We start from the raw sequence: 55733 nt of genomic DNA, 5'->3' as shown, positions 1-55733 counted from the left end.
CTGACCCACAACCTGTACTTCGGCAACATGCAGCAGTGGTCGGATTACTACGAGCGCCTGTTCAACTTCCGCGAGATCCGCTACTTCGACATCAAGGGCCTGAAGACCGGCCTGGTGTCCAAGGCGATGACCGCGCCCGATGGCATCGTGCGCATTCCGCTGAACGAATCTTCGGACCCGAAGAGCCAGATCAACGAGTACCTGGACGCGTACAAGGGCGAGGGCATCCAGCACATCGCCTGCTTCACCGAGAACATCTACGAGACCGTCGAAGCAATGCGCGCGCAGGGCGTGGACTTCCTGGATACGCCGGAGACCTACTTCGAGGTGATCGACCAGCGCGTGCCGAACCACGGTGAAGACGTGCCGCGCCTGGCCAAGAACAAGATCCTGATCGATGCCGATCCGGAAACCCACCAGCGCAAGCTGCTGCAGATCTTCACCCAGAACTGCATCGGCCCGATCTTCTTCGAGATCATCCAGCGCAAGGGCAACGAAGGCTTCGGCGAAGGCAACTTCACCGCGCTGTTCGAGAGCATCGAGCGCGACCAGATCCGCCGCGGCGTGCTGTAAGGTCTGCAGGCAATGTCGGCTTCCGGTCGACATTGCCTGTCCGAATGGTAGTGCCGGCCGCTGGCCGGCAATCTCTGGAGTTCCCATGTCCCCCGCCATCACCGCCCGCGGCTACCAGTCCGGCTTCGGCAACGAATTCGCCACCGAGGCCGTCGCCGGCGCGCTGCCGGTCGGACAGAACTCACCGCAGAAGGTGGCCCACGGCCTGTACGCCGAACAGTTGACCGGCACCGCCTTCACCGCGCCGCGCGGCAGCAACCGCCGCAGCTGGCTGTACCGGATCCGCCCGGCGGTGGCCCATGGCGAGTTCACCCCCTTCGCGCAGTCGCAGTTGCAGTGTGATTTCGGCGCTCAGCCGGCCTCGCCAAACCAGCTGCGCTGGAGCCCGCTGCCGCTGCCGGAGCTGCCGACGGACTTCGTCGAAGGCCTGTACACGATGGGTGGCAACGGCTCGCCCGATGCGCATGCCGGCGTGGGCATCCACCTGTACGCTGCCAACCGCGACATGGTCGGCCGCTACTTCTACGACGCCGACGGCGAGCTGCTGATCGTGCCGCAGCTGGGCGCGCTGCGCCTGCTGACCGAGCTGGGCGTGATCGAGATCGAGCCGCAGCAGATCGCGGTGATCCCGCGCGGCGTGCGCTTCCGCGTTGAACTGCCCGATGGCCCGAGCCGTGGCTACATCTGCGAGAACTACGGTGCGCTGCTGAAGCTGCCCGACCTCGGCCCGATCGGTTCCAACGGCCTGGCCAATCCGCGCGACTTCGAGACCCCGCATGCGGCGTTCGAGGATGTGGATGGCGACTTCGAACTGATCGCCAAGTTCGAAGGCCGCCTGTGGCGTGCACCGATCGACCATTCACCGCTGGACGTGGTGGCCTGGCACGGCAATTACGCGCCGTACCGCTACGACCTGCGTCGCTTCAACACCATCGGTTCGGTCAGCTACGACCACCCGGATCCGTCGATCTTCCTGGTGCTGCATTCGCCCAGCGACACCCCGGGCACCAGCAACATGGACTTCGCGATCTTCCCGCCGCGCTGGCTGGTGGCGCAGAACACCTTCCGTCCGCCGTGGTTCCACCGCAACATCGCCAGCGAGTTCATGGGCCTGGTGCATGGCGCCTACGACGCCAAGGCCGAAGGCTTCGTGCCGGGTGGCGCATCGCTGCACAACTGCATGAGCGGCCACGGCCCGGATGCGCCGACCTTCGACAAGGCCTCCAATGCGGATCTGTCGAAGGCCGATGTGATCAAGGACACGATGGCCTTCATGTTCGAGACCCGCGCGGTGATCCGCCCGACCGCACAGGCACTGGCCGCAGGCCACCGCCAGGGCGACTACCAGCAGTGCTGGAACGGCCTGCGCAACAATTTCCGGTCGTCCCGCTAGCGTGGTGGGTGCCGACCGTTGGTCGGCACGATGCGCCGGAACCTGCGCTTACGCCACCTCGGCGAAGGCGTCGCAATGCTCCCGCGGCAACGCCTCCAGCAGGCGCTGGCGCACGCGCTGGCAATAGCCATCCGAAGTCAGCGCGGGCAGCAGCTGCATCGCCGACTGCAGCCGCTGCAGCACCTCATCCTCCGCACGCGCCTGCTGCAGATCGCGGAACAGTGCCGCTGCCTGCGGATGCCGCTGCATTTCCAGGATACCCAGCAGGTAGATGCGCGCTGCCACCAGCGAACGGCGACGTTCGACCGGCGTGGCGCTGGCGTTCGTTGGCACCTTCACCAGCGCCGCATTGGCCGGTTCGGCAGCGGCGTGAGGGGGTGCCGCCGCCGTTGCCGTGCCGGTCGCCAGATAGCCCGCCTGCACCAGCTGGATGACCATCGCCGGCGCATCCTGTCCAAGCAGACCGGTCAGGTCGGCGACGGTACGCTGGCCGTCGCACAGGATCAGCAGCCGGCGCTGGCGCATGTCCAGCGGCGCGCGGTGGGCCTGCAGCGCGGTTCGGGCGAGATCGGTCTTGCGCGGTTGCATGGAAGGGACGGCCAGATCGGTGCTCGCCGAGCCTGAGCGAGGGCGATGAAACCGCGATGACAATGCAGCGCCTGCACACCGGATGGGTTAGCGTGCAGCCATCTTCGTGCCAGGGAACCGCACCGATGAAGCACCTCCCGATTGCTGGTCTGTTGCTCCTTTCGCTCGCCGCCTGCAGTGCGGGCCCCGACAAGCAGGGGGCGGCCGGTAGCGGCAGCGACACCCCGGCGGAAACCGCCTCGGCGACCGGGCCTGCGCAGTCGACGGATCCCGACCTGGCCGCCCGTCCAGCCAATGACCGTCGCGAGGACAGTCCCGCGCGCCTGGATGGTTTCGGCGGCGCCGCGCTGGGCGCCGGCATCGCCGAGGTCCGCAGTGGCTTCGGCACGCCGCTGCAGGGTCTGGGCACCGATGCGGCCGGCAAGCCGCTGCCGGCTGACGACAGCAACGACGGCTGCTACTTCCTGCGCCCGCAGGATGCCGAAGATCCGCGCCTAATGATCGAAGGCCGCAAGCTGGTGCGCTACGACGTGCGCAGCGCCGTCATCACCGCACCGGGCGGTGGCAAGGTCGGCATGACCCTGGGTGAGCTGCAGGTGCTGTATCCCGAGCGCGCGGACGTCGGCCCCGACAAGTATGACGAGAAGGCCCAGCACCTGCGCGTGCGCCCGGCGCAGGAGGGGGGGGCGGTGATCGACTTCGCACTCGGTGCCGATGGCCGGGTGGGTGCCTGGCGCGTCGGACAGACCCCGCAGGTCGATTACGCCGAAGGCTGTGGCTGATCCTTGATCCACGGCCCAGCCCCGCGTACTGGCCAAGCGTAGAATCGCGCCACCACCGCTGGGGGAGTGCTCGATGATCGCCATTGCCATTGCCTGGTTCCTGCTCGGCCTGCTGCTGCTGGCGCTGGGCGGGGACTCCATCGTCAAGGCCGTGTCCGGCCTGGCCCAGCGTTTCGGGGCCAGCCCATTCACTGCCGGGCTGCTGCTGCTCGGGGTGGCCACCTCGTTGCCGGAGCTGGCAGTCAACGCGCGCGCGCTGGCGGTGGGCCAGCCAGAACTGGCGCTGGGCAATGCGGTCGGCAGCAGCATCACCAACCTGGGCCTGACCCTGGCCGTGGCGGCCATGGCTGCGCCCCTGCTGCTGCGCGCGCGCCTGCAGACGGTGCTGTGGTGGTCGCTGCTGGCGGCAGGTGTGCTGCTGATCCTGTTCGGGCTTGATGGCGGCCTGGCACGTTGGGAGGGCGGCATACTGCTGGCCGGCTTCATCGTGGTGCAGGTGCTGCTGCTGCGCCGTGGTCGCAGCGAGAGCGCGGAGGTGCAGGTGGCCATCGCCGAGTCCGCACTGAGCCGCACCAGCCTGCCGTTGAACGTGCTGCGCGTGCTGATTGCCGCGTTGACGCTGTACTGGGGCGCGCGCCTGGTGGTGGGCGCCGCCGCCGACTTTGGCGTCGCCCTGGGTTGGACGCCGCTGCTGGTCGGCCTGCTGCCGGTGGCGATCGGTACCGCACTGCCGGAAGTGGCCACCGCCATCGCCGCCGCGCGTCGCGGGCATGGCGACATGGTGCTGGGCCACGTGCTGGGTTCCAGCGTGGTCAACCTGCTCCTGGTGATCGGTGCGATGGCCGTGCTGCAGCCGCTGGCGCTGCCGGCCTCGTTCGTGCGCCTGGAACTGCCGGCGCTGCTGGCGTTCGCGCTGGTGCTGTACCCGATGCTGCATGGCGACCTGAAGATCAGCCGCGGCGAAGGTGTGATCCTGCTGGTCGCGTTTGTCGGCTGGTTCGTGCTGGAACTGCTGCTGGTCGGCGCACCGGCGCTGTAGAGCCGAGCCCATGCTTGGCTGCTGTTCGTGCCGACCAGCGGTCGGCACCTACGGGGCGTCACATTGCCGGCCAGCGGCCGGTTCTACCGGTTCTGCGTGGTTTCTTCTTCCCGCACCGGCTCCGGCGGTGGCAGCTGCTCCTCGGCGGCACGTTCGTTGCCCGGCAGGGTGGGGCGGGTCTCCATCAGCAGCGACAGCGCGGCCTTGGCCATCATGTGCGCGCTGATCGGTGCGGTGATGAACAGGAACACGGTGATCAGCAGCTCTCGCGGCTGCGGGTCCTGGCCGAGGAAGATGTGGTAGCAGACCGAGCACACCAACACGCAGCCCACGCCCAGCGTGCTGGCCTTGGTCGGCGCGTGCAGGCGCTTGAAGAAGGTCGACAGCTTCACCAGGCCCAGTGCGCCCACCAGGATGAAGAAGCAGCCGAACAGCAGCAGGATCGACAGGCCGATCTGGATGGCAGTGATCATTCGACGATGTCCCGGCGCAGCACGAACTTGCTCAGCACCACGGTGCTGCCGAAGCCGAGCATGGCGATGATCAACGCCGCCTCGAAGTAGATCGGTGAATTGAGGTACATGCCGAACAGCATCAGCTCGGCGATCGCGGTCACCGACAGGGTGTCCAGTGCGAGGATGCGGTCGGGCACGGTCGGCCCGCGCAGCAGGCGCCAGGTGGCCAGCAGCATGGCCAGGCCGACCACGTGCATGCACACCACCAGGGTGGTCTGGATGACTTCAAAACCGGTCATGGGAAGATCTCCATCAACGGCGCCTCGTAACGGCGCTTGATCGTATCGATCAGGTCCTGTGGATCCTCCAGGTGCAGCACATGCACCAGCAGGAACTTGCGGTCGTCGCTGAGCGCGGCCGAGACCGTGCCCGGGGTCAGGGTGATCATGCTGGTCAGCGCGGCGATGCCGTGGATGTTGGCGATGTCCAGCGGCAGCCAGATGAAGCCCGGGTGGATGTTCTTTTCCGGGCCCAGCACCTGCAGGGCGACGCGGATGTTGGACATCAGGATGTCCCACAGGGTCACGCACACCAGTCTGGGCAGCGGCCGCAGGGTGCCGATGCGCGCGAACTCGCGGTCCAGGCGCGCGGCGAACAGCGGCACCACCACGCCCAGCACAAGCCCCAGCACGATCTGGCCGAGGGTGAAGCTGTCGGACATCAGCAGCCAGAACGCCACCACCATGATGCTGAGCATCGGCGAGGGAATCAGGCGACGGAACAGGGAGTGCTGGGCAGTCATGGCTGGCGGATCTCCGGCGTGGTCGCGCGCAGCTGCTGCACGTACTCGCTGGGATGCAGCAGCTGTGCGGCGGTGGCGTCGGTGTAGCGCATCAACGGTGCAGCGGCCAGGGTCATGCCGATGCCGTAGGCCAGCAGCAGGCAGGCGGCGTAGAGCTCTACCCGGCGCAGGGGAGCCTTGCGCGGCTTCGGTGCTTCTGGATCGACCGGCGGCACGCGCCAGAACAGGCGGATGCCGCCGCGGGTCAGGCCCATGATCACCAGCAGGCTGCTGACCAGCACGGCGGTCCAGACCGGCCCGGTGTACTGCGCCGGCATGCCGGCCAGCAGCGCGGCCTTGGCCAGGAAGCCGGACAGTGGCGGCAGGCCGGCCACCGACACTGCCCCGATCAGGAACAGCACCGCTGGGGTTTCCTTGCCCGGCATCGGTGCCACCACTTCCTTGCGGTCGCTGGCACCGCCGCGACGACGGCGGATCAGGTCGGCGATCAGGAACAGCGCGGCGGCGACGAAGCTGCTGTGCGGCAGGTAGTACAGGCCCGCTGAGAGTACCTGCGGCGTGCCCACCGAGAAGGCGATGAACAGCGTGGCCGCCGACACGATCACCAGGTAGGAGATCAGGACGCGCAGGCGGGTCGCGGCCAGTGCACCCAGGCCACCGAGCACCAGCGTCGCCACGCCGGCCCACAGCAGCCAGTCGCGGCCATAGCCGGCCATCGCGCCTGCGTCATCGCCGAACCACAGCATCTGGATGCGCAGCACCGAGTACAGGCCGACCTTGGTCATGATCGCGAACAGCGCAGCCACCGCTGCTGGCGCACGCGAATAGGCTTCCGGCAGCCACAGGTACAGCGGCATCAGCGCGGCCTTGGCGCAGAACACCAGCAGCAACAGGCCCATCGTCGCCTTCACCAGGGTCAGCTGTGCCGGCGGCACCTGCGCGATGCGCTGCGACAGCTCGGCCATGTTCAGCGAACCCAGCGTGGCGTACAGCAGGCCCAGCGCGATCAGGAACAGGGTCGAGGCGGTGACGTTGAACACCACGTAGTGCAGGCCGATGCGCATGCGCAGGCCGCGGCCACCGCTGAGCAGCAGGCCGTAGGAGGCGATCAGCATCACCTCGAAGAACACGAACAAGTTGAAGATGTCGCCGGTCAGGAACGCACCGTTGAGGCCGACCAGCTGGAACTGGAACAGCGCATGGAAGTGCGGTGCGCGGCGGTCCCAGCCCGAGCAGGCGTGCAGCAGGCAGGGAATGGCCAGCAGCAGGGTGGTCAGCAGCATCCACGCCGACAGCCGGTCGGCCACCAGCGCGATGCCCAGCCGCGACGGCCAGTCGCCCAGCAGGTAGACATTGATGTCACCGCCCGCGGTCGACGCGAACAGCAGGCCCACCGCCAGCGCCAGCGCCGACAGCGCGGTCCACGCGACGGCGCGCTGCACCCTGGGGCCGTAGCGACGGTGTTCGACGAACAGCGACAGTGCAGCACCCAGCAGGGGAATCAGGATCGGCAGGATCACCAGGTGGTTCATGCGCGGTCCTCGCCCTGGCGCGGCGGCACGCGCTCATCCTGCAGGTCATCGTCGGGCTCGTGGGCGTCCACATGGTCGCTGTGGTTGTCGCTGCGGCTGCGCATGGCCAGCACGATGCTCACTGCGGTCATCGCGAAGGCGATCACGATCGCGGTCAGCACCAGCGCCTGTGGCAGCGGATCGGTGTAGTTGCCGAGGTGGCTGTCCACGCCCTCCTGCAGCACCGGCGCCTTGCCCAGCACCACGCGGCCACCGGCGAAGATCAGCAGGTTGGTGGCGTAGGACAGGAAGGTCATGCCGAGAATCACATCGAAGCTGCGCGCGCGCAGCAGCAGGTAGATGCCGATGGCGGTCAGCACGCCGATCGCGGTCGCAAGGGCCAGTTCCATCAGTGCATCTCCCCGGTGCGGGCCGAACGGCGTTGCAGGTCGATCTCGCCCTTGCGGGCGGTGCGGGTACGCGAGGGCTTGATCGTGCCCATCATCGACAGCATCAGCATGGCGCCGCCGAACACCACCAGGTAGACGCCGATGTCGAAACCGATCGCACTGGCCAGCGGCACGTCGCCGATCAGCGGCAGGTGCAGATCGAGGTGGCCGCTGGTGAGGAACGGCACGCCGAACAGCATCGAGGCACTGCCGCTGAGCAGGGCGATCAGCAGGCCCATGCCGATGCAGCGGATGTAGTCGAAGCCGAAGCGCGACTCCACCGATGCGGTGCCCTGGATCACGTACTGAATCAGCAGCGGCACCGCCAGCACCAGGCCGGCGATGAAGCCACCGCCCGGCGCGTTGTGGCCGCGCAGGAACAGGAAGATCGATACGGTCAGGGTCAGCGGGAACATGATCTGGGCCAGGTCGGCTGGTACCGGCAGCTTGATCGGAGGGCCGGGCATGATCTGCTCCGGTGCCATCCGCGTGCGCCGCAGCAGGGCATGCACCACCAGCGCGGCGATGCCGAACACGGTGATCTCGCCGAAGGTATCGAAGCCGCGGAAGTCGACCAGGATCACGTTGACCACGTTCTGGCCATAGGCCTCGGGCAGGGCACGGGCGAGCAGTTCGCCGGCCATGGTGTTCGGCGGCAGGGTCATCGCCGAATAGGCCAGCGCACCCAGGCCGGCGCCGGCGATGATCGCGATCACCGCATCGCGGCGCTTGCGCCAGCGCGGACGTTCCGGCCCGGACTGCGCCGGCAGGTAGTTCATGCCCAGCAGCATCAGCACCAGGGTGACCATCTCCACCAGCAGCTGGGTCAGGGCCAGGTCGGGTGCGGACAGGAACACGAAGGTCAGCGCCACCATCAGGCCGACGCCGCCGACCAGCAGCACCGCCAGCAGGCGCTGCTTGTAGATGCGCAGGGTGGCAACGGCGCAGGCCATCATCACCAGCCACAGCGCCCAGCCCAGCAGCGGGATCGGCTGCGGTTTGGTCCAGTTCGGCGAGGCCGGGTTGACGATGTAGGGCGCGGCGGCCACGGTGATGGCCACCAGCACCAGGCCCAGCAGCATGCGCTGCAGGCTGCCATTGGCGATGCCGTTGGTCAGGCGCATGGCCAGCGCGGAGATCGCGTCCAGCTGCGCATGGAACACATTGCGGCCAGTGCTGATGTTGGTCACGGCGTGCAGGTTGATCAGCTTGCGCAGGCCGAAGTACAGCGCCACGCCGCCGATCACGCCGATCGCGCTCATCGCCAGCGGCAGGTTGAAGCCGTGCCATACCGCCAGGCTGTACTCGGGCATGGCACTGCCGAGGATCGACGCCGCAGCGGCATGCAGCACCGGCGCCACGGTCAGTGCCGGGGCGATGCCTACTGCCACGCAGATCACCACCAGCAGTTCCACCGGTACCTTCATCCAGCGCGGCGGCTCATGCGGCACGCGATCCAGGTCGTGCGGGCCGGGGCCAAAGAAGGTGTCGTGCACGAAGCGCAGGCTGTAGGCCACGCCGAACACGCCAGCCAGCAATGCGGCGATCGACACCGCCGTGCGCATGATCCCCGGGCCTCCGGCCGTGATCGCCTCGGCAAACAGCATTTCCTTGGACAGGAAGCCGTTGAGCAGCGGGATGCCGGCCATCGCCAGCGAGGCAATGATCGCCAGCGCGCTGGTGAACGGCATCAGCCTGCGCAGGCCGCCCAGCTTGCGCATGTCGCGGGTGCCGGTCTCATGGTCGATGATGCCGGCGGCCATGAACAGCGAGGCCTTGAAGGTGGCGTGGTTGAGGATGTGGAACACACCGGCCACCACCGCCATCGGCGTGGACAGGCCGAACAGCAGGGTGATCAGGCCCAGATGGGAAATGGTCGAGTAAGCCAGCAGGCCTTTCAGATCGTGCTGGAAGATCGCGTTCCAGGCGCCGATCAACAGGGTGATCGCACCGATGCCGCTGACCGTGTAGAAGAACAGGTCGCTGCCGGCCAGCGCTGGATGCAGGCGCGCCAGCAGGAACACACCGGCCTTCACCATGGTGGCCGAGTGCAGGTAGGCAGAGACCGGAGTGGGCGCGGCCATCGCGTGCGGCAGCCAGAAATGGAACGGGAACTGCGCGCTCTTGGTGAAGATGCCCGCCAGCACCAGGAACAGCGCGTACGGGTACAGCGCGCTGGCGCGGATCTGCTCGCCAGCGGCCAGCACCACGTCCAGGTCGAAGCTGCCGACGATGCGGCCGATCAGCAGCACGCCACCGAGCAGGGCCAGGCCGCCGCCGCCGGTGATCACCAGCGCCATGCGCGCGCCCTCGCGGGCGTCCTGGCGATGTGACCAGAAACCGATCAGCAGGAACGAGCTGATGCTGGTCATTTCCCAGAAGATCATCAGCAACAGCAGGTTGCCCGACAGCACCATGCCCAGCATGGCGCCCATGAACAGCAGCAGGTAGCAGTAGAAGCGGTGCGCGTTGTCCTGCTGGCTCAGGTAGTAGCGTGCATACAGCACCACCAGCGCACCGATGCCCAGCACCAGCCCGGCGAACATCCAGGCCAGCCCGTCCAGGCGCAGGGTGAAGTCCAGCCCGATCTGCGGCAGCCAGGGCACCAGGGTGCGGACCACCTGGCCATCGAGCACGGACGGCGTGAGCCAGCCGAGTATGGCCAGCCCGCCCAACGGCGCCAGCGCCGCCAGCCAGGCAGCAGTCGAGCGCGAACTACGGGGGAAGGCCGCAACAGCCGCTGCCATCAGGAACGGCAGGGCCAGCAGCAGGGGCAGGCTGGGGAGCATGCAGGGAATCCATGATTCACGAGCAGGTCAGGGAGAATAACAGGCTGCGAAATGTCGCTGAAACCCATCGAACAGCGATCAATTGCATGTAACGTCCGCTGATTCATATTTTCTGCGACGCAACATCGCGTTCCTGCGTGTTCTCCTCGCTTGCCCTCGGGGGACGCCCTACGCCCCCGCAGGGAGACCGCAGGCCCTGTCGCACAGGGGCTGCCGTCGACGGGCGGGCAATGGGGAGCGGATCACCGTCGCAGGCTGGCAGGGCTCCCGTGGACTACGGGTGACGGAATCTGCCCGTTCAGGAAACGACGGCCGCTGTCGGCGCCGCCAGGTCAGTAGCGCCAGTCCAGCTTGCGGTAGAACTTGGCCATCACCCAGGCCGGGCCGATCAGCAGGTAGGTCAGGTCGGTCAGGAAGCTGGGCTTGCGGCCCTCGAATTTGTGGCCGATGAACTGCGCGATCCAGGCCACCACGAACACGCCCACCGCCAGCCAGCGCAGGGCCTGCAGGCCGATTTCGGCTTCCAGCAGGCGGCACAGGCAGCCGAACACGAAGAACTGGATGAGCATGCCGATGCCCAGCGGGCGCGACAGCTTGTTGTAGAAGCACCAGGCGCTGAACATCGCGAACGCCGACCAGATGCCGTACTGGAACCAGGTGATCAGCGGCGGCAGGCACCACAGCAGGGCCACCACCGACCACAGGATCGCCGGAACCGCCACCACGTGGATGCGCTGGTTGATCACATTGCGGTGGTCGTCGGAGTAGCTGGCGAAATAGCGGTCGATCGGCCGCGCAAGCTCGGTGGATGTCTGCATGCTGCGTTGCTTCCTCGGACAACGGTAGTGCCGGCCGCTGGCCGGCACTCCAGAGCATAGCCGAGTTCATGAGGTTGCCGGCCGGCGGCCGGCACTACCAGAGCCAGGCCATGCCTGGCTGCGGATTCGCCGAGGTTGCCGGCCAGCGGCCGGCACTACCCCTTCAGAGTGCCCCCGCCTGTCCGGCCGGGGGCGCAGGCGGATCAGTCGACGCTGATCCCGGCCAGGCGCTGCAGCGCCTCGGCGTACTTGGCGCGGGTGCGCTCGATGATCTCGGCCGGGATGGTCGGGCCCGGGGCGGTCTTGCCCCAGTCCAGCGTCTCCAGGTAATCGCGCACGAACTGCTTGTCGTAGCTCGGCGGGCTGGTACCCACTTCGTACTCGTCGGCCGGCCAGTAACGCGAGGAATCCGGCGTCAGCATCTCGTCCATGATGTACAGGCGGCCATCGGCGTCGGTACCGAACTCGAACTTGGTATCGGCCAGGAGGATGCCGCGTTCGCGGGCGTAATCGGCGGCGAACTTGTAGATGCGCAGGGTGGCGTCGCGCACGCGCTCGGCCAGGTCCGCACCGACCTGCTTCACCATCGCGTCGAAATCGATGTTCTCGTCGTGGTCGCCGACGGCGGCCTTGGTCGAGGGGGTGAAGATCGGCTCGGGCAGCTGCTCGGCCTGGCGCAGGCCGTGGGGCAGATCGATGCCGCTGACCTTGCCGGTGCGCTGGTAATCCTTCCAGCCGCTGCCGATCAGGTAGCCGCGGGCGATCGCTTCCACCGGCACCGGCTTCAGCTTGCGGGTGACCACCGCGCGCTTGGCATACAGGGCCGGGTCCACGCCTTCGGGCAGCACGCTGGCCACGTCGATGCCGGTCAGGTGGTTGGGCATCAGGTGCGCGGTCTTGGCGAACCAGAAGTTGGAGACCTGGCAGAGCATCTCGCCCTTGCCCGGGATCGGGTCGGGCAGGACCACGTCGAACGCCGACAGGCGATCGGTGGCCACCATCAGCAGGTAGTCGCCCGGCGGGGTCCCTGCAGGCAGCCGCTCGCGCGGGATATCGAACACATCACGCACCTTGCCGCGATGGCGCAAGGGCAGGCCGGGGAGATCGGATTGCAACAGCGTGGTTGGCACGGGCACTCCTGGGGCGTTGTCGATACGGCTGCCCAGCGGACCCGGCGGGCCCGCTGACCAGCGGGCGGCCTAGTGTAAAGCGGTCCGGGCCCGCTGTGACGTAAAATGAGCATCCATTTCGCCGGTCGACCCTGGGGCGCCATGCGCTGGTACGGAAAACTGCTCGGTTTCATCGCCGGGGCCCTGCTGTTCCGGCCCAATCCGCTGTTCGGCGCGGTAGTCGGCCTGTTGATCGGCCATGCCTTTGATTCGGACTGGTTCCGCCTGAACAAGGAGAACCCGTACCGGGAGCTGGGGCTGACCTCCGAGGCCACCGATGCCGAGATCGAGCGCGCCTACCGAAAGCTGATCTCGCAGTACCACCCCGACAAGCTTGGCGGCGCCGCCCCCGAGCTGCAGCAGCAGGCCGAGCAGAAGTCGCGGCGCATCAACGCCGCCTACGACCGCATCAAGACCCTGCGCAAGCGCTGATCCGACAGTCCCGCCTGCGGGCGGGAGAATCCTTTCCCCGTTCCGAAGGCCCCGGCCATGTCCAACTGCCTCATCGCCCCGTCCATTCTCTCTGCCAACTTCGCCCGTCTCGGCGAGGAAGTCGACAACGTCCTCGCCGCTGGCGCGGACTGGGTCCACTTCGACGTGATGGACAACCACTACGTGCCGAACCTGACCATCGGCCCGATGGTCTGCCAGGCGCTGCGCAAGCACGGCGTGACCGCGCCGATCGACGTGCACCTGATGGTCGAGCCGGTGGACCGCATCATCCCGGACTTCGCCGAGGCCGGTGCCACCTACATCAGCTTCCATCCGGAGGCGAGCCGCCACGTGCACCGCACCATCCAGCTGATCCGCTCGCTGGGCTGCAAGCCGGGCATCGTGCTCAATCCGGCCACCCCGGTGGACACCCTCGACTGGGTGCTGGATGACCTGGACCTGGTGCTGCTGATGTCGGTCAACCCGGGCTTCGGCGGCCAGGCCTTCATCCCCTCGGCGCTGGACAAGCTGCGCGTGGTGCGCAAGATGATCGATGCCAGCGGCAAGGACATCCGCCTGGAGATCGACGGTGGCGTGAAAGCCGACAACATCGGTGAGATCGCCGCCGCCGGCGCTGACACCTTCGTTGCCGGTTCGGCCATCTTCAACGCCAGGACCAGCTACCAGGACGTGATCGCGCAGATGCGCGCGAACGTTGCTGCGGCAAGGGGCTGAGCCATGGGTACGGTGGCCGTGTTGAACATCCGCCCGGCCACCGTGGCCGACGCTGGCCTGATCCTGCGCTTCATCCGCGAACTGGCCATCTACGAGAAGGCCGAGCATTCGGTGCAGACCGATGAGATCGGTATTGCCGAAAGCCTGTTCGGTGCCGATGCGACTGCCCGCGCGTTGATCTGCGAAGCCGACGGTGAGGCCATCGGCTATGCGGTGTATTTCTACAACTACTCCACCTGGCTGGGCCGCAAGGGCATCTACCTGGAAGACCTCTACATCAGCCCGGAGAAGCGCGGCGGCGGCGCCGGCAAGGCACTGCTGAAGTACATCGCCCGCCAGGCCGTGGCCGAAGGCTGCGGTCGTTTCGAATGGTCGGTGCTGGACTGGAACACCCCGGCCATCGAGTTCTACACCGCCGCCGGCGCAAAGCCGCAGGACGAGTGGACCGTGTACCGGCTGCAGGGCCAGGCGCTGCACGATTTCGCCAACGGTTGACGTGAAATGCATCCACGCATGGCGTGGATCTACGGCCGGCAAAAAAAAGGCCACGCCAATCACTGGCGTGGCCTCGCTGCATGCGTGGGAGGCTGATCCTGCCTCCATCCGTCGTCCCTGCTATGGACTCCCATTCTCCGGTAGCTGAATGACATCTGCGTGACATTCACCGCGGGAAAACAGCGCATTGCTAGCCTGTGCCACCGCATCCCTGGAAGCTCTGCATGACCACCCCGCGCTGGCGCCTGATCCTCAACGGCAAATCCGCCGGCAACGATGAGTTGCGCGACGCCGTCGGCCATTGGCGCGGACAGGGCGTGCAGCTGGAAGTGCGGGTGACCTGGGAAGAGGGTGACGCCGAACGCTACGTGGCCGAGGCGATCGATCATGGCGTGGACGTGATCGTGGCCGCCGGTGGCGATGGCACGCTCAGTGCGGTGGCCGAGACACTGGCACATCGTGAGGAGCCGGCAGATGCGCTGCCCTCGCTGGCGCTGATTCCGATGGGGACCGCCAACGATTTCGCGACTGCTGCCGGCATTCCCACTGAGCCGAAGGAGGCCTTCGCCTTGATCGGGCAGGCGACGCCGCACGCCATTGACCTGTTGCGCGTGGACGCCGATGGCACGCAATGGTGGTGCGCCAATCTCGCCAGCGGTGGCTTCGGCACCCAGGTGACGGTGGAGACCGATGCCGGCCTGAAGAAGATGCTGGGCGGGCTGGCCTATGTGATCACCGGCATCGCCAAGCTGGGCCGCATCGAGCCGATCACCGCGCGCCTGTCCGGCCCGGATTTCGCCTGGGAAGGCGACTTCATCGCCCTGGGCATCGGCAATGGTCGCCAGGCCGGCGGTGGCCAGCAGTTGTGCCCGCAGGCCGTGATCGACGATGGGCTGCTGGATGTCACCGTGCTTCCGGAACTGGAGGGTGAGGTCACCGCCACGCTCGGCCAGATGCTGAAGTCGGGCACCCAGGCGGCGCTGGAACAGCTGGCCACGCGTGCGCGGCTGCCGTGGCTGCAGGTGGAGTCCGAGCGCCCGTTGACCCTCAACCTGGACGGCGAACCAGTCCAGGCCCGCCAGTTCCGCATCGCGTGCGTGCCGGGCAGGGTGCGCATGCACCTGCCGGTCGGTTGCCCGTTGCTGGCTGGGTAGGGGAGGTAGAGTCGACTGTTAGTCGACTGCTTTTCGTTCCGACGGCGTAAAATCCCGCGCTACGCGCGCAAGTCGACTAACAGTCGACTCTACCGGTTCCCGCGCCGGTCCCCCACCGGTCCCCGCCATGAGCCCTGTGCTTTCCCGTGGTTCAGTTTCCCAGGGTTCCCCTCCCGCCCCGGCTGCGATACAGTCAGGGGGTGTCCAGCCTGACGACCCCGCATACCCTTTCTTCCGCACGCCGTTGGTGGCGATGGTGGCCCGTTGCCGTCGTCCGCCCCCATAACGCTGTGTCCCGGAAGGAAAGTCGTCTTGAACTCGCACGCTCAGTTTCAGCAGCAGGCCGCTGAAGGCCACACCCACATTCCCGTCGTCCGTGAAGTGCTGTCCGACCTGGACACGCCGCTTTCGGTCTATCTGAAGCTCGCCGACGGCCCCAATACCTACCTGTTTGAATCCGTCGAAGGCGGCGAGCGCTTTGGTCGTTACTCGATCATCGGCCTGCCGGCGCGTCGCGTGTACGCCTTCCATGGCCACACGCTGACTGTGCGCGAAGACGGCCAGGTGGTGGACACCCGCGAGGTGGCCGACCCGTTCGCCGAAGTCGAGGCGCTGCGCAGCGCCCACTCGGTGCCGAAGCTGGAAGGCCTGCCGGGCTTCACCGGTGGCCTGGTCGGCTGGTTCGGCTTCGAGTGCATCGGCTACATCGAACCACGCCTGGCCCCGCCGGCCGGCCGCGATGAGCTGGGCACGCCCGACATCCTGCTGCTGGATTCCAACGAGCTGGCCGTGTTCGACAATCTCAAGGGCCGGCTGTACCTGATCGTGCACGCCGACCCACGGGTCGAGGGCGCCTTCGAGCAGGCCCAGGCACGCCTGGATGCGCTGACTGCCAAGCTGCGCGCGCCCGGCGCCGGTTATCCCGCACCGCTCAACAGCGACGTGCTGGACGAGTCCGACTTCGTCTCCGGCTTCACCCGCGAAGGCTTCGTCGATGCGGTCCAGCGCAGCAAGGAATACATCCGCGCCGGTGACATCTTCCAGGTGGTGCTCAGCCAGCGCCTGAGCGTGCCGTTCAAGGCGCGCCCGGTGGATGTGTACCGCGCGCTGCGTGCACTGAACCCGTCGCCGTACATGTACTTCCTGGATGTCGGCGACCTGCAGGTGGTCGGTTCATCGCCGGAAATCCTGGTACGCCTTCAGGACGGCGAAGTCACCGTGCGCCCGATCGCCGGCACCCGCCCGCGTGGCGCCACGCTCGAGCTGGACCTGGCGCTGGAAGCCGAGCTGCTGGCCGATCCGAAGGAACGCGCCGAGCATCTGATGCTGATTGACCTGGGCCGCAACGATGCCGGCCGCGTCTCGAAGGCAGGTACCGTGGAGGTGGGCGAGCAGTTCGTGATCGAACGCTACAGCCACGTGATGCACATCGTCAGCGAAGTGACCGGGCAGCTGCAGCCGGGCCTGAGCTATGCCGACGTGCTGCGTGCCACCTTCCCGGCCGGCACGGTCAGCGGCGCGCCGAAGATCCGCGCGCTGGAAGTGATCCGCGAGCTGGAACCGATCAAGCGCAATGTCTACGCCGGCAGCATCGGCTACATCGGCTGGCACGGCGATGCCGATACCGCGATCGCGATCCGCACCGCGGTGATCAAGGACGGCCGCCTGTACGTGCAGGCCGGCGCCGGCATCGTCTACGACTCGGACCCGGACAAGGAATGGGATGAGACGATGAACAAGGGCCGCGCGCTGTTCCGCGCCGTCGCCCAGGCCGCCAAGGGCCTGTGATCCTCCCCGTGCCGTGGCCTGCGCCGCGGCACCTTCCGCTGTTCCCATTCAAGACAAGGAGTACCGCATGAAGCTGCTGAGCGCATTGCTGTGGTCGTCACTGCTGGCCACGATGGCCCCGTCTGCGTGGGCGCAGGCCAACACGATTCCCTCGCAGCCGCACCTGCTGGTGAAGGGGCAGGGCAGCCGCACGGTGATGCCGGACCGGTTCGGCCTGCAGTTGAACATCGAAGAGACCGACATGGACGCCGACGCCGCGCGCCGCCGCGTGCAGGACAACGTTGCCCGCGTGCTGGCACTGTTCAAGCAGCACAAGGCGGTGGACGGCAGCGTGCGTGCGGACAACCTGCGGATCGGCCCGGCCACGCGCTATGAGCAGAACCGGCAGGTCTTCATCGGTACCCGCGTATCGCGCCAGCTGCGTGCCAGCTTCGCCAGCGTGAAGGCGATGCAGGATGTGCTGGGGGCGTTGAAGGCCAACGAGAACGTACAGGTGAGCAGCCTGGCGCCGACCTATTCGGGCGAAGTGGCGCTGCGCCGCGAACTCAAGGGCGAGGCAGCGGCCCAGACCCGCGAGTCCGCGCAGGGCCTGGCCAAGGCCTATGGAACAAGAGTGCGTGGCCTGTACAGCATCTCCGATGTGGCGCCGGACTTCGCCTACGGCATCCGGGCCGGGCAATGGCCCCAGCAGGGCGAGGACGGCGGGGACCTCGACAGGATCTCGGTGACCGGCAGCTACGCGCCCGCCTCCGCGCCCGCGCCCGCTGAGCCCGAATCCATTGAAGCCGGCCCCATCACCTACACCGAAAACGTGTACGCCATTTTCCTGATAAGCGACGGAACCTGACCATGTTGTGGATGATCGACAACTACGACAGCTTCACCTACAACCTCGTGCAGTACCTGCAGACGCTGGGCGCCGAAGTGAAGGTGGTGCGCAACGATGTGATGAGCGTGGACGAGATCGCCGCGCAGAAGCCCGAGCGCATCGTCATTTCGCCCGGCCCGTGCACCCCCAACGAAGCGGGCGTTTCGCTGGAGCTGATCGAACGCCTGGGCCCGACCACGCCGATCCTCGGCGTGTGCCTGGGCCACCAGGGCATCGGCCAGGTCTACGGCGGCACCGTCATCCGCGCCGGCAACATCATGCACGGCAAGACCTCGCCGATCCGACATGAAGGCAAGGGCGTGTTCGCCGGCCTGCCGGACCGCTACCAGGCCACCCGCTACCACTCGCTGGTGGTGGACAAGAACAGTCTGCCCGACTGCCTGGAAGTGACCGCCTGGACCGAGAACGAGGACGGCTCGATCGAAGAGATCATGGGCCTGCGCCACCGCCAGTTCCCGGTGGAAGGCGTCCAGTTCCATCCCGAATCCATCCTCACCGAACACGGCCACGCGCTGCTGCGCAATTTCCTCCAGCGCCCGGCGGCCTGATCCAAGGAGCATACCCATGAGCTTCTCCCCCCAGGAAGCCCTGCATCGCACCATCGAGCACCGCGAAATCTTCTTCGACGAAATGGTCGACCTGATGCGGCAGATCATGCGCGGCGATGTGTCTCCGATGATGACCGCCGCGATCCTCACCGGCCTGCGCGTGAAGAAGGAGACCGTGGACGAAATCGCCGCGGCGGCCACCGTGATGCGTGAATTCGCCCGGCCAGTGCCGGTGGCCGATACCTCCAACCTGGTTGATATCGTCGGTACCGGTGGCGATGGCTCGCACACCTTCAACATCTCCACCTGCTCGATGTTCGTCGCGGCCGCCGCCGGCGCGCGCGTGGCCAAGCATGGCAATCGCAGCGTGTCGTCCAAGTCCGGCAGTGCCGATGCGCTGGAATCGCTGGGCGCGGTGATCGAACTGCAGCCGGATCAGGTGGCCGCGGCCATCGAGCGGACCGGCATCGGCTTCATGTTCGCGCCGATCCATCATCCGTCGATGAAGGTGGTCGCGCCGGTACGCCGCGAGATGGGCGTGCGCACCATCTTCAACATCCTCGGCCCGCTGACCAATCCGGCCAGCGCGCCGTCTGTGCTGATGGGCGTGTTCCATCCCGATCTGGTGGGCATCCAGGCCCGCGTGCTGCGCGAACTGGGCACCGAGCGCGCGATGGTGGTCTGGGGCCGCGACAACATGGACGAGATCTCGCTGGGGGCGGGCACCCTGGTGGGCGAGCTGCGCGACGGCAAGGTCCGCGAGTACGAGATCCACCCGGAAGACTTCGGCATCGCCATGTCGGCCAGCCGCAACCTGCGCGTGGACGGCCCGGAACAGTCCATCCAGATGCTGCGCGCGGTGCTGGACAACGAGCCGGGCCCGGCGCTGGACATCGTGGCGCTCAATGCCGGTGCCGCCCTGTACGTTGCCGGCGTGGCCAGCGATATCGGCGATGGCCTGGCCCGTGCCCGTGCCGCCATCGCCAATGGCAGCGCCCGCCAGCGCCTGCAGCAGTACATTGAAACCACCCGCGCGCTGGTTGCCTGAGCGCGCGGTTCAGCCTGACCCCGTCGATGGCCCGATAATGGCCGTCCTCACCGCCCCCGCACCGACCCGAAGACGATGAGCGACATCCTGCAGACGATCCTGGCCCGCAAGGCCGAAGAAGTGGCCCAGCGCCGCGCCCAGCGCCCGCTTGAGGAGCTGCAGGCCGCCGCGGCCAGCGCCCCGCCGGTACGCGGCTTCGTGCGCGCGCTGCAGGCGGCGGTGGCCAATGGCGACCCGGCGGTGATCGCCGAGGTGAAGAAGGCCAGCCCATCCAAGGGTGTGATCCGCCCGGACTTCCGCCCGGCCGACATCGCCGTCAGCTACGAATTCGGCGGTGCCAGCTGCCTGTCGGTGCTGACCGACGTGGACTTCTTCCAGGGTGCCGACGCCTACCTGCAGCAGGCCCGCGAGGCCTGCACGCTGCCGGTGCTGCGCAAGGACTTCGTGATCGACGCTTACCAGGTGTACGAAGCGCGCGTGCTGGGCGCCGACTGCATCCTGCTGATCGTGGCCGCGCTGGACGACACCCAGCTGGCCACCTTGTCCGAACTGGCGCTGTCGCTGGGCATGGACGTGCTGGTGGAAGTGCACGACATCGACGAACTGGAGCGTGCGCTGCAGGTGCCGGCACCGATGATCGGCATCAACAACCGCAACCTGCGCACCTTCGAGGTGTCGCTGCAGACCACGCTGGACATGCAGCAGGCCGTGCCGCGCGACCGCCTGCTGGTCACCGAGAGTGGCATCCTGGGGCCGCAGGACGTGGCGCTGATGCGTGATGCCGGCATCCACGCGTTCCTGGTGGGCGAGGCCTTCATGCGCGTGGAAGAGCCGGGCGAGGGCCTGCGTCAGCTATTCTTCGCGGCATGAAAACGCACTATCCGACGCCGCGCGAGGATGCGCCGCTGGTGGTCTTCGACTTCGACCACACCCTCTACGACGGCGATTCGGGCACCCATCTGTTCGCCTCGCTGATCAAGCGCAACCCGTTGCGCATGCTGGCGGCGCTGCTGGTCACGCCGATCGCCGGGCCGATGGTGGCGCTGCTGCCGACCCGTCGTGCCGGCATTTCGGTCTACGTGTGGATCGGCAGTTTCGGCCTGCACCGTGCGCGCGATTTCAACAAGGTGATCGACGCCTATGTGCTGCGCAACGAGGCGCAGATGCGCGCCAAGCTGCTGCCGCAGGCGCTGGAGGTGTTCGCCGCGCATCGGGCCAAGGGCGACCGCGTGGTGGTTGCCACAGGTGCGCCGCCGGAGCTTGCACGCGCGATCCTGGCCTTCGTGGCCCATCAGGATGTGCCGGTGATCGGTACCGAGGTCGGCCCACGGCTGGGCGGCGTCGGTCCAACCCGTCACTGCCACAACGAAGAGAAAATGCGCATGCTGCGCGAGCGCGGCTACGGCGATATCGATATCGCCTACTCCGACAGCACCGCCGACCTGCCGCTGCTGCTGGCGGCCAAGGCACCGGTGGTGGTGAACCCGAAGCCGGGCCGGGTGGCGTTCTTCCGCCGCGTGCTGCCCGCCGGCACCCGCATCCTCAACTGGGGCTGCGCTGACCGCGGCGGTGACAAGGCGTAGCCCGGGGTCAGATCCCCGTAGGGCCTCCGACCCCATCGCACGATGACGGATCTGCCGGCCAGCGGCCGGCACTACCCTTCTCCGTCGCGGTTGTGCCGGCGCTTCTCCGTCCGGTAGTGCCGGCCGCTGGCCGGCAAGCGCTCAGCGCCCCAGGTGCCCGTACACCGCGTGGCCGATCTGGAACAGGCTGATGCCCAGCACCAGCACGCCCACGGCCACCAGCACCCAGCGCTCCTTCACCCGCTTGACCAGGATCGCCGCCACCGGCGCGGCCATCATGCCGCCGATCAGCAGGCCGGCGACGATCTGCAGGTGCTGCACGCCCATCGACAACAGGAAGGTCGCTGACACCGTCAACGTGACCACGAACTCGGCTGCGTTGACTGTTCCGATGGTGGTGCGCGCCTGGCCGCCGCGGGCGAGCAGGGTGGACGTGGCGATGGGCCCCCAGCCACCGCCGCCGCTGGCGTCGAGCAGGCCGGCGAAGAAGCCCAGCACCGGCACCCGGCGGATCTCGCCCTTGGGCATCCAGCGCCCAGCGGCGCGGGCCAGGATGATGATCGCCAGCACCAGCAGGTACAGGTAGATCAGTGGCCGGATGATCTCGCCCGGGAGCTGCGTGAGCACGTACGCGCCCAGGGCGCCGCCCACTGCGCCGGGCAGGGCCAGGCGCAGGAACAGGCGTTTATCGACATTTCCGGCTGCGAGGTGCGACACCCCCGAGGCGCCCGTGGTGAACACTTCAGCGGTGTGGATGCTGGCGCTGACCTGCGCCGGCGGCAGGCCCATGCTCAGCATCACCGACGAGGACACCAGGCCGAACGCCATGCCCAGCGCGCCGTCGACCAGCTGTGCGCCCAGGCCGATGAGGATGAACCACCAGAATTCGCTGCTCAGCTCCATGCACCGAGCCTAGCGCGCCAGGGAGTGCGGACCAAGGTCCGCACCCACCGGGTGCTCAACGGTCAACGGGTGCCGTACAGCACCACGGTCTTGCCGCGGGCATGCAGCAGGCCGTCGGTCTGCAGTTTCTTCAGCACGCGGCCGGCCATCTCGCGCGAGCAGCCGACCAGGCGCGCCAGCTCCTGCCGCGATACACGCAGCTGGCTGCCTTGCGGATGGCTCATCGCCTCCGGTTCCTGCGCCAGGTCGTGCAGGGTGCGCACGATCCGGTCGGTCACGTCCAGGAACGCCAGGCGGCTGGCCTTGCGGCTGGTGTCGAGCAGGCGCTTGGAAATCTGCTGGCCCAGCGCATACAGCAGGCGCGGGGCATCGGCCGACAGCGGGCCGAGGAACAGCTGATGCAGGCGCTCGTAGCTGATTTCAGCCAGCTCGCAGGCGGTACGGGTCCGCAGGATCACCTCGCGGCGGTCCGATTCGACGAACAGGCCCATCTCGCCGACGAATTCGCCGGCACCAAAGTAGCCCAGCACCAGCTCGCGATCGTCATCTTCCTCGGCCATGATCGAAACCGAGCCGCTGATGACGTAATACAGGGTTCCCGCCGGGTCCCCGGGCCGGAAGACGTCGGTACGGGTGGGGTATCGCCGCCTGTGGCTGTGCGCCAGGAAACGATCGATTGTGGCGATATCCAGGGCCAGTGGACTGCTAGCTAGGCGCACGGTTGACACGATAGGAGCGCTCCCTCTGCGCATGAACGGATTCACGGGGTCGATAGCGGAGCTTAACCAGCGCAATTGTTAAGGGCAAACAGTGTGCCAGATGTGAGCGCTCTTCACGTTCCCCCCGGGGGCAGTTTGCCCCATAATTCCCCCTTTCCCTTCTTACACAGGAATCGACCGCCGTGGTCAAGCCGTTGCCTCGCCTGAGGCTGCAGGGTTTCAACAACCTCACCAAGGCGCTGAGCTTCAACATCTATGACGTGTGTTACGCGCGCACCGAAGAGGAGCGTCAGCGTTACATTGAATACATCGATGAAGAGTACAACGCCGACAGGCTGACTCAGATCTTGACCGATGTCGCCGAGATCATCGGCGCCAACATCCTGAACGTGGCCCGCCAGGACTACGACCCGCAGGGTGCCTCGGTGACCATCCTGATCTCCGAAGAACCGGTGATCGACAAGAAGCTGGCCGGCAAGGAGCTGATCTCCGACGCCGTGGTCGCGCACATGGACAAGAGCCACATCACGGTCCATACCTACCCGGAGACCCATCCGCAGGAAGGTATCGCGACGTTCCGCGCGGACATCGACGTGGCCACCTGTGGCGTCATTTCCCCGCTGAAGGCCCTGAACTACCTGATCGAGAGCCTGGAATCGGACATCGTGATCATGGACTACCGCGTCCGTGGCTTCACCCGTGATGTGAAGGGCAAGAAGCACTTCATCGACCACAAGATCAACTCGATCCAGAACTTCCTGGCCAAGAACATCAAGTCGCGTTACGAGATGTTCGACGTCAACGTCTACCAGGAAAACATCTTCCACACGAAGATGCACCTGAAGGACTTCGACCTGGACCAGTACCTGTTCGAGGAAAAGGCCAGGAACCTGTCGTTCAAGGAGCGCATGAAGATCGAGGCGCTGCTCAAGCGCGAGATCGAAGAGTTGTTCCACGGCCGGAACCTGTCCGAGTAAGCCCCATGTGCGATGCCCGCAGGCATCGCCACCCAGGCGGGACGACCCGCCCCGTGGAACTGGCGTCGCACGCGCGATTGGCTCCATGGTGATGTACCGACCCACGGCCCGGTGTGAAAACACCGGGCCGTTTCGTTTTTTCCCAAAAAGGTAAGGAGCCCCCACCCATGCCCTGGATCTACCTGCTGCTGGCCGGCCTGTTCGAGATCGGTTTCGCCCTCGGAATGAAGTACTCCGAAGGCTTCAGCAAACCCCTGCCCACCGTTGCCACGGTGGTGTCCGCCCTGATCAGCCTGTACCTGATGAGCCAGGCGATGAAGAGCATCCCGGTCGGCACGGCCTATGCGATCTGGACCGGCATCGGTGCCATGGGCGTGGCGGTGCTGGGCATCTACCTGTTCAACGACAGCGCATCGCCGGCCCGCCTGGCCTGCGTGGGCCTGATCGTAGCCGGCGTGATCGGCCTGAAGCTGGTCTCGCCCAACTGATTGATGGCCCGACCAACGGTCGGGCCCCACCGTCGGCCCCCCCGCACCTCCTGGTAGGCCCGCACCGTTGGTGCGGGCGACCCTTCAAATGCGGTAGGCGATGGTCTTCATCACCCTGGAGGCCAGTGCCATCGCGCCCGGAATCGGGAACGGAAGGCGGCGTGCGCCGGCCTGCTCGGCGTGCTCGGCATGGCGGGCCTCGTCCTCCTTCATCACCTGGATGACCGCGCGGCTGCGCAGGTCGCCGGGCGGCAGGTCGACCAGATGCTCGTCCAGGTGGGCCTCCACCTGGCGCTCTGTCTCGACCACGAAGCCGAGGTTCCAGCCGTCACCGCGCAGCCCGGCCAGCGTACCGATGGTATAGCTGCCGGCGTACCACAGCGGGTTGAACAGGCTGGGACGGCTGTCCAGTTCGGCCAGCCGGGTGGCACACCAGGCCAGATGGTCGGTCTCTTCCTGGGCCGCTTCCAGCAGGTGTTCACGCGTGGCCGGGTCGCGGGCCACGGCGGCCTGGCCGAAATACAGGCCCTGCGCACAGACTTCGCCGACGTGGTTGATCCGCATCAGGCCGGCGGCATGGCGGCGCTCGGCGCTGCCCATGCCGGGCTCGTCGGTCTCCGCAGCCGGGTAGGGGCGGGCCGCCGGTGGGTTGCCGAACACCGTGTCCAGGGCGCGCTGCGCCTCGGTCAGCAGGTGGTCCAGCGGGGTGGTCTGGCGGAGCACGGTCATGGCAGTACGCGGTGGGGCGGAAGTTCCCCCCGATTCTCGCCCGGCCCTGCGTCCGTGCCAACCCGGCCTGACGGTCCACTTGCAAGTGGCTGGCAAGGCCAGTACAATCCCGCCTCTTGCGCTTCACCTTTTCACAACGCGTGGCAGAGTTCCGGCGAGCCTTTCGCCGCAATGAGCCCGACCTAACCTAGAGTTCTTCATGAGCACTTTCACTGCCAAGAACGAGACCGTCCAGCGCGACTGGTACCTCGTCGACGCCGAGGGCAAGACCCTGGGCCGTCTCGCCACCGAGCTGGCCCGCCGTCTGCGTGGCAAGCACAAGCCGGTCTACACCCCGCACGTTGATACCGGCGACTACCTGGTCGTCATCAATGCAGAAAAGATTGCCGTCACCGGCAAGAAGCTGCAGGACAAGATGTATCACCGTTTCACCGGTTACATCGGCAACCTGAAGACCGAGTCCCTGGCCCAGGCGCTGGAGCGCCACCCGGAGCGCGTGATCGAGATCGCCGTCAAGGGCATGCTGCCGAAGGGCCCGCTGGGTCGCCAGATGTACCGCAAGCTCAAGGTCTACGCCGGCACTGAGCATCCGCACGCCGCACAGCAGCCGCAGGTTCTGGATATCTAATCATGGCTATCACTCAAAACTACGGCACTGGCCGCCGCAAGTCCTCCACCGCTCGCGTGTTCCTGCGCAAGGGTTCGGGCAACATCACCGTCAATGGTCGTCCGCTGGACGAGTTCTTCGGTCGTGAGACCGCGCGCATGATCGTGCGCCAGCCGCTCGAGCTGACCAAGAACACCGAAAGCTTCGACATCCTGGTCACCGCCGCTGGCGGCGGCACCACCGGCCAGGCCGGTGCGATCCGTCTGGGTATCGCCCGTGCGCTGGTCGAGTACGACGAAAGCCTGAAGTCCGAGCTGCGCAAGGCTGGCTTCATGACCCGCGACGCCCGCGAAGTCGAGCGTAAGAAGGTCGGTCTGCACAAGGCCCGCCGCGCCACCCAGTTCTCCAAGCGCTGATCTGCTGCGCCTGGTTGGGCTCCTTCGGGGGCCCGCTGGATGGAAAAGCAAAAGCCCGGCTTCGGCCGGGCTTTTGTCGTTTTGGAGTCAGGCATTTCGTGGTTGCCGGCCAGCGGCCGGCACTACCCGTCTTTTTGCATGTCCGACCCCGGGCCTCTCTCTGGAGAAGAGCCCCCTTGTTGTTCAAGGGGGTGCGCCGACAGGCGCGGGGATAAGGTGGAATGCGTGACCAAATTAAAAGCAAAAGGCCAGATCTTTCGATCTGGCCTTTTGCTTTTAATTTGGCTGCCCCGGATGGATTCGAACCACCGAATGCCTGAGTCAGAGTCAGGTGCCTTACCGCTTGGCGACGGGGCAAAACGTACAACGATTTTCTCACTTATCACGCTGAAAAACAACTTCATTTTCAGTGTGGTGGCTATGGGTGGACTCGAACCACCGACCCCAGCATTATGAGTGCTGTGCTCTAACCGGCTGAGCTACATAGCCTTGGTGAGCCCGCTATTCTGCGGATGTGTACCGTCCCTGTCAACACTTTTGTGCCGTGCTTGTGGGCCGACAGAGGGCGTGGGATAGTCCCGGGCAGTAGATTTTCTTAGGAGTCCGCATCGTGATCGATCCGGACGGCTATCGACCGAACGTCGGCATTGTGCTGATGCGGCAGGACGGCCAGGTGTTCTGGGCACGACGCGTGCGCCGGGATGGTTGGCAGTTCCCGCAAGGGGGCATGAACACCGATGAGACGCCCGTCGAGGCCATGTATCGTGAACTGCAGGAAGAAACCGGCCTGCTGCCTGAGCATGTGGAAGTGCTCGGGGCCACGCCCGGTTGGCTGCGCTACAAGCTGCCGGCGCGGGCCATCCGCCGCAACGAGCGGCAGGTCTGCATCGGCCAGAAGCAGGTCTGGTTCCTGCTGCGCCTGACCGGCGACGAATCCCATGTGAAGCTGGACCACACTGACTCGCCCGAGTTCGATCATTGGCGCTGGGTCGATTTCTGGTACCCGGTGGAGCATGTGGTGGTGTTCAAGCGCGGCGTCTATGCGCGCGCACTGCGTCATCTGGCGCCTTTGGCGCGCGGGGTCGCCGGACAGGGCGTAACCGCCATGCCCAAGAGCGCCGCCGAGGCTTGGATGCCCGGCCACACGGCCGGCCACGACCGCCCGCGCAAGCGCCCGCGGACGCGCGGCTACTGGCCGAAGAAGGCCACGGGTGATGGCCCAGCCAGCTGACGGGCTGAACGGTATCGAGAATGGTTCAGGTCTCTGATTGACAACCATTCTCGTTTCCATTGGAATAGCCACCAGGCCGCTCCTGGCCTGTCAGCCCGGTTCCCGCCTGTGTACGTCTGCATCTGCAACGGAGTCACCGACCACCAGATCCGCGAAGCCGCCAGCCATGGTGTCAGCACGGTGGCCGAACTGACCATGCGGACCGGCTGTGGTGCGACCTGCGGTTCCTGCCTGGACATGGCCGCGGACCTCTTGGCCAAGGCGCGTGCGACCCACGATCTGCCGCTGCCGGTATTGGGCCTGGCCCAGGTTGCCTGATCGTTTCTTCGCGGCGCATTGACGCCGCGCTTTCGCATTCTTCACGCGCGGCCGCACAGGCCAATGCGCACGATTCGCGTTCCTTCACGGCCGCAGGCAAGGCGTTAAAGTGCCTGCGTTTTCAGCGTGCAGGAGCATCCCATGAAGGGCGACACCAAGGTCATCGAATTCCTCAACAAGGTCCTCTACAACGAGTTGACCGCGATCAACCAGTACTTCCTGCACGCCAAGATGCTGAAGAACTGGGGCATCAAGGAACTGGCCGAGCACGAGTACAAGGAATCGATCGACGAGATGAAGCATGCCGACATGCTCGCCGACCGCATCCTGTTCCTCGAAGGCCTGCCGAACTTCCAGGCGCTGGGCAAGCTGCGCATCGGCGAGAACCCGACCGAGATCCTGCAGTGCGACCTGTCGCTGGAGCGCGACGGCGTGGTCACCCTGCGCGAGGCCGTCGCCTATGCCGATTCGGTCGGCGACTATGTCAGCCGCCAGCTGTTCGTGAAGATTCTCGATTCGGAAGAAGAACACATCGACTGGCTGGAAACCCAGCTCGACCTGATCGAGCGCATCGGCGAGCCCAAGTACCTGCTGAGCAAGCTGGAAGAGTGAGTCAGCTGTCCTGGCCCGCACGATGCTGCGCCAGGTAGCCCGTCAGGGCCACACGTGCCCGGGCGAATTCGGCAACCAGCAGCGCGACCGCCACCGCGGGGCGCTGCAGGCTGCCACCACGGGCCTCGCGTTCGATGCGCTGCGCGACCGCCGACAGCGACAGGGCTCCCACGTTCGCACTCGACGATTTCAGGCTGTGCGCGACCGCCTGCAGGCGGGGCTCGTCGCGGCTCTGCGCGGCCTGCTGCAGCTGCTGCACCATCGCTGGCGCATCGTCAAGAAAGACCGACACGATCTGGATGGCGGCGTCGCCGATCACCGCGTGCAGTTCGTCCAGCACATCGCGGTCGAGTACCGGTTGTGGCTTGGAGCCCACTCGGCTGTCATCGTCCTGCAGAGCCGAGCCATGCTCGGCTGATGGAGCCCCACTGCTGTTGGCCGTCAGCCGAGCCATGCTCGGCTCTGCAGAAGGCCGTGCAGGTGATGCGGCTTTACCGCCACCCCAGCGCTTCAACAGCGCATGCAGCGTGGCGCGGGCGATCGGCTTGGACAGGTAATCGTCCATGCCAGCCTGCAGGCAGCGCTCGCGGTCGCCGGCCATGGCATTGGCGGTCATCGCGATGATCGGCAGGCGCGCTCGCCCGGTTTCCGCTTCTTCCGCACGCCAGTGGCGCGTGGCGGCGTAGCCGTCCAGCACCGGCATCTGGCAATCCATCAGCACGATGTCCACGCCGCCTTCGCGAAGTGCGGCCAATGCCTGCTCGCCATCGACGGCGTTGCGCACCTCGCACTGGAATACGCGCAGCAGCTGCTCGGCCACCATCCGGTTGACCGTATTGTCTTCCACCAGCAGCACGCGCAGGTGCAGTGGCGGCAGCACCGGCGCGGGTACCCCATCTCCGGCACTGGAAAGCAGGGCGGCAGGACGGGCAGGCGTGACAGGTGCGGCCAGGAGTGCATGCAGTGCGGCATCGTCGAAGTGCGTGGGCAGCTGGCGCTGGCGCGGTCGTTGCGCTGGTGCATCATCCTGCAGCCAGAGCACCTGCAGTGCGTCGTCGTCACCGCGCTCGGCCAGTGCCTGCTGCAGCATCGCCTCGCCGCTGCGCCGCGCGCGTGCATCGACCAGCAGCCACGCCGGTGCCGGTTGCCCGGGTTGCGGCGCGGTGCGCAGCTGTTCGACCACGGCGTCCAGCTGGCTCAGCATCTGCACCTGCAGCCCATGGTGGGCGGCGATGCGCTCGATGCGTTTCTGCAGCATTGCATCGGCACTGAACAGCAGCAGCGCTGTCGGCGCGCGGGCCATCGCCGGCAGGTCGCCGGGCACCTTCAGCAGCGGAATCTCGAACCAGAACGTAGCACCCTGGCCGGGCGTGGACTGCACGCCGATCTGCCCGTGCATCAGGTCGATGATGCGCCTGCAGATGGCCAGGCCCAGGCCGGTGCCGCCGTAGATGCGCGTGGTCGAGGCATCGGCCTGGCTGAAGGACTGGAACAGGCGTGCCTGCAGTGCCTCATCGATGCCGATGCCGGTGTCGATGATCTCGAAGCGCAGCTGGTGCTGGGCCGCGCCTTCGCCCAGCCGCTGCACGCGCAGCTGTACCTGGCCGCGCGCGGTGAACTTGATGGCATTGGCCAGAAGATTGCTCAGCACCTGGCGCAGGCGTACCGGGTCGCCGCGCACCGGCAGGCGCACCGACGGGTCAAGCTGCAGGGTCAGGGACAGGCCCTTGGCGTCGGCGGCGCGCTGCATCAGCTGCACCACGCCATCCAGCAGATCGCGCAGGTTGAGGCTGGTGATTTCCAGTTCCAGCGCCTGTGCTTCCAGCCGTGAGTAGTCGAGGATGTCATCGACGATGCGCAGCAGCTGCTGTGAACTGGCCGAAGCGGTGGCCAGCATCTGCCGCTGGTCCTCGCCCAGCGGCCCGTGCGCGATCAGCTCCAGCATCGGCAGGATGCCGTTGAGCGGGGTGCGGATCTCGTGGCTCATGGTGGCCAGGAACTCGCCCTTGGCCAGCACCGCTGCTTCGGCGGCCTGCTTGGCCTGCAGCAGCTGCTGTTCCAGCTGGCCCTGGCGTTCGGTGGTACGGCGCAGCTGGTCGCGTTCGGCGGCGAGCGCATCGTGTGCGCGTTGCAGCCGGGACAGTGCACGGCTGCGTGCGCGCAGGCGCAGGCCCAACAGCAGCGCCACGGCGGCCGCGGCAAGGGCAACCAGCAGCACGCCCCACAGCGGCACGTCAGAGCACCGCGTTGTGGAAGTCGAAGTTCAGGTCGCTGCCGGCCGACTGCACCATGTTGCCCTGGATGTAGTCGACGCCGCCGACCCACATCGCCGCGGCGGCCTGTGGGTCCTCGATCTGCTGCCCGATGATCTGCAGCCCGGCCGCATGTGCCTGTTCGATCGCCTTGCGCAGTTCCTCGCGCGTGGCCGGGTTGGCATGGCTGCTGGAGAAGCGCGCGGCCATGCGCACGAACGACAGCGGCAGCTGGGTCAGCAGGGCGTCGGCTTCGCCGCTGGGCTCGAACTGGCTCAGGCAGAATCGCACCCCGGGGCCGGCCATGCGCTGGCAGAACTGTTGCAGCGGCACGGTGTGGATCAGTGCGTCGGGCAGGCGCACGTCGATCACCAGCGCACTGCCCGGCAGGTCACGCTGCTGCAGCGATTCCAGCAGCCAGTCGGCGAAGGCGTCGCGCTGCAGGGTGCGCAGCGACTGCGAGACGAACAGGTTCAGCGGCGGCGTGGCGTGCCGGTAGAGATCCAGCAGGCCCAGCGCGTGCTCCATCACCTGCTGGTCGAGGTCGGCGATACGGCCTGCCGCTTCGGCGGCCGGAATAACCTGGCCGGCCGCCAGCACCGTGCCATCGGCCTGGCGCAGGCGCAGCAGCAGCTGGTACTGCGCGGTGTTGCCACCGGCGACGGCGACGATCGGCTGATAGGCCAGCTCCAGCTGGCCTTCCAGCAGTGCCAGGTGCTCCTGTTCGGTGACGGCCTGGCGGTGCACATGGCCCGCCACACCGGCGCTGAGCAGGCGTGCCTGCAGGGTGGTGCGCTCGATCGCTTCCAGTGCAGCGTTGGCATCGTCGAAGCCCGGCGACAGCGGCGCATAACCCACCACGCCGCGCAGGTGCACCGATTCGTCGTCGCGGATCACGAAGGCACGCGCCGACAGCTGCTCGCGCAGGGAAGCGGCGATGCCTTCCAGGGCATCTTCGTCGGCGTTGCGGGCCAGCAGCAGGAAACTGTTGTCGTTCAGGCGTGCCAGCAGGTGTGGATGGCCGGCCTCGGCCAGGCGCTGCCCGGCCTGTACCATCAGGCGCTCGAAGGCGGCATAACCATAGCGTTCGCGCAGCCCCAGCGCGCTGGCCACTTCGATGAAGAACACACCGCCCCGGTCGCGGTGGGCGAGTGCGGTGTTGAGCTGCTGCAGCACGTGATGGCGCGTCGGCAGGCCGGTTTCCGGATTGCTGGTGGCCGGCACGCCGCTGGCACCGGGCAGGGTCGCGGCCTGCGCACGTGCGCGGCGGATGCGGTTGGCCACGGCGGCGATCAGGTGGCGCGGGCGGATCGGCTTGCTCAGGTAATCGTCGGCGCCGCTGTCGAGCACTTCGAACTGGCGCTCTGGATCCGGATCGCCGCTGAGGAACACGATCGGCAGCAGCTGCAGGCCGGGCTGCTGGCGGATCAGTGCGGTCAGTCGCATGCCATCCAGTCCGGGCAGGTGCAGATCCATCAGGATCAGGTCGGGACGGTGTTCCTTGATCGCCTGCAGCGCGCCATCGGCGTCGCTGTGCACGATCGCCTGCATGCCGGCGCCGTGCAGCACGCTCTGCGCGAACAGGGCCTGGGCGCGGTCGTCCTCGACGATCAGCACGCGGTAGGGCGAATCGGAGGCCAACGGCGCCTGGTCGTTGTTGCCAGCCTCGGTCAGGAAGGCCGGGCCCGGCAGAGGCGGTGGCGCGCTGCCGATCGATGCGGGCATGTCGGAGCTGGCCAACGGCGGAACCACTGCGGGTACTGCGGCGACCGCGCTCGCCGGCTCCGCGGCCCAGCGTTGCCAATGATCGGCCGGAGGGGATTCAGCGCGTCCCGGGCGGGCGCCCGCGGGGGATTCGTTTGCGGCCATCGGTGCTCCTGGTGTTCGCGTCCATTATGCGACAAGCCCGAGGTTCAACCGGTACCCGGCTGGCGCGGACCGTCCGGCGACGCACTGCGTGCCAGCCAGCGCACGCCCTTCCACAAGGTGCGCCAGACCAGCCACACCAGCAGCGCGCCCGCCAGGCTGCAGGCCAGCACCACGATCAGCGCGATCCACGGGTGCGCCAGGGCCAGGGCCAGGCCCCCGACCACCACGGTGTCCTCGGCGGCGGAGGCCACCCAGTTGCTGGCAGGCTCGGGCGAGGTATTGAGCAGGGCACGGGTGCCGGCTTTCAGTCCATGGCTGGCCAGCGCGACACCGGCACCGGCAGCAAGTGCGCCGGTACCCAGCTGCCCATCCGGCGACAGCGTGGCTGCGGCAAGGAAGGCACCTGCGGGTACACGTGCCAGGGTCTGCACCAGGTCCCACGCCGAGTCCACGCCGGGAATCTTGTCGGCGAAGAATTCGGTCACCGCCAGCGCCGCCGAAGTGCCCAGCACCCACCACGATTCAGTAGCCTGCAGGGCCGGGGGCAGGTCGACCCAGCCGAGCAGGCCGGCCAGGCCGACACCGAACACGGTGAGGTAGACGCGGATGCCGGCCAGCCAGGCCAGCAGGATGCCGATCACGAACAGGTGGGCTTCGGTCATGGCGATGCTCCGGCGACGGAACTGTGCAGGGGACCACACTATCGACGATGGCATGCCTGAACGCCACAGACCGTGGCTCGCTGCTGCGCAGGAAACCCACCCGTCCTGTCATACACTAGCCCGTCGTTTGCCACAGGGGCCGTACCGGTGTCGCCCTTGCGATACCCCGGAAACCACCCATGACCAACCGTCCTCCCATGCGCGTGCAGGTCCGCCTGCCCGGCGCGCCGCAACCGCCTGCCGACCGTCGCCGCCTGCTGGTGATCGGCAGCATCTGGCTGCTCAGCCTGGTGCTGGCCGTGCTCGGTGGCTGCTGGATGGCCACCCCGCGCGATGCCCAGGGCCAGCGCCTGCAGGCCGCCGAGAAGCGTGCCGAGACGCTGCAGGCGCAGCTGACCGAACTGCGCCAGAAGCAGGCCACGCTGGAAGCCTCCGACCGCATCAGCCGCGCTGCCAACACCGAGGTGCAGTCCTCGCTGGCCGAGCGCGATGAGGAAATCGCCGGCCTGCGTGCCGACGTTGCCTTCTATGAGCGCCTGGTGGGTTCGACCAGCCAGCGCAAGGGCCTGAACACCCATTCGATCGAGTTCAGCCCGGAAGCGGCCGGCACCTGGCAGTACACCGCCGTGCTGACCCAGAACCTCAACCGCGGCGCCATCAGCCAGGGGCAGATGCGCTTCACCGTGGAAGGCGTCAGGAACGGCAAGCTGGCCACGATCAGCTGGGATGATCTGCACCAGCGCAGCAAGGTACCGGGACAGGATTACTCGTTCCGGTACTTCCAGCAGCTCACCGGCAGCGTGATGCTGCCGGCTGACTTCACCCCGCAACGCGTGCGGGTGACATTGGGGAGTGGTACGGGGGGTACCACCCAGGTATTCGACTGGAAACAGGCCGGTGCGCCGGCCGCCAAAGGGGAGTAGGCAGATGTTCGGAAGCAGCAAATCCAACCGTGAAGGCCAGCTGGTGGTGGATGCCCTGATCGGCAACCAGGTGGTGATCCGCGGTGATGTGGAATTCAGTGGTGGCCTGTACGTGGAAGGCCGCATCCATGGCAAGGTGATCGCCGCCGAAGGCGCCAGTGGCGCGACCCTGACGGTCGCCGAGCATGGCGTGATCGAGGGCGAGATCCGCGCGCAGGTGGTGGTCATCAGCGGCCGCCTGGACGGCGATGTACACGCCACCGAGAAGGTCGAACTGACCCCGAGCGCACGGGTCAATGGCAACGTCCATTACCAGGTGGTGGAGATGAATGCGGGCGCCCAGCTGAACGGCCGCCTGATCCATGCCAGCGCCCCGATGGCGGCCCTGCCGGCGCCGGAAGGCGATGAGGCCAATGGCGGCAAGGGCGACACTGCTGCACGCCGCAAGCTGGCCGAGGCGATGGCTTGAAAGCCATCCCCGGCACCCCCATGCTGGCATCATGAGCACGCTAGTCTCCCTGCCCGGCGCCACTCCGGTTGCCGCGCCCGATTACCAATCGCTGGAGCGCCCGCTGAACTTCACCGAGTCGGCGGCCGCCAAGGTCAAATCCCTTATCCAGGAAGAGGGCAACCCCGACCTGGCCCTGCGTGTGTACATCGAGGGCGGCGGCTGTTCGGGCTTCCAGTACGGGTTCGAGTTCGACGAGAACCGTGCCGAGGATGACCTGGCGGTACAGACCAGCGGGGTGACCCTGCTGGTCGATCCGCTGAGCCTGCAGTACCTGATGGGCGCCGAGGTGGATTACACCGAGAGCCTGACCGGTGCCCAGTTCGTGATCCGCAACCCGAACGCAAAGACCACCTGCGGCTGCGGCAGCAGCTTCAGCATGTAAGAGCCCTGTGGCCAGGATGTGCCAACCACGGTTGGCACCCACCAGAGCGGATCAGTAGATCCACGCCGTGCGTGGATGCTCTGTGCCTCCATGCACACAACAGCAGATTGCGCACAGCGCCGACCTTGCCACCCGCATCGATTGGCGGCACGCTTGCCGGATGCCCAATACTTCTTCGCCGCTTTCCGGTTTCGCCTTCGTTGGCGAACCGCTGGAGCGCGCCGATGCCCTGCGCGACGATGCCGATGCACTGGCGCGCCTGTGGCCGGGTGCGCGCATTCTCGTGCTCGATCAGGACGGCAGCGCCTTTACCGGCGATGACGACCAGCCGCTGGCGCTGGCCGGCGCCGACATCGGGGGGGGGCCCGGCTCCGCGATCTTCCTCGGCCTGCGCGGGGAACAAGCATGGTTCTCGGTTGAAGCCGCCAGCGTCACCGTCACCGCACCACGTCGCCTCGACCTGCGCCAGGCCGCGCTGCTGTGGTCGATGGCCGATGCGACCGCCTTCAGCTATGCCCGCGGCATGTCTTACTGGCACTCGCGCACCCGCTTCTGCGGTGTGTGCGGCGGCGCCGTGGCGTTTGCCCGAGGCGGCTTCGTCGGCCGTTGCGCGCAGTGTTCCACCGAGCACTACCCGCGTGTCGATCCCGCCGTGATCGTCGCCGTGGAGAACCAGGGCCGGCTGCTGCTGGGCCGGCAGTCGAACTGGGCCCCGCGTCGTTACTCGGTGCTGGCCGGCTTCGTCGAACCCGGCGAGACGTTCGAGCAGACCGTGGTGCGTGAAGTGCACGAGGAGAGCAAGGTGCGGGTGACCGCCTGCCAGTACCTCGGTTCGCAGCCGTGGCCGTTCCCCGGCGCGCTGATGATCGGTTTCCGTGCACAGGCGCAGGATGACCTGCCGACTGTGGATGGCGAACTGGAAGACGCGCGCTGGTTCACTGCCGATGAGGTTGGCGCAGCATTGGCACGCGATGTGGACGACGATGGCCAAGGCATCCGCCTGTCGCCGCCGATCTCGATTTCGCGCGGCCTGATCGAACACTGGTACCGCGAGCAGCAGGGCTGAACCGGCCTGCGGCAGGGCCGGTTGTGGCCGCTGTATTGCCGCCACCTGAACACGGCCCGGGTTACAGTCCGGTTCACCGCTGAGGGGCGCCGCTGCGACAGGTAAGGTAACGGCGCCGAGCGTTCCGTTTCGTAGGGAGACCTGCCATGTTCACCACTCTGGCCGCCGTGCTGGTGGCACTGGCCCTGGGCCATGTTGCCCCGGCCGCTGCCGCCTCGCTGCGCCGTTTCGACGGCTTCCGGCGCTGGCTGGGCTGGCTGGACGCGCATGGCGGAAAGGCGTGGCAGGGACCGGCCGGTGTTGCATTGGCACTGCTGCCGCCGCTGCTGCTGATGGCGCTGCTGGCATGGCTGCTGCGCGGGGTGCTGTTCGGGCTGCCGTCGCTGATGCTGGGCGTGGCGGTGCTGGCCTGGTGCTGGGGGCCGCGTGATCTGGATCGTGATATCGAAGCGATCATCGATGCGGACGACGCCGCAACGCGTCAGGCCGCCGTGCGCAACCTGCAGGCGGCCGGTGGCAGCCTGCGCGAAGACGTGCCGTCGCTGGTCGAGGCCACCGTGCTCAACGCGCTGCGGCGCTGGTTCGCGGTGCTGTTCTGGTTCCTGCTGCTGGGCCCGGCCGGTGCGCTGGGGTACCGGCTGCTGGCGCTGATGGCGGAAAGCCCGATGCGTGCCCGCGTGCCGGTGGAGCCGCTGGCGCTGGCGCAGCGCCTGCTGGGCTGGATCGAGTGGCCGGTGGCGCAGCTGATGGCGTTTTCGATGGCGCTGGTGGGCAACTTCGATACGGCGTGGAAGGCGTGGCGCCAGGCGCATGGCGAGCGGCTGGCCGGCACCATCGGGTTCCTGGGCGCGGTGGCGCGGGCCAGCGTCAACGCCGAGCTGCGCGAAGATGCGCACGATTACACCGAGGCCGGGCTGTTGCCGGTGTGGCAGCGGCTGCCGGACCTGCGTGATGCGATGAGCCTGGTGTGGCGGATGCTGCTGCTGTGGCTGGCGATCCTCGCGTTGCTGGTGATTGCAGGCTGGGTGACGTAGGTGTTCTGGCAGGGCTTGCAGCCCTGCACCTGCAGAGGCGACAGCAACAGCAACAGCAACAGCAACGGCAGGATTGCTGCGGGTTGGCGGGGTGGGTCGGATGGCGGGGGACGCCGTGAATCCGTCCATGGAGGCTTGGTCGCCGCATCCATGCGGCTCACACCCCCGCCATCCGACCCACCCCGCCTTCGACAGTTTTCCGTGCACTGACGTTCTGTAGAGCCGAGCCATGCTCGGCTCCGAGCGAGCGGAGCGAAGCGATCCGCTTTTGATCTTCTTTTTCTTTTCCGTGGCGGACGCGCACGGAAACTGTCCGTGGCCGGGCGGGTGGGCTGCGCAGGGGCGTGAGCCGCATGGATGCGGCGACCGAGGTTACATGGACGTACTTGCAGCGACCCCTGCGCCGCCCACCCACCCGGCCAACCCCATGATCGACGAACGCCGCCCACCACGAGGGGCTGCGCCGTTGGCTGGAAACCTAGATCGGCGCCAGCGCGGTAAACGGTGCCCACGGCAGGTTGCGCAGCAGCGCATACCCAGGCAGCACCCAGAGCCAGAACACAGGATTGGCCAGCACCCGCATGAGCGGGTCGAGCAGGCGTGGGCGGATGCCGGCGATGTTCAGCAGCATCAGCAACAGGAACGGCAGGCTGATGACCAGCAGCGGGTTCATCGCCATCGCGCCGGGCAGGTCGAAGTGGACCAGGGAATACAGGCAGCGCGTGCTGCCACAGCCCGGGCAGTACAGGCCGGTCAGGGCGTAGAGCGGGCAGCTCGGCAACGGATTGCCGGTGACATACGGATTGACGTTGCGCAGGAGCACCGTGGCGCCCGCGGCCAGGCCGGCGGAAACCAGCAGCGGCGCCCAGCGGGCGAACCGGGAACGAGCAGGAAGCGCGGACATGCAACAACGGATCCGGCGCAGGCGCCGGATCCGTCCAGGCGTATCAGTAGCCGCTGTTGCTCATCGCGCCCATGCCGCCGAGCACAACGAAGAACAGCACGTACAGCACGACCACGACGGCCCAGGCGATGGCCGACCAGATGGCCCACTTCTTGGCCTTGGCGGCGGAGTCCTGGGCGCCGGCAATGTCGCCAGCGGCCAGCTTGCCGTTGACCTGGGCGGCATAGACGATCGACACGATGCCGGCCGGCAGGCAGCAGAACAGGGTGGTCAGGATCGCCCAGACCAGGTTGTTCGGGACCTGCGGAGTGGCGGTATTCATGGGTTCAAGCTCCTTGATGGGTGGTGGTGGTAGATCATTGGTCGGAAAGAGCGCCCAGCACGGCCAAGCCGCCGAACAGCCCGAACCACAACAGCAACAGGACCGGCAGGGCCACGGCCGAAGCCACCGCCCACCAGCCCGCCTTGCGCGACGCACTGTAGGCCCCCGGCAGGTCGCCGGCCGCGCGGCGGCCATCGACCTGGGAGGCATAGACGATCGACACCACGCCCAACGGGAGGCAGCAGAACAGCGTCGTCAGGATCGCCCAGACCAGATGGTTGGGGATGTAGACCGGACGGCTGAGCGGTGGTGGTTGATTCAAAGCAAGACTCCATTCCTTGGTGGCCAGCCGTGATGTATCGGCCGGACCTCCCCCCTGTGGGTGCGTAATCTACCGCAACCGACGTTGCATGTATGCGTTTACAGTCACGACATGTCGCGTACGTCACCGGACGGTGGCCTATGCGGGGGAGGCTGCCGGGCCCGCTTGGCGGGCCGGGTCCGTCAGGCGTGATCGCCGCGCAGTGCCCGCACCTGGGCCTCCAGCACCGGGGCGCTGGTGCTGTGGCCATCCACGGCCGGCGCCGCGACCACTTCGACGGTGGCACGGAAACGGCGCGGCACCCGCATGCGGCCCAGGCGGCTGTCGCGCCGGCTCCACATGCTCGACCACATGCCGCGCAGGGCCATCGGCACCACCGGCACCGGCCGCCGTTGGAGGATCTTCTCAACGCCCGACTTGAACGGGGCCATCGCACCATCCCTGGTCAGCGCACCTTCCGGGAAGATGCAGACCAGCTCACCTTCGGCCAACGCGGCGTCAATCTCGTCGAACGCGCGCTGCATCAGCGCCGGGTCTTCGCGCGCGCCGGCGATCGGGATCGCCTTGGCGGTGCGGAAGATCCAGCGCATCACCGGGATGTTGAAGATCCGGTAGTACATGACGAAGCGCACCGGGCGTGGAATCGTCGCCGACAGGATCAGCGCGTCCATGTAGCTGACATGGTTGCAGACCAGCAGCGCGGCGCCTTCGTCGGGCACGTTGGCCTCGATGCCGTGCGGGCGCAGCCGGTACAGCGTGCGCACCATCAGCCAGCTGAGGAAGCGCATCAGGAATTCGGGGACGATGGTGAAGATGTAGATCGCCACCAGCGCGTTGGCGATGGCCAGCGCCAGGAACTGCTGCGGGATGGTCCAGTGCAGCAGCGTGTGCGCGGCCAGCGACAGCAGGGCCGCAGCGACGATGAAGCCGGAATTCTGGATGTTCAGCGCCGCGAACACGCGCGACATCTGCGCCTTCGGCGTGCGGCTCTGGATCAGCGCGAACAGCGGCACCACGAAGATGCCGGTGAACAGGCCGATGCCGACCAGGTCGATGACGATGCGGCTGCTGCCCGGCTGCTGCAGGAACGGCCCGATGGCCAGCCCCTGCACGGTCGCCTCGCCGCTGCGGGCGAAGTACAGGTCGAGCAGGAACGCGGTCATGCCGAACGCGCCCAGCGGCACCAGGCCGATTTCCACCGTGCGCGCCGACAGCTTCTCGCACAGCAGCGAGCCGATGCCGGTGCCAACCGAGAACAGGGCCAGCGCAAAGATGTACAGGGTTGGCTCACCGCCCAGGTTGGTCACCGCATAGGCCGGTAGCTGCGAGGTCAGCACGGTGCCGACGAACCAGAACCAGGACACGCCCAGGATCGAATTGCGCACGGCTTTCTGCTGGCGCGCCATGCGCAGCACCGCCAGTGATTCCGGCAGCGGGTTCCAGTTGATCTTCAGGTTCGGGTCGCCGGCATCGACCTTGGGAATCAGGCGCGCGGCGATGTTGCCGCAGATCGCCAGCGCGATGATCGCGCAGGCCGCCACCACGGTGCCGTGGCTGCCGGCCACGGTGAACACCAGGCCGCCGACGATCATGCCGGAGAGGATCGACATCGAGGTCCCCATCTCGACCAGGCCGTTGCCCCCGGTCAGTTCCTCGGGCCTGAGCACCGACGGCAGCACCGAATACTTCACCGGGCCGAACAGGGTCGATTGCATGCCGGTGCAGAACAGGGCGACCAGCAACACCGGCAGGCTCTGGGTCAGGAAGCCGGCGGCCGCCAGCGACATGATCACGATCTCCATGGTGGTGGTAATCACGATCAGCCGCGATTTTTCCAGTTTGTCGGCGATCTGCCCGGCCAGTGCCGAGAACAGGAAGTAGGGCAGAATGAAGATGGCCGGTGCCAGCGTGGCGTACAGCCCCAGCTCCTCCTCCGGCACGGCCATGAACAGCAACATGCTGATGATCGCCTGCCGGTACACGTTGTCGTTGAACGCGCCGAGTGCCTGGACCACGAAGAACGGCAGGAAACGGCGCTGGCGCAGCAGGGCGAACTGGTTGTGACCGGACATGGAGCCTCCTTGACCGGCGCAGCCTAGCATTCCTGCCCATCTGCTGTGGGTACGGACCTGTGGGTGCGGACCCGTTGGTCCGCACACCTGCCAGCACCCTCAGACGATATCGTCGACCACGCCGCCGTCCACGCGCAGCGCCGCGCCGGAGGTGGCGGAAGCCTGCGGCGAGGCCAGGTACACCACCATGTTGGCCACTTCCTCGACCGTGGCAGTGCGCTGGATCACCGAGGATGGCCTGTGTGCCATCACGAACTCGCGGCCGATCTGCTCCAGCGGCTTGCCGCTGCGCTGGCGTTCATCCTCGAACATCGCCGCGAAGCCATCGGACAGGGTCGGGCCGGGCAGCACCGCGTTGACGGTGACGCCACTGCCGGCCACGCGCTTGGCCAGGCCGCGCGACAGCGACAGCTGCGCGGTCTTGCTGACCCCGTAGTGGATCATATCGGCGGGAATGTTGCGTGCCGATTCGGAGGAGATGAACAGCACGCGACCCCAGCCGGCATCGACCATCGCCGGCAGCAGTGCCCGCGACAGGCGCACACCGGACATCACGTTGGTCTGCCAGTAACGCTCCCAGGTGGCATCTTCGGTCTCGAAGAAGTCCTCGGGGCCGAAGACGCCGGCGTTGTTGACCAGGATGTCGACCTTGGGCAGGCCGGCCAGCAGCGTATCGACGCCGGCCGCATCGGAGAGATCGGCGGCCACGCCGATCACCTCGGCACCCGGAACGGTAGCGAGCAGGCGCTGGCGGGCGCGTTCGAGACTGTCGGTGCTGCGGCCGTTGAGAATGACCCGCGCACCCGCCGCGGCAAGACCCTGGGCGATCGCCAGGCCGATGCCGGCGGTGGAGGCGGTGACCAGCGCGGTGCGGCCGGCGAGTTCGATCTTCATGGGGGATTCCAGTACCAGGGGATCACCCAGTATCCGCGCGGGAACGTGATCGGGATGCATCGCAAGGCGCAACACACGGTTGCACACGGCGCAGTAGATCCACGCCACGCGCGGACGGGATGTCCGACCAGCGACAAGGAATCAGGTCAGGTTGGTCACTGCCTCATTGGCCGCTGCACGCACCTTCGGCAGCATCCGCAGCACCAGCGCCATCTGGGTACGGATCAGCTGCAGTTTCGGCGGCATCGCCTCGTCGATCTGCTCCAGCTCGGCGGCCACCGCGCGGTCTGAGTCGTTGTCATCTTCCGCAACGGGTTGCCGCGCGGTCAGCGCCGTCGCCAGCTGCTGAAGTGCCTTGCGCACGCGATCGCCCGCGGCCAGCGCCAGTGGATCGCCAGCATAGCTGTCCACCTGGTCGCGGTGCGCACCCAGCGCCGACAGATGCCCCAGCAGCGTGTTGGACAGCGCCAGGAAGCGGAAGCCGGCATCCAGATTGCGGCGCACATGGCCGGGTTCGCGCAGCATGTTCGACAATGCGGTGGACAGCGCGGCGTCGGCGTTGTGCATGTCGCGGCGGGCGATGCGGTAGGCCAGGTCATCGCGCATGCCGCTGCGGTACTGGCCCAGCACCGAATCCAGGTAGCGAGCCGCAGTGTCCAGCACGCGTGCCAGGACGAGATGCAGCTGCCGGCCCTGCCAGTCGGGCAGGATCAGGAATGCGGCGACGGCGGCGATCGCGCAGCCCAGCAGCGTATCGACCATGCGCGGCACGATCAGCACGAAGCCGTCGCCGATAAGGTTGAAGCAGGTCAGCGCCATCACCGTGATCGCCGCCGATGCCACCAGGTAGCGATCGGTACGGGTGAAGAAGAACAGCAGCGCCGACAGCAGTGCGATCAGCAGCTGCACGTGCAGCTGTGGGAACAGCTGCAACAGCGCCCAGGTCAGTACCAGGCCGGCCACGGTGCCGACGATGCGTTGCGCCAGGCGCTGGCGGGTGGCACCGAAGTTGGGGCGGCACACGAACACGATGGTCAGCAGCACCCACGAGCCGTTCTGTGCATTGAACAGGCGTATCGCGGCAAAGCCGGCGATCAGCGCCAGCGCCATGCGCAGGCCATGGCGGAATAGCACCGAGCCGGGCGTGAGCTGCTGGCGGATGCGCACGCCCATCTCGCGCAACGTGTGCGGGTTGCTGTCGCGCAGGCGGGTGTCGACGTTGTCCAGACTGGCCTCGGAGCGCTCCGCGTCCAGCAGGCGGCGCTCGATGCTGCGCAGGTTGTGCACCAGCAGGTCCAGAGAACCAAGCAGGCGCTGCCACTGCGGGCGCTGCTGGTCACGCAGGTAGGCCAGCGCATCGGCCAGATCGCGTCCGGCCTGCTGGTTGCTTTCGCCATACACGAACGGACGGCGCAGGCGGATCGCTTCGCCCAGGCGCGCGCAGGCCTGGCCCTGCAGGTCGAGCAGGCGCTGGCAGCGGTACAGCACATCGCTGTGGAAGAAGGCGTCGACCAGCGCGCCATAGGGGTAGTGCGAGGAACTGGCGCGCTCGTGGAAATCCTGTGCCATGTAATAGAGACGCAGGTACAGACCGGAGTTCACGCCCGGCCGCCCGGAACGGCCGAAGCGGGCCAGGATCGCTGTCTTGGCCTCGTTCAACGCACCGACCACACGCCGGTTCTGTTCGGCCAAGTCGAGTTGGCGACGTTGCAGGTCTGCTTCCCTCACCGGCTCGAACAGCGCGGCCTTCAGCTGCAGGTAGCGGCCCAGTTCCTGATACAGCCGCGCTACGCGTTCGCGCACCGGACGGTTGGCGAACAGCGCGGTCCACAGGATCGAAAGCAGGCCGTACCAGACCGCACCGGCCAGCAGGTGGCTGACCGCGTCCAGCGCGCTGTGCAGGTCGCCGGCGCCATGCTGCTCCAGGCCGATCATGGTGTAGATCGCCAGCGTCACCGTCGCCTGGGCGATCGACGCATAGCGCTCGCCGAGCGCACCGAGCAGGGTCAGGCCGAAGGTGGACAGCGCCAGCGCGCCAATGAAGATCCACGGCCACGGGAACAGCCAGATCACCGATGCTGCGGCAAGGCAGAAACACAGCAGCGACAGCAGTACCGCCTTGGTGCGGCCCCACCAGTTGTCGTCGGTCTCGGCGATGGCGCTGGCGATGATGCCGAGAAACACGCCGGGCAGGGCGGTGAGCGCGTCCAGCTGCCAGCACACGGCAAGCGCTGCGGCCAGGGCGATGAACACCCGCAGGCCATAGCTGGCCTTCTCGTGGGCCCACAGGCGGCTGAGGCGGGATTGGCGGGCGGACATGCAGGCTCGGTGGAAGGGTCTTCCACCATTATTGCGGGCCACGCGTGAAATGGTAGATCCACGCCACGCGTGGATGATTTTCCGCTCGATACGCGGTAGTGCCGGCCGTTGCCCGGCTCTTCATGCGCCCGGACGAAGGTGCGAGGAGCCGGCCGGCGGGCGGCACTACGGGGTTGCCGGGGTTACATGTCGAACCGAACGCTCACCGCGAACGTACGCGGCAGGCCGGCGCCAGCGTTGGACCAGTACTTCCGGTTGGCCAGGTTCTCGACGCTGGCACGCAGGGTCACCGGGTGGCCCGAGGCAAGCAGCCGGTAGCCGACGCCGGCATTCACCAGCGTGTAGTCGGGCAGCTTCAGGGTGTTGTCGGCGTCGTACCAGACATCGCCGTAGTAGCGCACGGCCGCATACGTTTCCAGGCCGTCCACCCACGGCAGCTGGTAGGTGGCATGCATGACGCCGCTCCAGCGCGCGGCACCGGCGGTACGGTTGCCTTCCTGTGCGGCGCTGGCCGGCGACAGCCTGTCGTAGGTCGGGTCCAGCCAGGTGACGCCACCGCCGACCTCCAGGGCATCGTTGAGGTGTAGGTCGGCACTGGCTTCGATGCCTTCGTACAGCGTGATGCCGTCCTGCACCAGGCGCTTGCCGGCAGGCGTGAGCTCATCGATGTTGGCGCCACGCTCCAGCCGGAACGCCGCCAGGTTCGCATTCCAGCGTGCCCCCTCGACCTTCGCGCCGATCTCGTACTGCGTGCTGATGGTCGGGTCGAGCACGTCGCCGGCGTTGACGTAGCTGTTGCCCACGCGGCTGCCCGCTTCCAGCGATTCGATGTAGCTGGCGTAGAGGGTGACGGCATCGCGGGGCTTGAACATCACCGCGTAGGTCGGTGTGACCGGGTAGGTGTGGTAGCGGCCCCTGGTCTCGTAGTCGTTGTAACGCCAGCCTGCCAATACCGACCAGCCACTGCCGAGATCGACGGTATCGCTTGCGAACACCGCTTGCTGCACGGCTTCGTCGCCACGGGTCATCACTCGTGAACCGACGGCATCGTGGCGGATGGCGTGGCGCTGGTACAGGTTGCCGCGGCCGATCAGGTTCCATTCGTAGGGGCGGTCCCAGCCCAGCCCGGTCTGGTGGCTGATGCCCGCCACCACCTGATGCTGCAGCGGGCCAGTGCGGAAGCTGCCCTGCAGCATCGCCTGGGCCAGCTTCCACTCGCTCTTGCCGCCCAGTTCGTAGACGTTGACGTCATAGTCGCCGTTGGGATTGTCGATGTAGGCGAAGATCTTGTTGACGTCGTTCCACGAGGTGGTGACGCCGTAACTCAGGCTGGCTTTCCAGTCGCTGTTGATCTGCCAGTTCAAGCCGGTCGACAGCAGGCTGGATCGGGTGTCGTAGTAGGTGCCGGGCACGCTGTTGTCGGTATCCCCGGCAATCGGTCGCGGCAGCGATGTCAGGCCACGGAAGTAGTACTGCGGCGATTCTTCGCGCAGATCGCGTGACTGGAATACGCCGTCGAAGGTCCAGGTCAGTACATCGCTCAGGCGGGCATCCAGCGAGAGTGCGCCAACCTTGCGATCGACGTACCCACCATTGAAGGTCTCGCCCTTTTCCTGGAAGGCGTTGAAACGGTAGCCGAACATCTGCTCGTTGCCGAAACGTCCGCCAACGTCGATGCCGCCGCTGACGATGCCCTGTTCACGCCAACCCAGCTGGGCGGAGAAGGTGGGCGTGTCCGTCGGCTTCTTGGTGATGTAGTTGACGATGCCGCCGGGTGCACCGAACCCGTACAGGAAGCCGCCCGGGCCTTTCAGCAGATCGACCTGTTCCATCACTTCCAGCGGCCATTCGGTACCCCAGGAAGAGACCTGCAGGCCATTGACGCGATAGCTGTCAAAATTCAGTTCGATACCGCGATTGCGGATGGGTGAGCTCCAGCCGCTGGCGTAGGCGCTGACCTGGGTGGTGACCGAAGGGTCGAGCAGGAAGGCTTCGCCCAGCGAGACCACCTGGCGCTGCTTGATCTGCTCGCGGCCAACAGCGGTGATCGCAAACGGAGTGTCGCGCAGGGCGCGGTCGCCCAGTGCGCCGGCGTCGGTATGGGTGCGTTCGGCGGTGACATTCACCGCATCCAGATCGGTGGCTTTGCGGCTGACGGCCGGCGCTTCGGCATGGGCAGCGCAGGCGGCGGACAGGGCGGAGGCCAGCAGGGCCAGGCGGGGGAGACGGGAAGGCAGCATCGATGGTGGTCCTCGACGGACGGCCACAGGCCATCCGCCCACGGGTGGGGGAAGGGGCAGTGGCTGGGATCACGCAGGCTGGCCGGGGAAGGCAGCGGGGCGCCGCAACGGGGCGCAGGACCGTGGCTGGATGAGAATTGTTCTCTTTTCGTTACGGCACGTCAAACCTGGAGGCGTGCGGACCAACGGTCCGCACCCACGGTCCGTACCCACCATTCGCATCCACGGTAGTGCCGGCCGCTGGCCGGCAGATTCGCCGTACGGAGAAAGCCGGCCAGTGGCCGGCTCTACCCCCGTAGATCCACGCCATGCGTGGATGGGCCGCTCTACGCCCGCTGCGCGCGCTTGAGCAGCTTCGCTTCGCGCCTGCGCGCGCGACGGGCCCGCCAGCGTTCGGCCAGGCACGAGAAGATCACGTACAGCGCCGGCGTGCTGAGCAGGGTCAGGCTCTGCGAGAACAGCAGGCCGCCGATCATCGCGATACCCAGCGGACGACGCAGTTCGGACCCTTCGCCCAGGCCGATCGCCAGCGGAACCGCTGCCAGGATCGCCACCATCGTGGTCATCATGATCGGACGGAAGCGCACGATGCTGGCCTCGCGTGCCGCCTCGCGCGGCGCCAGCCCATGCTCGCGCTGCGCCACCAGCGCGAAGTCGATCATCATGATCGCGTTCTTCTTGACGATGCCGATCAGCAGCACCAGCGCGATCATCGAGATCACCGACAGTTCGGTGTTGGTGCCGAACAACGCCAGCAGCGCACCGACGCCCGCCGCCGGCAGCGTGGACAGGATGGTGACCGGGTGGATCAGGCTCTCGTAGAGCATGCCCAGCACCAGGTAGACGGTCAGGATCGCGGCAAACACCAGGATCAGCATGTCGCTGGGATCTGAATTGAAGCCGAAGCCCGCGTCGTCGGCCAGGCGGATGTCACCGGGCATGCGCATGCCGGCTACGGTGGCGTCGATGATCGCCTTGGCTTCGCCCATGCTCACGTTCGGAGCAAGGTTGTAGCTGAGGTCCATCGTCGTGTACTGGTTTTCATGGGTGATCTGCGACGGTGCCAGGCCGGGCACCTGGGTGGCCACCGCGGTGATCGGCACCATGTCGCCGTTGCGCGCACGCACGTACACCTCATCCAGCGCCGCCGGGGTGGCGGTCTGCGAAGGCAGGGCATTGACCACCACGCTGTACTGGTTGATGTCCGAATAGATGGTGGAGATCTGGCGCTGGCCGAACGCACCGTACAGCGCGCCGTCGATGGCGCCCACCGTGATGCCCAGGCGCGCGGCCTTTGCGCGGTCGATCTGGATGTTCTGGCGCAGGCCGGCATTGTCCACGTCGGTGCCGACGTCGCGCAGCTTCGGGTTCTTCTTCAGCTCCGCCTGCAGCTTGGGCAGCCACTCCTGCAGTGATGCCAGGTCGTTGCCCTGCAGCGAGATGCGGTACTGCGCGCCCTGGCTTGAGCCGCCGCCGTCATTGCTGGGCAGATCCTGGATAGCGCGCAGGCGCAGTTGCAGGTCGGGGTAGCGGTCGGCCTTGGCGCTCAGCCGCGCCAGGGCGTGCGCGGTGGTTTCGCGACGGCCTTCCCTGCGCGATTTCAGCTCGATGTTGAACTGCGCACTCGACCCCTGGCGGCCGCTGCCCAGGCGAACGCCCACGGTCTTCACTGCCGGGTCGGCCATCAGCATGTCGGTGATGCGACGCTGGCGGCTGACCATGTCCTCGAAGGAAACAGTGGCGCTGGAATTGGCCCGGCCCCAGATCAGGCCGGTGTCCTGCGGCGGGAACGCACCCTTCTTCACTGCACCGAACAGGAAGATGGTGGCGGCGATCAGCAGCAACGGCGTCAACGACAGCAGCAGCGCGTGGCGCAGCGAGAAGTCGAGGAACACGGTGTAGATGCGCAGCATCCGCTCGTGGCCGGCATCGAGCCAGCGGCCGAAACGCGACGGCGGCGCGCTGTGGTCGTGCGCACTGAGGAAGCGGCTGCACAGCGCCGGGGTCAGCGTCAGCGAGACGATCATCGAGACCACAATGGCCGCCACCAGGGTGACGGTGAACTCGCGGAAGAACGCGCCCATCATGCCGCTGGCGAACAGCAGCGGAATGAACACCGCCACCAGCGAGGCAGTGATCGAGACGATGGTGAAGCCGATCTCGCGCGCGCCGGTCAGTGCCGCCTGCATGCGCGGCATGCCCTCGTCGAGATGGCGCATGATGTTCTCGATCACCACGATCGCATCGTCCACCACGAAGCCGATCGCGATCACCAGCGCCAGCAGGCTCAGGTTGTTCAGGGTGAAGCCCATCACGTACATCACCAGCGCCGCACCGGCCAGCGACAGCGGCACGGTTACGGCGGCGATCAGCGTCGGCGCCAGCCGGCGCAGGAACAGCGCCATGGTCAGCACCACCATCGCCAGGCTGATCAGCAGGGTAATCTGCACTTCATGCAGCGACGAGCGGATGGTCGGCGTACGGTCGAAGTACGGCGTCATCGTGGTGCCGGGCTGCAGGTAGTCGCGCAGCGCGGGAATCTGCGCCTTGACCCGGTCCACGGTCTCCACGATGTTGGCCCCGGCGCGGGTGAACACGTACATCACCACCGCCGGCTTGTGGTCGAACCAGGCGGCCTGGTAGGCATCCTGCTGGCCGTCATAGACGTTGGCGATGTCCTTCAGGCGGATCACCCGGCCATCGCCCTGGGTCTTCACCACCAGGTCGGCGAAGTCGGCTGCACGCGCGACCGAATCGTTGGCGATGATCGCGGTGGTGGTATTTCCATCGCTGAGGAAGCCGGTGGGCGAGGTGACATTGGCTGCGCGTACGGCGTTGCGCAGATCATCGGCAGTCAGGCCCAGCGCGTTCATCAGGCGCAGGTTGACGTCCACGCGCACGGCCGGCGTCGAGGCACCGGCGATGTCCACCGAGGCCACGCCGCTGATCTGGCGGATGCGCTGTGCCAGCAGCGAATCGGCGACGTTGTAGAGCTCGTCGGCCGACTGCGTCTGCGAGGTCAGCGCAATGGCGATGACCGGGTCGTCGTTCGGGTTTGCCTTCTGGTACATCGGCGAGCCCATGCCCGAGGGCAGGTCGGCCTGCGCCGAGTTGATCGCGGTCTGCACGTCCAGCGCGGCCGAATCGATGTCGTGGCCGCTCTGGAAGATCATGAACACCAGCGAGCTGCCTTCCGAGCTCGACGAGCGCATGCGGTCGATGCCCGGCAGCTGGCCGAGGTGGCGTTCCAGCGGTGCGGTGACCGTGGACGCCATGGTTGCCGCATCGGCGCCGGACTGGCTGGCGTGCACGAAGATCACGGGGATCTCGATGTTCGGCAGCGCCGACACGCCCAGGCGCAGGTAGCAGATCAGGCCGACCATGAACAAGCCGATGGCCAGCAGCGCGGTGCCGATCGGGCGGCGGATGAAAGGGCCGGACAGGTTCATCGTGCGGCCTCCCGCAGCAGCGGGGCGTGGATCATGCCTGCGGCTCCTGCAGCGAACCATTGCGCAGCGCGCGCTGTTCGCGGCGGCGCGCCAGCCACTCGGAGAAGCGCTCCATGTACAGGTAGATCACCGGCGTGGTGTACAGCGTGACCAGCTGCGACAGCAGCAGGCCGCCGACGATGGCGATACCCAGCGGGCGGCGCAGCTCCGAACCGATGCCGGTGCCCAGCGCCAGCGGCAGTGCGCCGAGCATTGCCGCAGCGGTGGTCATCATGATCGGGCGGAAGCGCAGCAGGCAGGCGCGACGGATCGCTTCATGCGCGTTGGCACCGGCGCGGCGCGCCTCGATCGCGAAGTCGACCATCATGATGCCGTTCTTCTTGACGATGCCGATCAGCAGCACGATGCCGACGATGCCATCCACCGACAGGCTCAGCCCGCACAGCATCAGCGCCAGCAGCGCGCCGACACCGGCCGGCGGCAGGGTGGAGATGATCGTGATCGGGTGGATGTAGCTCTCGTAGAGCACGCCCAGCACGATGTAGATCACCACCAGCGAGGCCAGCAGCAGCCACACCACATCGGTCTGGCTGCCGGTGAATTCAGCGGCCTTGCCGATGAATTCGGCATGCAGGTGTGCCGGCATGTCCAGGCTGTCCTTGGTCTCCTGGATCGCTCGCACCGCTTCGGACAGCGAATAGCCCGGCGCCACGTTGAACGACACCGTCACCGCCGGCAGCTGCTGCTGGTGGCTGACCACCAGCGGTGCGCTGCTCACCTTGCCTTCGGCCAGCGCCGACAGCGGAATGATGTTGCCGGCGCCGACAGTGATGCCGGTGTTCTGCGCGCCGATGCCGGTGGCGGTGGACGAGTTGGAGGAGGTGACCTGGCCGAAGCTGGTGGCATTGGTGCCGGTCAATGCGCCGGCGCCGTTGGAGGCGACCGCCAGCTGTTCCATCAGCGCGGTGCTGGTGCGGAACTCCGGTGCCACTTCCAGCACCACGCGATACTGGTTGAGCTCGGTGAAGATGGTCGAGATCTGGCGCTGGCCGAACGCATCGTAGAGCGTGTCGTCGATGGTCTGCATCGGCACGCCCAGCACGCTGGCCTTGTCGCGGTCGATGTTCAGCTCCAGGGCGCGGCCCTGGCTGGACAGGTTGTTGTCGACGTCGGCCAGTTCCGGGCGCTTGCGCAGCGCTTCGGTCAGGCGCGTGGCCTGGGTCGCCACCGTCGCCGAATCCACGTCCGACAGCGAGTACTGGTACTCGGTGGCGGCCACACGGGTATCCAGGGTTACGTCCTGCACCGGCTTCAGGTAGAGCGCCACCCCCGGAATGCCGGCCACTGCCTTCTGCAGGCGCGGCAGGATCTCCTCCAGGCCATCGCGCTCGCCGCGTTCCTTCAGCACGATCGACAGCTGGCCCTGGTTGAGCGTGGGGTTCATGCTGCCGGCGCCGATGAAGGCCGACACGCCGGTCACGTCCGGATCCTGGCGCAGCGCTTCGGCCACCTGCCTGGTGCGCTGCTCCATCTGCGGGAAGGCGATGTTCTGGTCGGCCTGCACCACGCCGGTGATCAGGCCGGTGTCCTGTTCGGGCAGCAGGCCCTTGGGGATCAGCACGTACAGCAGCACGGTCAGCACCAGTGCGCCGCCGGCCACGGCCAGGGTCAGGCGCTGGTGGCCTAGCACCCAGTCCAGGCTGTGCTCGTACAGGCCGACGGTGCGCGTCCACAGGTTCTGCTTGCCGGCCGCCGCCGCGCGCTCATGCGCGTCCTCGCCCTCGGGCAGGGCATCGGGCTTGAGCAGGTAGGCACACATCATCGGGGTGAGCGTCAGCGAGATCAGCATCGACAGCACCACCGCGATGCTCAGCACCCAGGCGAACTCATGGAACAGGCGGCCGGTCACACCGGGCATCAGCAGCAGCGGCAGGAACACCGCCACCAGCGAGATGGTCAGCGACAGCACGGTGAAGCCGATCTGGCGTGCACCGATCTCGGCCGCTTCCTTGCCGCTCTTGCCCTGTTCGATATACCGCACGATGTTCTCGATCATCACGATCGCATCGTCGACCACGAAACCGGTGGCCACCACCAGCGCCATCAGCGAGAGGTTGTCCAGCGACATGCCGGCAAAGGCCATCACCGCGAAAGTGCCGGCCAGCGAGAGCGGTACCGCCACCGAGGGAATGATCGTGGCCCACAACCGGCGCAGGAACACGAAGATCACCGCCACCACCAGGCCGATGGTGAGGATCAGGGTGAACTGCACTTCGTGCACCGAGGCGCGGATGGTCTCGGTACGGTCGTTGAAGATCTCCAGGTGCACGTCGGCTGGCAGCACGCCCTGCAACTGCGGCAGGATCGCGCGGATGCGCTCGACCGTCTGCACGATGTTGGCACCGGGCTGGCGCCGCACTTCCAGCAGCACCGCCGGCTTGCCATCGGCCCAGGCGGCGAGCTGGTCGTTCTCCACGCCATCGACCACCTCGGCCACGTCCGACAGCCGCACTGGGCGGCCGTTCTTGTAGCTGATGATGGTGTCGCGGTACTCGGCGGCGCTGGCCAGCTGGTCGTTGGTGCCGATGCTGTAGGACTGGGTCTTGCCGTTCAACGAGCCCTTGGGCGCATTGACGTTGGCCTGGGTGAGCGCGCTGCGCAGCTGTTCCAGGGTCAGGCCCATGTTCGACAGCTGCGCCGGATTGACCTGGATGCGCACGGCCGGGCGCACGTTGCCGGCAATCGAGACCAGGCCGACGCCCTGCACCTGCGACAGGCGCTGGGCCAGGATGGAGTCAGCGTAGTTGTTGACATCGCGCAGCGGACGCGTGTCAGACGTCAGTTTCAAGGTAACGATGGCCGCGTCAGCCGGGTTCACCCGGTTGTAGACCGGCTGGTAGGGCAGCGACGAGGGCAGGGTGGCCTGGCGTATCGCCGCCTGTACGTCCTGCGCGGCGATGTCGATGTTCCGATCCATCGAGAACTGCAGGATGATCGTGGACAACCCGGCCGACGAGTCGGAGGTCATCAGCTCCAGCCCGGAGATCTGCCCGAACTGGCGCTCCAGCGGCGTGGTGACCAGCGAGGCCATGGTGGTGGCGTTGGCGCCGGGGTACTGGGTGGTGACCACCAGGCTGGGCGCATCGATTTCCGGCAGCGCCGACACCGGCAGCTTGCGGTAGCCGAGGATGCCCAGCAGCAACAGGCCCGCCATCAACAGCGAGGTGGCGATCGGGCGGCGGATGAAGATCGTCGAAAAGCCCACGGACTGATCCTTGCTGGCACTTCAATGTCGGCGCCGACGAGCATGCCGGCGCGAGGGAGAACAGTCGCCTGCGCTCAGCGCGGGCCACCACCGCGACGGCCACCGCCGCCACCGTTCTTCTGTTCGGCCGCCTTCAGCTCGGCCTCGGTCGGTGCGGCCGGGGTCTGGCCCGGCTTCAGTGCGGTGACCTTGCTGCCCGGCTTCAGGCGGAACTGGCCTTCACTGACCACCCGCTCGCCGCCCTTCAGGCCTTCGGCAATCTGCACCTGGCTGTCGCCCACTTCCACGCCGCTGCGCACGGTCTGCATCTTCACCGTGTTGTCGCCCTGCACGACATAGACGTATTCGCCATCCGGCCCACGCAGGACGGCCTGGGTCGGGATGACCACGCCACCGGCAATCGTGCGCAGCTGCATGCGGACGTTGACGAACTGGCCCGGCCACAGGCCATTGTCGGTGTTGTCGAAGACCGCACGTGCCTTGAACGTGCCGCTGTCCGCACTGATCAGGTTGTCGACCACGTCCAGCTTGCCGTCGCCGGACAGAACATGCGAGTCGGCGCGGTCCAGCGCGGCCACCGGCACCGTGCCGGCGGCCTGTGCCTGGCGCACATCACCCAGCTGGCGCTCGGGCAGGTTGAACAGCACGTGGATCGGATGGATCTGGGTCAGCGTGACCAGCGCGGTGCCGGCGTTGACCACGTTGCCCGCGTCGACCGCGCGGATGCCGGCGATGCCGGAGATCGGTGCGGTGACCTTGGTGTACTGCAGCTGCACCTGCGCCGAGCGCATGCTGGCCTCGTTGGCCGCCACCGCGCTTTCGTACTGTGCCACTTGGTTTCGTTGTGTATCCAGATCGGTCTTGGCGACGTACTGGCGATACTCCGGTGCGTTCGAGCGCTGGTAGTTGGAGCGCGCGGTGGCCAGCAGCGCCTCGTTCTGGCGCTTGGCCGCAGCGGCCTGGTCGTAGCTGGCCTGGGCGGTGCGCGGGTCGATCACCGCCAGCACGTCGCCCTGCTTCACTTCCTGGCCTTCGCGGAAATTCAGGCTCATCAGCTGGCCGCCGACCTGCGGGCTGACGGTCACGGTGTTCATCGCAGTCACCGTGCCCAGCGCGCTGGCATACACCGGCACGTCCTGGCGCGTGGCATCGACCACGGTCACCGGCACCGGGCCGGCATCCGGGTCTTCGCCGCCCTGGCGCGCGCCCGCAGCGGGTTTTCCAGCCTTGTCCTTGCCGCCGCCGATGACGCGCAGGCCGACCACGGCCAGCACCAGCACTGCCACGACCAGCAGCACGATCTTCCAAACACGTGACATTACGAGGACTCCAAGAGGGCTGGACCGGGCGGAGCCCGGCGGGCAATGCGCAAAGCATACCTGTGCCACATCACGTTTCCTGCATGACGGATGGGACGGGCGCTAAGACCGGATGCCGCGCCGGAGGTTCCCGTGGCGGCAGTGTTGCCCTACATTCAGCTGGAACCCCCTGCCGTGGAGATTGTGATGCGCCGTTCGCTGCTGCTGTCCGCCCTGCTGCTGGCCCTGCCGGCCCTTGCCCACGCCCAGGACGGGCAGCGCCCGGAAGTGACCGCCGCCGCGCAGCGGCTGCAGTCCAAGGTGATCGAGTGGCGTCGTGATTTCCACCAGCACCCGGAGCTGTCCAACCGCGAAGTGCGTACCTCGGCCGAAGTCGCCAAGCGCCTGCGGGCGATGGGCCTGAAGCCGAAGACCGGCATCGCCCACCACGGCGTGGTGGCGATCATCGAAGGCGGCAAGCCGGGCCCGAAGATCGCATTGCGCGCGGACATGGACGCGCTGCCGGTGACCGAGCAGACCGGCCTGCCGTTCGCTTCCAGGGTCACTGACCAGTACCGCGGGCAGACCGTGGGCGTGATGCATGCCTGTGGCCACGACGCGCACACCGCGACGCTGCTCGGCGTGGCCGAAGCACTGGTGTCGATGAAGAAGGACCTGCCGGGCCAGGTGATGCTGATCTTCCAGCCGGCCGAGGAGGGCGCGCCGCCGCCGGAAGAGGGCGGTGCCGCACTCATGCTGAAGGAAGGGCTGTTCGCCGATTTCAAGCCGGAGGCGGTGTTTGGCCTGCATGTGTTCTCCAGCGTGCAGGCCGGCCAGATCGCGGTGCGTGGTGGCCCGTTGATGGCCGCCTCGGACCGTTTCGGCATCAAAGTGATCGGGCGCCAGACGCATGGCTCGGCACCGTGGAACGGTGTTGACCCGATCGTCGCCACCGCCGATCTGGTCGGCACCGCGCAGACCATCGTCAGCCGCCGTGCCAACCTGTCCAAGCAACCGGCGGTGCTGACCTTCGGCGCAATCAACGGCGGCATCCGCTACAACATCATTCCCGATGAAGTGGAGATGGTCGGCACCATCCGCACCTTCGACGAAGGGATGCGCCAGCAGATCTTCGCCGACCTGCGCAACGTGGCCGAGCACACGGCCGCCGCGCACGGTGCCAAGGCGGTGACCGACATCTACGAATCGGAGGGCAACCCGGCCACGGTGAACGACCCGGCGCTGACCGCGAAGATGCTGCCGAGCCTGCAGGCGGTGGTGGGCAAGGACAACGTATACGAGCCACCGTTGCAGATGGGCGCGGAGGATTTCTCGCTGTACGCGAAGGAAGTGCCTGGCATGTTCTTCTTCGTCGGTTCCACCAGCGTGGGCATCGACCCGGCGACGGCGCCGGCCAATCATTCGCCGAAGTTCCTGCTGGATGAGAAGGCGCTGGATGTGGGTCTGCGTGCGCTGCTGCAGGTGAGCCTGGATTACCTGCACGGTACCGGTACGCCTGCGGGGTGAGGGGTGTTGGCAGGGCTTGCAGCCCTGCACCCGCCGAGACCAAAGCCACGTCAACGGCAAAAGCTGGTTTCCTGAGGGATGGCGGGGTGGGTCCGGTGGCAGGGGACGCTGCAAGTACGTCCATGTAAGCTCGGTCGCCGCTTGCTCGTGTGCGCCGTCCTGCGCACACGGCAAGACCGGGGTTGGGCGTCCTGCCCAACCCGCCCGAGGCATGCCTCGGGCCCATGCGGCTCACGCCCCTGCCACCGGACCCGCCCCGCCTTCGACAGTTTCCCGCGGGCTGCCGGAACGACACTCTGCTTCTGGTGGGTGTCGACCTTGGTCGACACGGCAGGCGTCGTGAACGTCTGAAGAATCGGCTTTTGATCTTGATTTTCTGATC

The 55733-nt window shown here is 67.0% G+C and carries 52 protein-coding genes and 2 tRNA genes (1 of these 54 running past the window's edge); 27 read left to right on the top strand and 27 right to left on the bottom strand.

Annotated elements, in window-relative coordinates; all coding sequences use genetic code 11:
- Together hppD and hmgA are read left to right on the top strand one after the other, a co-directional pair.
- Positions 1 to 573, top strand: the 3' portion of a protein-coding gene (gene hppD, locus AC5P7R_RS09060) for a 4-hydroxyphenylpyruvate dioxygenase (RefSeq protein WP_021202657.1). Its footprint begins 540 nt before the window's first position; 573 of the gene's 1113 nt are visible here — the last part of the coding sequence; its start codon lies beyond the left edge, outside the window; the stop codon is at positions 571 to 573.
- Positions 574 to 658: 85 nt separating this feature from the next.
- The gene (gene hmgA / locus AC5P7R_RS09055; protein WP_197575912.1) at positions 659 to 1966 is read left to right on the top strand and encodes a homogentisate 1,2-dioxygenase; all 1308 of its coding nucleotides are present in this window, start codon (positions 659 to 661) and stop codon (positions 1964 to 1966) included.
- 48 nt (positions 1967 to 2014) lie between these two features.
- On the opposite strand, the gene AC5P7R_RS09050 is transcribed toward hmgA, so the two are convergent.
- A complete protein-coding gene (locus AC5P7R_RS09050; protein ID WP_111099321.1) occupies positions 2015 to 2554 on the bottom strand; it encodes a hypothetical protein in 540 nt (179 codons plus the stop codon).
- A 125-nt stretch (positions 2555 to 2679) separates the two neighbouring features.
- On the opposite strand from AC5P7R_RS09050, the gene AC5P7R_RS09045 reads away from it, so the two are divergent.
- Positions 2680 to 3336 (top strand): hypothetical protein, encoded by a 657-nt coding sequence (locus tag AC5P7R_RS09045; RefSeq protein WP_495213824.1) that lies wholly within the window; start codon positions 2680 to 2682, stop codon positions 3334 to 3336.
- Positions 3337 to 3409: 73 nt separating this feature from the next.
- Entirely contained in the window at positions 3410 to 4375 is a 966-nt protein-coding gene (locus tag AC5P7R_RS09040) for a sodium:calcium antiporter (protein ID WP_478436064.1), read from the top strand.
- Between the two features lie 83 nt (positions 4376 to 4458).
- Here AC5P7R_RS09040 and AC5P7R_RS09035 read toward each other — a convergent pair whose 3' ends face one another.
- The 8 genes from AC5P7R_RS09035 to AC5P7R_RS09000 form a co-directional block, all read right to left on the bottom strand.
- Complete coding sequence (locus AC5P7R_RS09035) at positions 4459 to 4848, bottom strand: Na+/H+ antiporter subunit G (protein ID WP_012481450.1); 390 nt, start codon at positions 4846 to 4848, stop codon at positions 4459 to 4461.
- Entirely contained in the window at positions 4845 to 5129 is a 285-nt protein-coding gene (locus tag AC5P7R_RS09030) for a K+/H+ antiporter subunit F (RefSeq protein WP_005411334.1), read from the bottom strand. The genes AC5P7R_RS09035 and AC5P7R_RS09030 overlap by 4 nt, the downstream gene beginning before the upstream one ends.
- The gene (locus AC5P7R_RS09025) at positions 5126 to 5632 is read right to left on the bottom strand and encodes a Na+/H+ antiporter subunit E (protein ID WP_021202662.1); all 507 of its coding nucleotides are present in this window, start codon (positions 5630 to 5632) and stop codon (positions 5126 to 5128) included. Before AC5P7R_RS09025 ends, AC5P7R_RS09030 begins: the two co-directional genes overlap by 4 nt.
- On the bottom strand, positions 5629 to 7164 hold the full coding sequence (locus AC5P7R_RS09020) for a monovalent cation/H+ antiporter subunit D (protein WP_021202663.1): 1536 nt from the start codon (positions 7162 to 7164) through the stop codon (positions 5629 to 5631). The genes AC5P7R_RS09025 and AC5P7R_RS09020 overlap by 4 nt, the downstream gene beginning before the upstream one ends.
- The gene (locus AC5P7R_RS09015) at positions 7161 to 7553 is read right to left on the bottom strand and encodes a Na+/H+ antiporter subunit C (RefSeq protein WP_005419863.1); all 393 of its coding nucleotides are present in this window, start codon (positions 7551 to 7553) and stop codon (positions 7161 to 7163) included. The genes AC5P7R_RS09020 and AC5P7R_RS09015 overlap by 4 nt, the downstream gene beginning before the upstream one ends.
- A complete protein-coding gene (locus tag AC5P7R_RS09010) occupies positions 7553 to 10381 on the bottom strand; it encodes a monovalent cation/H+ antiporter subunit A (RefSeq protein ID WP_197575910.1) in 2829 nt (942 codons plus the stop codon). The genes AC5P7R_RS09015 and AC5P7R_RS09010 overlap by 1 nt, the downstream gene beginning before the upstream one ends.
- A 332-nt stretch (positions 10382 to 10713) precedes the next feature.
- A complete protein-coding gene (locus AC5P7R_RS09005; protein WP_021202665.1) occupies positions 10714 to 11199 on the bottom strand; it encodes an Mpo1 family 2-hydroxy fatty acid dioxygenase in 486 nt (161 codons plus the stop codon).
- Between the two features lie 203 nt (positions 11200 to 11402).
- Positions 11403 to 12329: a phosphoribosylaminoimidazolesuccinocarboxamide synthase gene (locus AC5P7R_RS09000; RefSeq protein WP_227853783.1), complete on the bottom strand. Its 927-nt coding sequence runs from the start codon at positions 12327 to 12329 to the stop codon at positions 11403 to 11405.
- A 141-nt stretch (positions 12330 to 12470) separates the two neighbouring features.
- On the opposite strand from AC5P7R_RS09000, the gene AC5P7R_RS08995 reads away from it, so the two are divergent.
- The 10 genes from AC5P7R_RS08995 (at position 12471) to AC5P7R_RS08950 (ending at position 21040) form a co-directional block, all read left to right on the top strand.
- Positions 12471 to 12800 (top strand): J domain-containing protein, encoded by a 330-nt coding sequence (locus AC5P7R_RS08995; protein WP_008265098.1) that lies wholly within the window; start codon positions 12471 to 12473, stop codon positions 12798 to 12800.
- 57 nt (positions 12801 to 12857) lie between these two features.
- Positions 12858 to 13535 carry a ribulose-phosphate 3-epimerase gene (gene rpe, locus AC5P7R_RS08990; protein ID WP_206621322.1) on the top strand — a complete coding sequence of 226 codons (678 nt, stop codon included), beginning with the start codon at positions 12858 to 12860 and terminating at the stop codon, positions 13533 to 13535.
- A 12-nt stretch (positions 13536 to 13547) separates the two neighbouring features.
- Complete coding sequence (locus AC5P7R_RS08985; protein ID WP_026347198.1) at positions 13548 to 14030, top strand: GNAT family N-acetyltransferase; 483 nt, start codon at positions 13548 to 13550, stop codon at positions 14028 to 14030.
- A 224-nt stretch (positions 14031 to 14254) separates the two neighbouring features.
- A complete protein-coding gene (gene yegS / locus AC5P7R_RS08980; RefSeq protein ID WP_227853784.1) occupies positions 14255 to 15184 on the top strand; it encodes a lipid kinase YegS in 930 nt (309 codons plus the stop codon).
- A 312-nt stretch (positions 15185 to 15496) separates the two neighbouring features.
- Positions 15497 to 16972, top strand: coding sequence for an anthranilate synthase component I (trpE, locus tag AC5P7R_RS08975; protein ID WP_111103628.1), 1476 nt, complete (start codon positions 15497 to 15499; stop codon positions 16970 to 16972).
- 67 nt (positions 16973 to 17039) lie between these two features.
- Positions 17040 to 17819, top strand: coding sequence for an SIMPL domain-containing protein (locus AC5P7R_RS08970; protein WP_021202668.1), 780 nt, complete (start codon positions 17040 to 17042; stop codon positions 17817 to 17819).
- Positions 17820 to 17821: 2 nt separating this feature from the next.
- On the top strand, positions 17822 to 18409 hold the full coding sequence (locus AC5P7R_RS08965) for an anthranilate synthase component II (RefSeq protein WP_019661509.1): 588 nt from the start codon (positions 17822 to 17824) through the stop codon (positions 18407 to 18409).
- A 16-nt stretch (positions 18410 to 18425) separates the two neighbouring features.
- Complete coding sequence (gene trpD, locus AC5P7R_RS08960) at positions 18426 to 19457, top strand: anthranilate phosphoribosyltransferase (RefSeq protein ID WP_227853785.1); 1032 nt, start codon at positions 18426 to 18428, stop codon at positions 19455 to 19457.
- Between the two features lie 75 nt (positions 19458 to 19532).
- Positions 19533 to 20327, top strand: a complete 795-nt coding sequence (gene trpC, locus AC5P7R_RS08955) for an indole-3-glycerol phosphate synthase TrpC (RefSeq protein WP_019661507.1) — start codon at positions 19533 to 19535, stop codon at positions 20325 to 20327.
- Entirely contained in the window at positions 20324 to 21040 is a 717-nt protein-coding gene (locus tag AC5P7R_RS08950) for a haloacid dehalogenase-like hydrolase (RefSeq protein ID WP_021202670.1), read from the top strand. The genes trpC and AC5P7R_RS08950 overlap by 4 nt, the downstream gene beginning before the upstream one ends.
- A gap of 141 nt (positions 21041 to 21181) precedes the next feature.
- Here AC5P7R_RS08950 and AC5P7R_RS08945 read toward each other — a convergent pair whose 3' ends face one another.
- On the bottom strand, positions 21182 to 21943 hold the full coding sequence (locus AC5P7R_RS08945) for a sulfite exporter TauE/SafE family protein (RefSeq protein WP_019661505.1): 762 nt from the start codon (positions 21941 to 21943) through the stop codon (positions 21182 to 21184).
- A gap of 62 nt (positions 21944 to 22005) precedes the next feature.
- Complete coding sequence (crp, locus tag AC5P7R_RS08940) at positions 22006 to 22695, bottom strand: cAMP-activated global transcriptional regulator CRP (protein WP_010482649.1); 690 nt, start codon at positions 22693 to 22695, stop codon at positions 22006 to 22008.
- Positions 22696 to 22844: 149 nt separating this feature from the next.
- On the opposite strand from crp, the gene speD reads away from it, so the two are divergent.
- Together speD and AC5P7R_RS08930 are read left to right on the top strand one after the other, a co-directional pair.
- Positions 22845 to 23639 (top strand): adenosylmethionine decarboxylase, encoded by a 795-nt coding sequence (gene speD / locus AC5P7R_RS08935; RefSeq protein ID WP_019661504.1) that lies wholly within the window; start codon positions 22845 to 22847, stop codon positions 23637 to 23639.
- 167 nt (positions 23640 to 23806) lie between these two features.
- Positions 23807 to 24127: a DMT family transporter gene (locus tag AC5P7R_RS08930; RefSeq protein WP_005419816.1), complete on the top strand. Its 321-nt coding sequence runs from the start codon at positions 23807 to 23809 to the stop codon at positions 24125 to 24127.
- 84 nt (positions 24128 to 24211) lie between these two features.
- Here AC5P7R_RS08930 and coq7 read toward each other — a convergent pair whose 3' ends face one another.
- The gene (coq7, locus tag AC5P7R_RS08925; protein WP_019661503.1) at positions 24212 to 24856 is read right to left on the bottom strand and encodes a 2-polyprenyl-3-methyl-6-methoxy-1,4-benzoquinone monooxygenase; all 645 of its coding nucleotides are present in this window, start codon (positions 24854 to 24856) and stop codon (positions 24212 to 24214) included.
- Positions 24857 to 25055: 199 nt separating this feature from the next.
- Here coq7 and rplM point away from each other — a divergent pair, with 199 nt between their 5' ends.
- Together rplM and rpsI are read left to right on the top strand one after the other, a co-directional pair.
- Entirely contained in the window at positions 25056 to 25484 is a 429-nt protein-coding gene (rplM, locus tag AC5P7R_RS08920) for a 50S ribosomal protein L13 (RefSeq protein ID WP_005414692.1), read from the top strand.
- Positions 25485 to 25486: 2 nt separating this feature from the next.
- On the top strand, positions 25487 to 25879 hold the full coding sequence (gene rpsI / locus AC5P7R_RS08915; RefSeq protein WP_019661502.1) for a 30S ribosomal protein S9: 393 nt from the start codon (positions 25487 to 25489) through the stop codon (positions 25877 to 25879).
- A gap of 282 nt (positions 25880 to 26161) precedes the next feature.
- Here the strand turns inward: rpsI and AC5P7R_RS08910 are convergent.
- Both AC5P7R_RS08910 and AC5P7R_RS08905 read right to left on the bottom strand, forming a co-directional pair.
- Positions 26162 to 26236: transfer RNA gene (locus AC5P7R_RS08910), tRNA-Gln, on the bottom strand.
- Between the two features lie 55 nt (positions 26237 to 26291).
- A tRNA-Met gene (locus AC5P7R_RS08905) sits at positions 26292 to 26368 on the bottom strand.
- Between the two features lie 121 nt (positions 26369 to 26489).
- Here AC5P7R_RS08905 and AC5P7R_RS08900 point away from each other — a divergent pair.
- From AC5P7R_RS08900 to bfr, 3 genes are all read left to right on the top strand, one after another.
- Positions 26490 to 27110: an RNA pyrophosphohydrolase gene (locus AC5P7R_RS08900; protein ID WP_019661501.1), complete on the top strand. Its 621-nt coding sequence runs from the start codon at positions 26490 to 26492 to the stop codon at positions 27108 to 27110.
- Between the two features lie 108 nt (positions 27111 to 27218).
- A complete protein-coding gene (locus AC5P7R_RS08895; RefSeq protein WP_019661500.1) occupies positions 27219 to 27428 on the top strand; it encodes a (2Fe-2S)-binding protein in 210 nt (69 codons plus the stop codon).
- Positions 27429 to 27569: 141 nt separating this feature from the next.
- A complete protein-coding gene (bfr, locus tag AC5P7R_RS08890) occupies positions 27570 to 28040 on the top strand; it encodes a bacterioferritin (RefSeq protein WP_005414691.1) in 471 nt (156 codons plus the stop codon).
- A gap of 1 nt (position 28041) precedes the next feature.
- On the opposite strand, the gene AC5P7R_RS08885 is transcribed toward bfr, so the two are convergent.
- Genes AC5P7R_RS08885 through AC5P7R_RS08875 form a run of 3 tightly spaced genes read right to left on the bottom strand, consistent with a single transcriptional unit; the run spans position 28042 to position 32823 of the window.
- Positions 28042 to 30273: an ATP-binding protein gene (locus tag AC5P7R_RS08885; protein ID WP_478436061.1), complete on the bottom strand. Its 2232-nt coding sequence runs from the start codon at positions 30271 to 30273 to the stop codon at positions 28042 to 28044.
- Between the two features lies 1 nt (position 30274).
- Positions 30275 to 32161: an EAL domain-containing protein gene (locus tag AC5P7R_RS08880; protein ID WP_478436060.1), complete on the bottom strand. Its 1887-nt coding sequence runs from the start codon at positions 32159 to 32161 to the stop codon at positions 30275 to 30277.
- A 44-nt stretch (positions 32162 to 32205) separates the two neighbouring features.
- Positions 32206 to 32823 (bottom strand): DUF4126 domain-containing protein, encoded by a 618-nt coding sequence (locus AC5P7R_RS08875; RefSeq protein ID WP_019661497.1) that lies wholly within the window; start codon positions 32821 to 32823, stop codon positions 32206 to 32208.
- Between the two features lie 179 nt (positions 32824 to 33002).
- On the opposite strand from AC5P7R_RS08875, the gene AC5P7R_RS08870 reads away from it, so the two are divergent.
- From AC5P7R_RS08870 to ampE, 5 genes are all read left to right on the top strand, one after another.
- Positions 33003 to 33746: a DUF6776 family protein gene (locus tag AC5P7R_RS08870; protein WP_478436059.1), complete on the top strand. Its 744-nt coding sequence runs from the start codon at positions 33003 to 33005 to the stop codon at positions 33744 to 33746.
- A 4-nt stretch (positions 33747 to 33750) separates the two neighbouring features.
- Positions 33751 to 34215 (top strand): bactofilin family protein, encoded by a 465-nt coding sequence (locus AC5P7R_RS08865; protein ID WP_006398829.1) that lies wholly within the window; start codon positions 33751 to 33753, stop codon positions 34213 to 34215.
- A 31-nt stretch (positions 34216 to 34246) separates the two neighbouring features.
- On the top strand, positions 34247 to 34639 hold the full coding sequence (gene erpA, locus AC5P7R_RS08860) for an iron-sulfur cluster insertion protein ErpA (RefSeq protein ID WP_005419789.1): 393 nt from the start codon (positions 34247 to 34249) through the stop codon (positions 34637 to 34639).
- 160 nt (positions 34640 to 34799) lie between these two features.
- Positions 34800 to 35705: an NAD(+) diphosphatase gene (gene nudC, locus AC5P7R_RS08855; RefSeq protein ID WP_134735180.1), complete on the top strand. Its 906-nt coding sequence runs from the start codon at positions 34800 to 34802 to the stop codon at positions 35703 to 35705.
- A 146-nt stretch (positions 35706 to 35851) separates the two neighbouring features.
- Positions 35852 to 36739, top strand: coding sequence for a regulatory signaling modulator protein AmpE (gene ampE / locus AC5P7R_RS08850; protein ID WP_021203729.1), 888 nt, complete (start codon positions 35852 to 35854; stop codon positions 36737 to 36739).
- 478 nt (positions 36740 to 37217) lie between these two features.
- On the opposite strand, the gene AC5P7R_RS08845 is transcribed toward ampE, so the two are convergent.
- The 10 genes from AC5P7R_RS08845 to AC5P7R_RS08800 all read right to left on the bottom strand — a co-directional run bounded on the left by AC5P7R_RS08845 (position 37218) and on the right by AC5P7R_RS08800 (position 53845).
- Positions 37218 to 37643, bottom strand: a complete 426-nt coding sequence (locus AC5P7R_RS08845; RefSeq protein ID WP_021202136.1) for a DUF2752 domain-containing protein — start codon at positions 37641 to 37643, stop codon at positions 37218 to 37220.
- 43 nt (positions 37644 to 37686) lie between these two features.
- Complete coding sequence (locus tag AC5P7R_RS08840; protein WP_019661492.1) at positions 37687 to 37965, bottom strand: CD225/dispanin family protein; 279 nt, start codon at positions 37963 to 37965, stop codon at positions 37687 to 37689.
- Positions 37966 to 37999: 34 nt separating this feature from the next.
- A complete protein-coding gene (locus tag AC5P7R_RS08835; protein WP_005419784.1) occupies positions 38000 to 38287 on the bottom strand; it encodes a CD225/dispanin family protein in 288 nt (95 codons plus the stop codon).
- 182 nt (positions 38288 to 38469) lie between these two features.
- The gene (locus tag AC5P7R_RS08830; protein WP_021202135.1) at positions 38470 to 40359 is read right to left on the bottom strand and encodes an MFS transporter; all 1890 of its coding nucleotides are present in this window, start codon (positions 40357 to 40359) and stop codon (positions 38470 to 38472) included.
- A 99-nt stretch (positions 40360 to 40458) separates the two neighbouring features.
- Positions 40459 to 41253 (bottom strand): SDR family NAD(P)-dependent oxidoreductase, encoded by a 795-nt coding sequence (locus tag AC5P7R_RS08825; protein ID WP_021202134.1) that lies wholly within the window; start codon positions 41251 to 41253, stop codon positions 40459 to 40461.
- Positions 41254 to 41394: 141 nt separating this feature from the next.
- Positions 41395 to 43572, bottom strand: coding sequence for a YccS family putative transporter (gene yccS / locus AC5P7R_RS08820; RefSeq protein WP_021202133.1), 2178 nt, complete (start codon positions 43570 to 43572; stop codon positions 41395 to 41397).
- Positions 43573 to 43754: 182 nt separating this feature from the next.
- Positions 43755 to 45812: a TonB-dependent siderophore receptor gene (locus AC5P7R_RS08815; protein WP_478436058.1), complete on the bottom strand. Its 2058-nt coding sequence runs from the start codon at positions 45810 to 45812 to the stop codon at positions 43755 to 43757.
- A gap of 326 nt (positions 45813 to 46138) precedes the next feature.
- Positions 46139 to 49261 carry an efflux RND transporter permease subunit gene (locus AC5P7R_RS08810; protein WP_019661487.1) on the bottom strand — a complete coding sequence of 1041 codons (3123 nt, stop codon included), beginning with the start codon at positions 49259 to 49261 and terminating at the stop codon, positions 46139 to 46141.
- A gap of 31 nt (positions 49262 to 49292) precedes the next feature.
- Positions 49293 to 52526 (bottom strand): efflux RND transporter permease subunit, encoded by a 3234-nt coding sequence (locus AC5P7R_RS08805; protein WP_111098934.1) that lies wholly within the window; start codon positions 52524 to 52526, stop codon positions 49293 to 49295.
- 74 nt (positions 52527 to 52600) lie between these two features.
- Positions 52601 to 53845: an efflux RND transporter periplasmic adaptor subunit gene (locus AC5P7R_RS08800; RefSeq protein WP_021202129.1), complete on the bottom strand. Its 1245-nt coding sequence runs from the start codon at positions 53843 to 53845 to the stop codon at positions 52601 to 52603.
- A 186-nt stretch (positions 53846 to 54031) separates the two neighbouring features.
- Between AC5P7R_RS08800 and AC5P7R_RS08795 the strand changes: the two genes are divergently transcribed.
- Complete coding sequence (locus tag AC5P7R_RS08795; protein WP_031269365.1) at positions 54032 to 55351, top strand: M20 family metallopeptidase; 1320 nt, start codon at positions 54032 to 54034, stop codon at positions 55349 to 55351.
- The last annotated feature ends 382 nt before the right edge of the window (positions 55352 to 55733 follow it).

Source organism: Stenotrophomonas sp. YJH_SMC_27 (assembly GCF_059369815.1).
The sequence above is the reverse complement of the archived record's forward strand: the minus strand, read 5'-3'. Positions and strand labels throughout refer to the sequence as shown.

What these genes read in the sequence shown, in the direction of transcription:
- hmgA (WP_197575912.1), top strand. Translation starts at nt 659, where the DNA reads ATGTCCCCCGCCATCACCGCCCGCGGCTACCAGTCCGGCTTCGGCAAC.
- AC5P7R_RS09050 (WP_111099321.1), bottom strand. Translation starts at nt 2,554, where the DNA reads ATGCAACCGCGCAAGACCGATCTCGCCCGAACCGCGCTGCAGGCCCAC.
- AC5P7R_RS09045 (WP_495213824.1), top strand. Translation starts at nt 2,680, where the DNA reads ATGAAGCACCTCCCGATTGCTGGTCTGTTGCTCCTTTCGCTCGCCGCC.
- AC5P7R_RS09040 (WP_478436064.1), top strand. Translation starts at nt 3,410, where the DNA reads ATGATCGCCATTGCCATTGCCTGGTTCCTGCTCGGCCTGCTGCTGCTG.
- AC5P7R_RS09035 (WP_012481450.1), bottom strand. Translation starts at nt 4,848, where the DNA reads ATGATCACTGCCATCCAGATCGGCCTGTCGATCCTGCTGCTGTTCGGC.
- AC5P7R_RS09030 (WP_005411334.1), bottom strand. Translation starts at nt 5,129, where the DNA reads ATGACCGGTTTTGAAGTCATCCAGACCACCCTGGTGGTGTGCATGCAC.
- AC5P7R_RS09025 (WP_021202662.1), bottom strand. Translation starts at nt 5,632, where the DNA reads ATGACTGCCCAGCACTCCCTGTTCCGTCGCCTGATTCCCTCGCCGATG.
- AC5P7R_RS09020 (WP_021202663.1), bottom strand. Translation starts at nt 7,164, where the DNA reads ATGAACCACCTGGTGATCCTGCCGATCCTGATTCCCCTGCTGGGTGCT.
- AC5P7R_RS09015 (WP_005419863.1), bottom strand. Translation starts at nt 7,553, where the DNA reads ATGGAACTGGCCCTTGCGACCGCGATCGGCGTGCTGACCGCCATCGGC.
- AC5P7R_RS09010 (WP_197575910.1), bottom strand. Translation starts at nt 10,381, where the DNA reads ATGCTCCCCAGCCTGCCCCTGCTGCTGGCCCTGCCGTTCCTGATGGCA.
- AC5P7R_RS09005 (WP_021202665.1), bottom strand. Translation starts at nt 11,199, where the DNA reads ATGCAGACATCCACCGAGCTTGCGCGGCCGATCGACCGCTATTTCGCC.
- AC5P7R_RS08995 (WP_008265098.1), top strand. Translation starts at nt 12,471, where the DNA reads ATGCGCTGGTACGGAAAACTGCTCGGTTTCATCGCCGGGGCCCTGCTG.
- rpe (WP_206621322.1), top strand. Translation starts at nt 12,858, where the DNA reads ATGTCCAACTGCCTCATCGCCCCGTCCATTCTCTCTGCCAACTTCGCC.
- yegS (WP_227853784.1), top strand. Translation starts at nt 14,255, where the DNA reads ATGACCACCCCGCGCTGGCGCCTGATCCTCAACGGCAAATCCGCCGGC.
- AC5P7R_RS08970 (WP_021202668.1), top strand. Translation starts at nt 17,040, where the DNA reads ATGAAGCTGCTGAGCGCATTGCTGTGGTCGTCACTGCTGGCCACGATG.
- AC5P7R_RS08965 (WP_019661509.1), top strand. Translation starts at nt 17,822, where the DNA reads ATGTTGTGGATGATCGACAACTACGACAGCTTCACCTACAACCTCGTG.
- trpD (WP_227853785.1), top strand. Translation starts at nt 18,426, where the DNA reads ATGAGCTTCTCCCCCCAGGAAGCCCTGCATCGCACCATCGAGCACCGC.
- trpC (WP_019661507.1), top strand. Translation starts at nt 19,533, where the DNA reads ATGAGCGACATCCTGCAGACGATCCTGGCCCGCAAGGCCGAAGAAGTG.
- AC5P7R_RS08950 (WP_021202670.1), top strand. Translation starts at nt 20,324, where the DNA reads ATGAAAACGCACTATCCGACGCCGCGCGAGGATGCGCCGCTGGTGGTC.
- AC5P7R_RS08945 (WP_019661505.1), bottom strand. Translation starts at nt 21,943, where the DNA reads ATGGAGCTGAGCAGCGAATTCTGGTGGTTCATCCTCATCGGCCTGGGC.
- crp (WP_010482649.1), bottom strand. Translation starts at nt 22,695, where the DNA reads ATGCGCAGAGGGAGCGCTCCTATCGTGTCAACCGTGCGCCTAGCTAGC.
- AC5P7R_RS08930 (WP_005419816.1), top strand. Translation starts at nt 23,807, where the DNA reads ATGCCCTGGATCTACCTGCTGCTGGCCGGCCTGTTCGAGATCGGTTTC.
- coq7 (WP_019661503.1), bottom strand. Translation starts at nt 24,856, where the DNA reads ATGACCGTGCTCCGCCAGACCACCCCGCTGGACCACCTGCTGACCGAG.
- rplM (WP_005414692.1), top strand. Translation starts at nt 25,056, where the DNA reads ATGAGCACTTTCACTGCCAAGAACGAGACCGTCCAGCGCGACTGGTAC.
- rpsI (WP_019661502.1), top strand. Translation starts at nt 25,487, where the DNA reads ATGGCTATCACTCAAAACTACGGCACTGGCCGCCGCAAGTCCTCCACC.
- bfr (WP_005414691.1), top strand. Translation starts at nt 27,570, where the DNA reads ATGAAGGGCGACACCAAGGTCATCGAATTCCTCAACAAGGTCCTCTAC.
- AC5P7R_RS08880 (WP_478436060.1), bottom strand. Translation starts at nt 32,161, where the DNA reads ATGGCCGCAAACGAATCCCCCGCGGGCGCCCGCCCGGGACGCGCTGAA.
- AC5P7R_RS08875 (WP_019661497.1), bottom strand. Translation starts at nt 32,823, where the DNA reads ATGACCGAAGCCCACCTGTTCGTGATCGGCATCCTGCTGGCCTGGCTG.
- AC5P7R_RS08870 (WP_478436059.1), top strand. Translation starts at nt 33,003, where the DNA reads ATGACCAACCGTCCTCCCATGCGCGTGCAGGTCCGCCTGCCCGGCGCG.
- AC5P7R_RS08865 (WP_006398829.1), top strand. Translation starts at nt 33,751, where the DNA reads ATGTTCGGAAGCAGCAAATCCAACCGTGAAGGCCAGCTGGTGGTGGAT.
- erpA (WP_005419789.1), top strand. Translation starts at nt 34,247, where the DNA reads ATGAGCACGCTAGTCTCCCTGCCCGGCGCCACTCCGGTTGCCGCGCCC.
- nudC (WP_134735180.1), top strand. Translation starts at nt 34,800, where the DNA reads ATGCCCAATACTTCTTCGCCGCTTTCCGGTTTCGCCTTCGTTGGCGAA.
- ampE (WP_021203729.1), top strand. Translation starts at nt 35,852, where the DNA reads ATGTTCACCACTCTGGCCGCCGTGCTGGTGGCACTGGCCCTGGGCCAT.
- AC5P7R_RS08845 (WP_021202136.1), bottom strand. Translation starts at nt 37,643, where the DNA reads ATGTCCGCGCTTCCTGCTCGTTCCCGGTTCGCCCGCTGGGCGCCGCTG.
- AC5P7R_RS08840 (WP_019661492.1), bottom strand. Translation starts at nt 37,965, where the DNA reads ATGAATACCGCCACTCCGCAGGTCCCGAACAACCTGGTCTGGGCGATC.
- AC5P7R_RS08830 (WP_021202135.1), bottom strand. Translation starts at nt 40,359, where the DNA reads ATGTCCGGTCACAACCAGTTCGCCCTGCTGCGCCAGCGCCGTTTCCTG.
- AC5P7R_RS08825 (WP_021202134.1), bottom strand. Translation starts at nt 41,253, where the DNA reads ATGAAGATCGAACTCGCCGGCCGCACCGCGCTGGTCACCGCCTCCACC.
- yccS (WP_021202133.1), bottom strand. Translation starts at nt 43,572, where the DNA reads ATGTCCGCCCGCCAATCCCGCCTCAGCCGCCTGTGGGCCCACGAGAAG.
- AC5P7R_RS08815 (WP_478436058.1), bottom strand. Translation starts at nt 45,812, where the DNA reads ATGCTGCCTTCCCGTCTCCCCCGCCTGGCCCTGCTGGCCTCCGCCCTG.
- AC5P7R_RS08810 (WP_019661487.1), bottom strand. Translation starts at nt 49,261, where the DNA reads ATGAACCTGTCCGGCCCTTTCATCCGCCGCCCGATCGGCACCGCGCTG.
- AC5P7R_RS08800 (WP_021202129.1), bottom strand. Translation starts at nt 53,845, where the DNA reads ATGTCACGTGTTTGGAAGATCGTGCTGCTGGTCGTGGCAGTGCTGGTG.
- AC5P7R_RS08795 (WP_031269365.1), top strand. Translation starts at nt 54,032, where the DNA reads ATGCGCCGTTCGCTGCTGCTGTCCGCCCTGCTGCTGGCCCTGCCGGCC.